Origin of the sequence: Neobacillus rhizosphaerae (assembly GCF_937468385.1) — a bacterium.
GTDB classification, from domain to species: Bacteria; Bacillota; Bacilli; order Bacillales; family Cytobacillaceae; genus Neobacillus; species Neobacillus rhizosphaerae.
Window position 1 is genome coordinate 1 of sequence record NZ_CALBWS010000003.1, and the last position, 57,671, is coordinate 57,671.

Genomic DNA, 57,671 nt, shown 5'->3' on the forward strand with positions numbered 1-57,671 from the left:
GAAATAATTTCTTATTAAAAAATTCCTAAATATAAGGACTTCTATGTCATTATATTTTCTGGATTCATTATACAAATTTACTTAGTTCATTAAAGTACTTTTGTGTCACTCGTCATCTCCGTACTATAATTTGTAAAAAAAGGTGTGGAGAAAAAATTAATAACAATTTCTCTACACCTTCTGGTTAATATTAGTTTAATAATGGAAGTTTGATAGTGAAAATGGTACCTTTATTCGTTTCACTCTCTACAGTAATAAAACCACCATGTGCTTCCACGAACCCTTTGGCGATAGAGAGTCCGAGACCTGTTCCGCTTTCATCACGAGTTCTTGACGTATCCCTTTTATAAAACCGGTCAAAAATATGTGGAAGCACATCTTCCGGTATTCCTTGGCCGGTGTTTGCTACTTGAATTATGAATGAGTTTGCCCGTGGTTGAGCAGAAATCTCCACCATACCCTGTGGAGGTGTATGCCTTAATGCATTGCCAACCAGATTTACAATAACCTGTGTCATTCTATCGGCATCAATTTGCAGAAAATATTCTGTTGGAATTTTATCGTACTGGAGTACAATTTCCTTTTCATCTGCCAGCCACTGTAAATGATTGCAAATTCGTTCAATAAGCAGGTAAATATCAATAGGCTGAATATTTAATGGGAGCTTGCCAGCTTCAGCAAGACTTAATTGCTGTAAATCTCTGACTAAACGGTTTAACCGATAAACTTCATCCGTAAGTTCAAGAATGATCTCCTCCGAAGGATTAATCACCCCTTCTTGAATTGATTCCAGCTTTCCTTGAAGAATTGAAAGAGGTGTTCGCAGCTCATGTGCAACATCCGCGACAAGTGTCCGTCTAATTTCTTCATTGCGTTCCAGTTTCCGTGCCATGTCATTAAATGCTTCCCCTAGTTCATAAAATTCACCGGTTGCTGAAATGCTGATTTCCTTTGCTTTTTCCCCACTGGCAATCTGTTTAATCCCAGTCATTAGGATCTTTAATGGCTTGGATATTTTTCCTGCTATGAAAAGACTGAATATGGCTGCTGTTAATGCTGCTAACAAACCGCTGATTAGGATGGTAGTATTGGATGAGTGAATAAACTCAATTTCAAGGTCTTTAAGTTTATGTTGATAAAGAACGAGAGTCCCTTTTTTCTCGCCATTTACAATTAAATCCACTTTTTTCCCCGAAAGATCCTTTCCGGCGGATCCAATTCTTGTTCCTGATGAGTCAGCAATTACCAACCCGTTTAGATCGACTAGAAGTATATCATCACTTGACATGGACATATTCATTCCCATCCCACGCATCATCATGCCATGTCCATTTCCGTTTGAGGAATCAGAACTAAAATATAGCTGCTGTACATTTTTCCATGAACCTGTTTCTTCATAATATTGTTCCAGCATTAGTTCCATTCGCACCATAAAATTGTAGGTGTGTTGGTCTAAATAGTCCTGGAAAGTAGCCCGTATCCTCGATTGCAAAAAGACAGATTGGCTTATTCCCATTAACAAAACAATTATGATGAATGCGATGATTAGCTTCATTTGAAGTTTCATTTCTTTTCACCAAACCGATAGCCGATTCCGTACACAGTATGAATGTACTTCGGATGAGCAGGGTCATTTTCAACTTTTTTTCTTAAATTGCTGACATGGGTATCAATCGAACGTTCATAAAGAACAAATGCCTCCCCCATCACACTGTCCATCAATTGGAGACGGCTATATACACGGCCCGGTTTTCTGGCAAGTGTCACTAGGATTTTATATTCAGTTGGGGTTAAATTCAAAAATTCTCCTTTTACTTTTACTTCATATGTTGTTAAATTGATTTCAATGTCGTCTCTTACCAGAACTTCGTCTGCTTCTATATTATCATCAGTTGAACTCCTTCTTAAAACAGCCCGTATTCTCGCGGCAAGCTCACGAATACTAAACGGTTTGGTAATATAATCATCAGCACCCATTTCAAGACCTAATAGTTTATCTATTTCTTCAGATTTTGCTGTTAACATAATCACGGGTAATTTTTTATGCTTCAAGCGGATTTCCCGCAGTGTTTGGAGGCCATCCTTATGCGGCATCATGACATCTAACAGCATAAGGTCTACTTCATGGTTTTCTACTAGTTGAACCGCTGCAGTCCCATCTCCTGCCTCCAGTGTTTCGAAACCTTCACTATGTAAATAGGTTTTAACCATATCCCGTATTTTCACTTCATCGTCTACTACAGCAATCATCTTAATCACATTTCTATCCTCCTTCTCTCGCTTTATTTTCTATTATACTTGGAAAATATCCGGTCACAGAGCTTAAAATATGACTACTTGGTTAATTTCCCGCCAGAAGGTTCTTACCTTGGAAAAAACTCTGAAGCAATGCCTCAGAGTTAAGAAAAGTTTATGATTAAATTAAAGATTTGTACCATTCCCGGTTTGGAATTGTTGATTGTCCGGGTAACTGCCGCATCCGCCGCCTTGCCCCATCCCCATTCCACGTCCATGCATTGAGCCCATATCATTCCGTTCGATTGCTTGTTCCATCATATATTCCATGTTTTTTAACATATTATCCATTTGTTCTTGTGTAAGATTTCCTTCTTTTACAAGCTTTTCGAGTTCAGTCTTTCTTGACTCTGTCATTACCTTAACAATATCTTTAACCTTGACACCTTTTTCTTCAGCCAAGTCAGCAATCGATTTACCTTCCTTTCGAGCTGCCAGATAGTCGTCTACTGACATGGCGAGTGCATCAGCTACTGACTCTTTCATAGAACCCCTCATACTCATACCCATACCCGATCTATTACCCATAGGTTCTCCAGTCATCGGGCAGGTAAAATCAGCCTGTCCCTGTTGAGGTGCCTCCTTCTTATCGGCTGTTTGAACAACCGACAAATTGTTGCTGATTGCTTGCTCATTTACATTTGCAGACGGCTTACCAATTGGAGCAAACATAGCTCCCAAAGAAAAAACTCCTACAAAAGCACCAGCAGTCAATAAATAACTCCATTTCATTAAAACCAACTCCTTTTAAAATTTATGTAAATCAATTTTCAATTTCATCATACTGAACAACTTTCCAGAATCTTTAAAGGAAATATCAAGAAAATGTTAAGATTTCTCCTTTTTAAGTAAAGCTGTTTTCACAAAGATTCTTATTTTTATAAGACTTTTAAAAAGTGTTCAAGAAAATGACAAAAATACTCTTGTTAAATATGAGTTAAATAGCTTTTAAATAATAGTTTGGTATTTATTCATATTTCTTTTATAAAAACCTATACCACATTGGGTATAATGAATGTGAAATAAAATACAAAGGAGGTAATCTACCAAATGCAGAAAAGGAAATATCTTATGATCATTCTTTCCCTGATGTTATTTACCATCATAGTGACTGGGTGTTCTTCTAATGAGAATGCAAAAGCTCTTAAGGATGATAAAGGGAACATAGTAGCCTTGGACAATAAGGAAAAACCTACTTTACTTTTTTTCTTCACAGGGAATAGTTGAGACTACTGTAAATCACAGCTGGTCGAGCTGCAGAAAAGTAAAGAGTTATTTGTTGGGTTCCCAGGAGATATTTATGCTCTAAGTGCAGATTCAGTAGAGCATCATAAAGAATTAAAAGCGGAGCTGGGTCTAGATTATCCAATATTATCTGATAAATACCTACAAATGATTGAAAAAGCTGGTTTAAAGGATCCAAGTGAGCCTAAATCACTAAGAGGATTTGTAATACTTGATAAAAAAGGAAACATCATCGAATCACGTCAAGTAGATCCATTTGGAGATGAAGCAGCAAACATTATTTCGTATGCTGCTGAAAAACTAGCACAATAAAATAAGGTGAGAAGTCCTTCCAGCAAAATGGAGCTGGACTTCTCACCTTTTAAATAATAGCCCTCTTTTAACATTAAACTCGAAGGATTGTAAATTGTCCGTCTCCGAATATTGACTTTGTATAATCAATTTTTACATTATTAAAATAAACTTGATCACGTTCATTAACTAAAAACTGAATTCCGTCTAGTTCAAAGATTTCATCAGTATCTAAAGCCGACTCCTCCAGAGTCAGGCGAAGCTGCGGCCCCCCTCAGCCAATTCCCATTGATAAGCGGATCAGCGGCTTTTTTCCTTCTTTGATTACATCTTGAACATCATTTGTAATTTTTATAATTGCTGCATGGGTTACTTTCACCATTTATTTATCCCTCCATAATAAAGTCACTATCTCTTTGTAGTTAATAACCAAGCGCTCATGCCGCCTTTGACATTCATCACTTTTGGAAATCCTATTTTTTTAACTTCCTACTAAACTACTGTCTTCTCATACCACTTTTAATCATTGGTTTTAATAAAAGGAATATCATTGACAAGAATTATATTATACCCACATAGGTATAATGTCAACGTTATTCTCTTCATGAATTAATAATTAAACTTACTGTTTTCAAAAGCAATAAAATGAGCATCAATGTTAGAAGCTCATTTTATTGCAAGATCTCCTTTATATATTTGATTTTTCTATAACTATTTCTGTTACCCCAAGTTCATTTGTGCAATTTTCAAATTTTAGATCTTATTGTTCAATTTCAAATGGCCAGGCATTCATACCCTCAGTCAAGTTATAAATTTTCTTAAAACCTTTGCTTGTTAAAATTTCACTAGCTTGGACGGAACGGTTGCCGCTACGGCAGACCACTAAATAGGGGTCATTTTTTTGTAATTCATTTAATCTTCCTTCTAATTCTTGGACTGGAATCAACGTTGCATCAGGAATATGCCCCGCTTGAAATTCTTCTTGCGTTCTTACATCTAACACGACAACTTCTTTGTTGTCTATTAATTTTTTTGCTTCATCTGAAGATACATTTCGATATCCTTCATTTCCACATGCAGTAAGAACTAAGACTAAGAATAGGGCTAAAAAGAGCAATATTTTTTTCAATGTACAACCACCTTTAGACGATTCCTCCTGATTACTCCAGGGGGTATAATTTTATTATATAAAATTAAAATCTATCATCAATCCATTTTTCATCTTTTATTTGAATGTTTTTTGAACAAAAACATATTAATGAACAATTTTGGTCATTTTAAAGATAATACGAGTATTTTGGAAAGGAGTTTAATAAAATAAAGCCAATGATCATTTTCAAAAAATGTCAGGAGTTTTGTATCCACAAAAATAGAAGGTGCAAACTTTTATTCAGGAATAATTGACACAAAAACTGAGACTTGATTTTTCATATGCAACTATAAATCTTTCAGAACAAAGAAATGTGGTAAAAATACCAAAAATTAAATCAACAAATGACGGTTTATTTTGTTATTCTTACTAGCCTGCCCTTAGTCGAACAAGGTAAAGGCGATGCCTTTTTAAAGCATCGCCCCCTGTTCAATATGTTTACCTAAAATTTATAGACAGCCCTATGTGGATCTACATTAGTATCCCTAAAATTATTTTTAAGGAACAGAGGGACAGGTTTACTGCCCCATATTATTTACTTATTTTTAGTTCTTTGGGCTCTTATTGCAATTTTTTCAAGTCCATTTTCTCCCGCAATTTCTGCATCTGCTTTTGTTGGTAGAGCATTTTTATTATTCTTAAACTGGTTATTCGTTCTTTTAGCCATTTTTTCACCACCCTTGTAGTTTGAATTAGTTGTCCCTTCAAGGATGCCGACTATTATAAATACACCATATAAAGATATCTGAGCAGTATTTTTTCATATATTGTTCGTTAACGGCACCCACATATTAGTTTGCTTTCTTTTTTATAGGTTATGCGATTTGATTTTTTTCTTAAACTGACCCGATACTAGAATAAGAAAAAAGCCACCAAAAGTGGTACCGATTTAAGCATACAGATAGGTAAGGGTTGGAAGTTATCTCTCCCTTTTCCCCCGAACAAGCGTCTTTCACCGCATACGGCGTTCAAACTAATCCAATTCAACTAAATTTCCATCATCCTTTCCTTGAGGTTAGTTTCCTTGCTTTTTTTTCTTTATCACATTATAAAAATAATTCGCTAGATAAAAAGCAAAAGCTATATGGCATACCCAATCATAGCGAAAAGGACTAGGAAGACCTCGAGCTCCGATTATGAAAAAAACATATACAGCGAATATTACATTTCTTACCCCATTTGTCGTGTACGATGATACTAGTCGTTTTAAAACTATGTCAATTATAATCCATAAAACAAATACCACGTTCACAAAAATACGAATTTGGTAATATTCTTCGATAATCTCTTGTCTAGTTGCATACATCAAGAAAAAAAATACGCCTAATAATATTCCAATGACCATATAGCATTTTAACCAAATCGGATAATTTAATGTTTTCATTTTAATCCCAACCAATCCCATTTTCTGTTTTTCTTTCCATCTAAACCATCAATCCAGTCAAGGAGTAATGTTCTAGGCTAGAGAATGTAGTTAGCACTATACCACCCTTTTGCAAAAAGCGTTCCTGCTTAATTACAGAAACGCCGTTGTTTAAATTTTATCATCCTTTTTTGGTCAAAAATCTAACTTTTTTCTGAACTTTTTCATTCCTTATTAAACTATCATGACCCGTTACTTATTATTTGGTAAATGGATTGCATAAACAACACCTTACCTAATCCTTTTTCGTTTTTTCTGAGTCATCCGTACCTCGTTTCACTACAAAAAGTGCCTCTAGTCAGTGATTAAAATCTATACTCCCTTCCTTTTTGATTATGGTATTATGGAAACAGTCAATCATTTAAGGAGTGAAATCATGAGTGTACATAAAGATTTGATTAAACACGCGGAAAAACAAAATAAAATTTATAAAATGTTTTTAGCTCTTGATCAACAACGGGAAAGCTTTATCGAGGAAGCTCTTGAGTTATGTAAACATGGCAGTCCCTTTTCAACAGATAAAATAAACGAAGTAACGAATAAAATTAATAAAATAAATTTGCGATTTATACCGACGAGGAAAAACGTTACCGTTGATATGATTAAGGATTACGTAAAAAATTCATAGCTATCAGTGCCTGTACTGTTAGCTATTTTTAACAAATAACGGACAGTCTGTGTACTGCCCGTTCCCATTATAAACTGGAGATTAGATATTTTTTCCCACTCTAAATGAATAGAGCCATCACCAAGGTATTATAATAACTACCCTTAATATAATTTTCTTCCTTTATCAGACCTTCTTCTTCAAATCCTAATTTTCTATAGAGATGGATCGCATGATCGTTGTCTTCTCGTGTCACTAGACTTATTTTTCTAGTCACTCCATTTTGTTTCGCCCAATCAATTAGCGATTCCATTAAGATTCGTCCTAGGCCTATTCCCGTATATGTTTTGCTTATCACAATGCCTAGCGTCCCTACATGCTTGGATCTAGGCTTTTGGCTAGAATTTATGGATGCGATACTGACCATTTCGTCGTTAATGAATGCCAATAAAATAATAGAGTTTTGTTCCGCTCGAGCTGCATCTAAAAATCCTTCATATTCCATTACGTTTCTTTGAAACTCATTTTTCCCAAAGGAAAGGAAATCGGTTTCTCCCCCTACTTCATTGTAGAAATCGATCATTTGCTCTGCATCTTCTCTTGCTGCCTCTCTGATACTCACGGAAATGCCATTTCTCAATTTTACTTGTTTCATAACTTTCAACTCCTTCCAATGTGATATTACTATTACTATAATCTTGGCTTTTTTGAAATGCAATCAGATTGTATTTCGGTCATAACGAAAACCTTTGCAAGTATAAAAGCAGTGAATTCCACTAACGAAATTCGATTAATAAAATTATATTTATATAACATATTTCTTGTCACATCCCGTTATTTTTAGCATTTTTATCATATTTAAGTATACTAAAATACTAATATGAAGGAGAATTAAAGGTTTTTAAAATTACTAGCTCATGTGTTGTATTTGTTATGCAACTAGCCAATTTTTAATGTTGCTGTGAGGCTCAGTGTTAAACTGAATCACCAATGGTATTGGAAAAGAAAAATTAATGCGTCTGAGAGCAAATCTCAGACAGTAAAGGAAGAAGTTGATTTATGGCTAGTCCTCCCTTTATAGAACAATATTCTATGATAGTATGTAAGTAAAGATAAGTAGGACTTATCTTTACTATACATAATACCATTATTGTAAATAGGAGACTAACTAACTGATGAATGATTTGACCAATCTCCCTGAATTAACGAATGAACATTACTTAACGCAACTACAGAATAAATTAGCAAATCGAAACCTACTCGATGAAAATAGAAACCTCTCCCTTACAGATAGTTCCGAGCAAGATTTTTTGGAGTTCTTTTTTTTAGAAAAAGTTTTTACGATCGATAGGTCACTATCCCCTCACACGATCAAAGCCTATCGTTCAGACGCCAAAACTTTGCTCCTCTTTTTAACGGAGCATTCGCTTTCTTTTCGAGACATCGGCTTTCCTGAAGTCAAAGCCTACAATAAATTTATTAAAGAAAAGTATGCCTCTAAATCGGCGATAAGGAAATTAGAGTTTTTCCGGAGATTATTGGACTTTGGATATGAAACGCAATTTTACAAATCACATCTTTCTACGTGGATCTCAAAACCAGCAGCTAAAAAAGGTCACTATATAGTAGAAGAAACAGCTGCAGAAGAAGCACAAACCCGTGTGCAAGTTAGAGAATTAAATCAAAGAGATGCGGAATATTTAATCTCCTTCCTACCGAAAATTGTGAAGGCCAACAGGAATCGTGAACAACTAGAAAAGAGGAATTTATTGATTGGTTATCTTCTCTACACAACAGGTCTTCGTGCCAGTGAGCTTTTAAGTTTGAATTGGGGAAGTTTCCGTTACAATCGTCAAGGTTATTTATATGCGGATGTGATTGGAAAAGGAAAAAAACATCGTACAATACCCATAAAAGAAGAGACTAAAGAACTGTTATTGGATTATCGGAGGAGTCTTGGGGAGTCTGTTGCTATTGATCCAGATGACATTAGTCCACTTTTCTTCGCTCTATATAATAAAAAAGAGCCGCATAAAGATAAAAGACGGTTAACTTATCCAAGCCTATATAAGATTGTAAAGGAAGCCGTTCATTTGGCGGGAAAGCATTCGAAGGTATCTCCACACTGGTTCCGCCACACCTTTGTCACGATGTTGCTTGAAAATGATGTACCGCTTGCTGTTGTGAAAGACTGGGCTGGTCATTCCGATATTTCGACCACTAATATCTATTTAGAACGTGTGAATCAGGATAACACTCATGTTCATTTACAAAAAGTGAATCTGTTTAGATAATATTGATTTTTTACTTCATCCAAATTTTAATTGAAAATGGAAGGCGATCCGAACGGATGCCATAAAATAGTGTATCAATGTTTATGTCACTCTCACATGACACAAACATTGATACATAATGTTACAACGATTTTGTCATTAGATAAAAGACATAAAAGTCTAAACCAATTGGATGAATAAGTCTAAAACTAAAATTGAGTTATTTGTGGGGAATTATTAATTTGTTTTCTTTCTTTTACTTCTCAAAAATAAAAAAGCTATCCTCTTTTTTAGAATAGCTTTGGCTAACTAACGAGAGCTCTTGATTTAACATAAGCCTCTCCATTTTTTACTTCTATGATTTCATCAAAAATATTTAAAGCATCTTCATCTTCATGTGTAATCATGATACAAATACAGTCTTTCATATTTTCAATCAAACGATATAGCAACTCGGAATTTTCTGAATCTAAAGCAGAGTTAGGCTCATCTAGTAAAAGTAGCTGCGGTGATTGAAAAATTGCTCTAGCTATTGATACTTTTTGGCGTTGACCACCAGATAAACATTCTCCGTTACTTCCCACGTCTTCATTGAGCTTTAGTAACAAAGTCTCGAAGTCTAGCTGTTTGATTAATCGTTGAATATCATTCTCTAAAAAGTTGTCTTCGTTAAACAAGTTTATATTATTTAATATCGTGCCTTGGAATAAAAAATTATCTTGATCCACAAAGCCAATTGAATTTATTGTGCCTTTATGGTTTTTTTGATTAATATAGATTTCTCCATTGTATCCACTAATTAATCCAGCTATTATTTTTAATAGTGTAGATTTTCCACAGCCGTTGCCACCTACAATTGCATACTTCTTCCCTTTCTCAAATCTTAAATTGATATTCTTTAAAATTGGCGCTGTAGCATTTTCATACACATAAGAGATCCCTTTAAGATGAATTTCCCGTATAATATTGAATTCATGATTGCTACTTTCCGCAACCTCTAATTTCAATATAGATTGGATTTGCTCTCGTATCGGTTTTGTAGATGTTACCTTATTTACATCTTGCGCAATATTTATAGATGGTTCGATAACATACATGATTAGCTGAATAAAAGCTATTAATGAGCCAACAGTTAGCATTTCTTTACTTACCAAATATCCACCAAGTAAAAAAATAATAAGCATAATTAATATCGTAGCACTGCCAAAAATCACATTCGCCTTAAGCATTGTATTTTTTAGATGTAACCTTTTCTTTTCAAGAAATTTAATATTTTCATTAGCCTTTTCAGAAAATATTTTTTGTCGGCAATATATCCGAATAATGTTGAATCCTGAAATGATCTCATTAGTAATGTTTATATATTTTCCATTTAAATTGATATGTTCCTCTTTTAGTTTAATAATTCTAACTGAAAATACTAACGGTAATACGCTAATTAAAATAATAATAACTACTAGAGCTAACGTAAGCATTGGTTGCAAAACAATTAAAGTAATTAAAGAGCAGCTTAACAATAGTCCTTTTGTGATAATATTCAAAACGGCATTATAATAATCTTCTTCTAGATTTTCTATATTAGCATATAGCAAGTTTTGATATTCTTCTTTATCATATTGATTAAATTGTTCAAATGAGGTGTTAAGTATGACACTATTAATTTGTTCACGTAACTGGATCATTCTATTGGCTACATACGAATTATTAAGTTTTCCAGATGTATATACCAAAACCATTTGTGAGATACCTAAGCTACTACAACCAATATATAGAGGCATTAGCCTTTCGTTTCCTCCACCTATTAGAGTATCTGTTATGTTCATTAATGATAAAGGAAAAGCTACCGAAACAATAGATACAAGTAAATATAAAGCAATAACAAAAATAAAATGTGCATTCCATTTAAAAAATCTCATGGCTATTTCCTACTTAAACTTAATTTCGCTTGACCAACTACATAGTGCAATCCAATACTTACAACTAATATTAACAATAAAGAAGTATAAGGAGAGTTATTCGCTGAGATCTCTAAGTTAGCAGACTGATATTTCAAACTTTCTTTCAAAATTTCATCGATCCTCGCTTGTACAAACACCGTCATGATGATGCTGAAAATTATGTTAGGTAAAGCATATATAAACAGCTTCATATATATTTTCTCTCGATTCAGTTCGATGAAAAAAATGAGTAGCGCACTTAGCAGCATTGGAGAAAGCATATAAATTAAAAGTCTAATTACATCCATGCTCTCTGTCATCATAAAAAAAACAACAAAAATGATTTGAACTATTGTACTCATCAAAATAATTATTTTGTTTTTCATTTAGATCTCCCCCTCAAATCATTATCATATTGTATAAAAAGTGGAACAAAATAGTATAAAGTAAGTTTCTCGTCTTAACAAAAATAATCCCCATTACGAATGATCCCGGAAGTCGATATAATATGTTTTCAATAAAAGGTTCGTTTAAGTGCGTAAAAAAGGCAAAGAATATGCTACTCAGAATAATGACAAGCCAATGACTTTTTGTTAGCTTAAACAACAAGAAACAAATCGCTCCTCTAGCCCAAAATTCTTCCGTCGTTGCAACAATCAACATTTGAATTCCATTAAGTATGATGTAACTTGTAGTTTGTCCAATATAGAGTAGATAACTGGATACGAAAGCCATTACAACTAACATTAAAATGATATCGTATTTTGACATCGCTTTTATTCCTATGTCAACTAAGCTCACTCGATACCTTATCTTCAAATACAAATAAGGAATTAAACAAAAACCTGACGTCATACTAATTGCGACAATGAATAAACTAAATATTTCCGATGTGATATTTGGGAACGAGAATAATAATAATAATCCGGAAATGGAAACGAACATTAACGGTAAAAATAAGAGTATAAGTGTGTCCATTATTACGCTAGGTCGATCTTTTATTAAAGATGGAGATGGAGATGGAGATGGAAATGAAATGAATAAGCGCATTTACAAGTCCCTCCTTGAAAACGACCGAATTCCAATAATATTACATATTACAATGAAGCCTCCTACTAATAATGTGTAGAGTATAAAATTTATTGTCAGCTGTGTGTGATCAGTTGGTGTAATGGACATTAACCCATTTAAGTAATATTCAAAAGAAATATATTTGACTACTGGAAATTTACCTAAAAACGTAAAAGCAATAAATACGACACAAAATATAATAATAGCCGTATTTGATTTTAAAAATGTGCTTAGCATCATGCTGAAAGAAATAACCAAAAAATATAAAAGTACAATGCCGATAGACACATATAGCAACCCTAGGAATTCATCTGGTTTAATAAACTGTGCGGTAGCAATATCTTCTCTTTTTACAGTAAACAAGTAGTACATAACAATGGAAAAAATCATAAAAAAAACTGTTATCAAAGCCACAACACTATACAAACCTGCTATTTTAGCCTTATATATTTTTGCACGGTCTGTAATACGCTGCGTATAAAGAAGGATGCTTCTATTTTCTATTTCTCCACCAAGTGATTTAGCAGCAAACAAGGCCGTAATCAGAAAATAAATAAAAAGCATTTTCACAAATACTATCATATTTACAAGAAAGCTAAAGCCATATTCTTTTGTATCGCTATTAAATACAATAATTGATGAATTAAAATATGCCCCTAGACTATATAGCATAGGAATAGCCAACATTGAAAAAAGCGCTAATATCTCTTTACGCTTTATTATTTTTTTCCATTCAATTAGGAACACTGTTTTAGAATTTAACATATACTTACTCTCCTCTAAAAAGCGTCATTAAAGATGGCTCGGACACCTCAATGTCGACGATTTTTAAATTTTGCTGGGTAATGCTTATAATGACATCATTTAGTTGAGTGCTGTCATGTACGATAATTTTGTCCCCTTTTCGCTCAAATGTAGGGAACGATCCATGCTTTTTTTCGCTGTCATCCACTGAGATAAGATATCGTTTACTATCATCAAAAATATCATCAAAAAGCTTTTTTCCATTGTCTATATATATAATCCGATCACAAACATCTTTTACTTCATTTAAATTATGATCTGAAAAAATAACTGCTCTACCTTCTTTTTTGGCTAAGTCTTTTATCAGACTTTTGACTAAGTCTCTTCCCAGTACATCTAATCCAACTAACGGTTCATCGAGTATTAAAAGTTTTTTATCTCTTAATAATGCTTGAGCCAAACCTAGTCGTTGCTTCATTCCAAATGAGAATGTTTTGACGAAATCCTTTTTTCTTTCAATTAAGCCAACTAAGCTCAATACTCTCTCAACATCTTCTTTAATTTGTTTTTTATCTGTAACACCTTCAGCTAATAACAGTAATTCTAAGTTTTGGTATGCGTTCAAATAATCGACGAATGCACTTTCGATTAAAATTCCAAATTCAGCAATTTTTTCTTTATTGTCCATCAAATTTTGTCCCTCATAAAATATTTCACCAGAGGTTATATGAATATTATTTGTTAAACAATTCATCAGAGTTGTCTTCCCGGAGCCATTTTTTCCAATAAGCCCAATTATTTCTCCCGCATTAATTTCTGCTGAAAAGCTATCTAACGCTTTCACTTTGGAAGATTTATATACCTTTGTAACTTCTTTAAATTGAATCAGCACAACTACCCCCTCCAAATAGTAAGAAATAGGTAGCCTTAATTCACCGATCAAAGCTACCAATCTCTTATTACCCAATTACCAACTCTTACCATAACTTACACAAACAATAAAACCTACACTTACGCAGTTAGGCTTCGTTGCAGATTTTTTAGATGCGAATAACATATGTATCACCTCCTTTAAATGGAAATAAAATGACTATTTAAAATTGCAATAGATCCACCTAATTAGATAACTTTGCTACGAAGAGACATTTATAAACGAACAATCCATTTCCCGAACAAATCTATCAATCTCTTAAAATTCAATTACCAACTTTTACCATAACTTACACAAACAATGTAACCAACACTCACGCAGTTAGGTTTCGTTGCAGATTTTTGAGATGCGAACAACATTTGGATTCACCTCCTTTCAATAAAAATGATGTGATCTATATTAATTTGAAATAGATTCCTTTAATTTTTTAATAGTGCCACGATAGAAGGTCTTAATAAACGGGCAATATGCATCACGTTCGGCTAAATTCCTTTTATAAAGCCAGCTTCGTCCTCGACAACCCCCGCCACATAAATAGCGATATTCACACACACTACATCCATTTACCTTATCCACATTTAACTCATTAAAAATATTGTTCTCAGAATGAAGTGCATCATATAAGCTGCCTTCTAATAAATTCCCCAACTTTAATTCATCATTATGAAGCATGTGACAAGGATAAATTGACCCATCTGCACTAATGCTAACAATCTCCTTTGCCACTTCGCAATTACCTCTGCAAGTTAAACATACTTCCCCTGTTGGCATATCCATAATCTGGACATTTTCATCTAACGTTAAAATTCTTTTAGAAAAATTGACGAGTGATTTTTTGTCAAAAATAAAATCCTTGAACAATTCGTCATTCGGATCAACAGTGAAAATACTGAATGATAGCTTCACACCTAAACCATTCGCAAATTTTAAATAGTCGTTCGTATACTGCAAGTTACGTCTATGTATCGTTGCAATTAAGTTAATCGAGACCCGCGGACGTAAAAATTCGATGTTTGAAATAATTTTTTTCATAATACCTTTATCTCGAATGAACTGTGTTTCTTCATTGAAACCATCTACTGAAATATTTAAGACATCAATATATTTGAATGCCTCCAGATGCCTTTCGTAGAACATCGTTCCATTTGTGATTACACTTAAAAATTCAATTTGTGCATTTTCTTTTATATATTTACAAATGTCTGCAATGTCCTTTCTAATAAATGGCTCACCTCCTGAAATTACGATTTGTTGTACACCATTTATCTTTAATTGATCTATAATTATGCAAACACTTTCAAATGGAAGTACATCTCTTTCATTACGGTTTTCAACGTATGAATAACACCCGATGCAATTCAAATTACATCTATCCGTTAAATGTAAATACGCAGCTTTTAGTTTCGTTTCTGGTAATTCTTCATCAAAAAAACCTAGATTTTTCATATAGTCGAGCATTTGAATAGTTTTTTCAGTAAGATGATTTTCTGCTAATTCTGCCCCTTTTATTATTCGATCGACAATGTGCTCTCCCTCAGTATCCAAACCAATAATGGATCCATTGGCTAAATTCCCAATCATTCTGATTCCTTCAATCTCAAAAACTTCAACCTTTGAATGAAACGTATATTTTTTCTCTAGAATCATTTCCTCACCCACCTTAATTAATAGTTTGTTTTTTAAATAATTCGCATGAAAAAATTTCTAATTTTTAACATTTATTATCACTTCTAATATAATTAAATATTTAAATTAAATCAATAATTATTTTATGATAATCATTAAATAATTATTGATTTAATTAAATTAATGCTTTATATTTGTATGTGAAATTATACTAATCAAATATTTTTATTAATTCAGTTAAATTTTTTCAAAAAAAGAAAAAGTGCATTTAATAGAAAAAGTTCTATTAAACGCACTTTAATTAAATACCATAATTTAGAAAAATTATTCAAATAGGAAGATTAAAATACTAACACATCATTTTTTCAAAATATCTTTTTCAACTTCTTTTTTTCAGGTTTCAGTTCAAATTTTATTCACAATTTAGATTAAACATTTTCGTCATCCTCATCATCATCTTCAACATACTCTAATATATCTCCTGGCTGACAGTTAAGCACCTTGCAAATTGCATTTAATGTCGAAAAACGGACAGCTTTCACTTTACCTGTCTTTAAGTTAGATAAATTAACGATAGATAAATCCACTTTTTCTGCAAGCACACTAAGTTGCATTTTTCTTTCAGCTAACATTCGATCTAATCGAATAATTATCGCCATACTTTCACTTCCTATAATGTAGCATCAAATTCCTCTTGTAAGAAGGAACCATATCTAAAAATTCGCCCTATCGTCCAAATAATTAATCCACATAAAAACATACTCCAATTTACCCCGAAAAAATGATAGGATACTGACTTTATCCAATTCGCACTCTCCATAAACTGTTCAAGCGTAAACAATTGACTCAGAGCGTAAATTAAATATGTTTGAATAGTGTTAATCACAAAACTTAAACTAACGAAACAATACGCAACCTTTTCAATACGTTTACTATTCGATAGAGTAAAAATTTCCCCTTGCATGATTGAATTCAAAAACTTTTTCACTAAAATGATGATGTAAAAAATGATTGAAATATAGATTAATACTATAAATAAAAGTAGCACTATTATACCTTTGTCATAATGGAATTTTTTTATAGCCGGCTCAGCTAAAAATAACTCAAACCCAGAAAAATTAAAGGATGCACTAAATTTCCCACCCTCTATTAAATTTAATACAAAATTTTCAGAAATAAGACTTGCGAAAACAATTAGAGCACCAAAGAATAATAATAGACAACTTAATACAATTAATAAAGCTGTAAAGATCATATTTAACCCTTTAATTAGCACTTTAAAATTCTTTTTTTCAATCACCAGTTCCATAATTTCTTGCCCCTTTCTTCGGTATATATTAAAATATTGTGGCATCTCTTTTTCAGTAGTGTAGATGAATACTTGTGTAGCTACAAAGCTCAGTGTCACATGGTAGATTCAATTCATGTATATTTCGATATTAACCTGTTTTGTCGCTTGATTCTTCCGATACGACGCCTAGATGCAACTAATCCTTGTTTTCTAACTTATGAATAATCTTTCGAGTACCATAGTTCTGGCAGCTCTTATAGAAAATCTCTTCGATGGTACCGGTAAGTACTTCTTCCGTCTTCGATAAATCCAACCAGGCTACCATTCCCACCTCTGACAGTAAAGTACTCCAGCCGGATGCTCTTGATTCATAATTAGTATACCCTGAAATTGAGTTAGTCTACTAGACCTCAATTTTTTGTCTAGTTAAGTATAGCCGATTCATAAAGTCTATGTATTCAAATATTCTATATAAATGATAACACCAGTAAGTCATTCCTATATTATTACTCTATTAAAAATTACTGTTTATTATATTATACGGAATAGTAAAAACACGTCTGAGATAAAATCAAACGTGTTTTTCTACATTTAGATTCTGTTATGGTCTGCTCGCCAGTTTTGGATCGCTTTTTTAATGTCATCAGGTTTTAAATTTTCCGCTACAGCTCGTTTGCTTAGCTCAGGAAATTCCTTGTCATCTGCAAAACGTAAAGCAACCACTTGCGAGATACTGAGTTTAGAATCTAACAACTGTCCCGTTAAAACAAAAGAACGAAGATTTTCTTCCGCACGGATAGCACGATCTTGAGCTTTTAATGGATATAACCGCAAAAACACTGCGACGATTACTATGATCATCATCATCAAAAATAGGATGATGGATAGTAGAATGTTCTCCTCTTGATTAATGGAACGAACCATAAAAACAATAGTAGTTACTAATGTTCCTAATAGTAAGACCGATAAAACATAATGATAAATCGGGTGCACACGCACATGCGATTTATAGTCTTGATTCTTCATTTTTTTCCACCCTTTTCTTTTCCTTTTTTCATTCTTATTCAGTTTAACCATTCACTTATTCCCATTTAAACGTGTAGCTAGCAATAATAAATGCGCCTACAAGCCAACCGCCTAAGATCATTGCCTCTGTCCCTAAGCTCATAAACGATGCTCCAACATTCATCGTTTCTCTTAATGCGTGGCTAAGATGGGCAATAGGTAATATTTGAACAATGGGTTGCAGAAATTCTGGCATGTTTTTGATCGGGAAAAACACCCCTCCCATAAATAACATCGGAAACGAAAGAAAACCGGCAATTGGTGCCGCACTTTCAGGTGTTTTAGCTATGCCTGCAATAATAAATCCAATCGCCATAAAAGCCAGTGTCCCTAATATGACAAAACTGATTAAGGTAAACCACGACCCTCGGACTTCAATGCCAAAAATTAGATGCGCCACACCCAGAACAATCAGCGCTTGCATGCCATTCAGTACAAGTCTGGCAGTAATTTGCGCCGCAATAAAAGTTGAAGCCTTTAAAGTGGTTCCTTGCATTCTTCTTAATATTCCTCGTTCTCTCCAGGCAGCAATTTGACCTGCGACGCCATTCATGTTGTTACTCATAATCATCATGGCCACAATCCCAGGGACTAAGAAATCAATATACTTTAAATTTAGTGTTTCTATACCCTTAGAATCTGTTACCACTACCGGATGATAATCAACCTTTTCTTTACTAATTCCATCTACTGCATTATTCACTAACTGAATACCAACTTGTGATGCAGCCATGTCCGTTTCATTATAGTAAACGGGAAGTGAGAAGGGCTCCGTTTTTGATGGTGAGCCATTTAAGCTTAAATCGTATCCTTTAGGTATGATAACGACTAGTTGTAAATCACCTTTTTTCAATTTGCTCAGTGCCTTTTTTTCATTGTTCTCTTTTTTTATATCAATCGCCTTATTTTTATTCAGATTATTCACTAAATCTTTCGATTGAACGGATTGGTCTTGATCAACAACCCCGATCGATAAAGAAATTCCATTTCCATTTCCTAAAAATGAACCTAGCATGGTCATGAGGAAAATCGGAAATGCCAACGTCCAAAATAAGACCTGACGATTTCGAAGGAAAATACGCAATTGCGATAACGTTAGCTGCCAGTATGCTCTCATCCTTCCCTTAATCTCCTTCCAGTCATATGTATAAACACATCTTCTAAGGTAGCTGATCGTGTTTGTAAATCTGTTAATTTGAGTTGTTTATTTGTCGCCAACTGAATCAAGCTGGTTAAAGTGATTTGAAGATCATCTGTATAAAGAATATACGCGTCCTTTTGATTCCCTACCTGTTTAACCCCTTCGATTTCATGTAAATCCACTTCAGCTGATTCATTCTCAACGCGAAACTCTACTGCACTATCAGACTGCAGGTTTTTTACAAGCTGAGAAGGTGTGTCTAAAGCAATAAGTTCGCCTTGATTCATGATCGCAATACGGTCGCATAATACATGCGCTTCTTCCATATAATGGGTGGTCAGAACAATTGTTTTCCCTTTCTCTTTTAAGAGACGAATAATATCCCATAGTGTTCTTCTTGCCTGAGGGTCAAGACCTGTTGTTGGTTCATCTAAGAAAATAATCCATGGATCATGCACAAGTGCTAAGGCAATAGCTAATCTTTGTTTCTGTCCTCCTGATAAACTTTTAATGCGGTTTTTCCTTTTATCGGTCAGTAGCATATCCTCAATTAAGGAAGTAATAGAAACCTGTTTAGGATAAAAGCTTGCATATAAATGTAGTATTTCTTCTACCGTGAGCAATTCAAAGAGTGAAGTCGATTGTAATTGAACACCGATCACCTCTTTTACTTTTTTTAACTCTCTGGTGATATCGAATCCACCAATCAATGCTGTTCCCTGATCAGGTTTTCTTAGCCCTACCAACATTTCTAATGTTGTTGTTTTCCCCGCACCGTTTGGACCAAGAAGACCAAATACTTCACCTTTATGAACGTGAAATTCTATTCCTTTAACTGCCGAAAAATCGCCATATTTTTTCACTAGATTCATTACTTGAATGATTTTTTCATGAGAATCCATCTGTCACACTCCACCTCACTCAAAGTCAAAAGTAGATGCTGCTTACTTCTATTAATCTTTATTCTTGGTAAATTGTGTCCATTGTTGTTTTATTAATTAAACAACTCTACATACCATTATTCTATAAAAAATATTTTATTCCTCTCTAAATAAAAACTATTATCACTGTACGTCAAAAAGGAGTCGTTATCCGACTCCTTTCTTACAAATAAACGACCCTCATTGGTTATTAATATATTGAAATTAGGGCACCGTTCTTATGGACTACGGTTACCTGCTGCCCAGATTTTTTTTCGTATTCAGGTGCAGAACCGTATGCCACAGTTAATACGAATGGTTCATCCTTATACTGAAATTCTACGGTAAAGTTGTCAGCTGCCCCCACAACCTGTACTTTAGTAAAAATGGCGGGCCCGGGAATAGTAAGGTTTTGCCCAATAAGAACCATATCTAGGCGAAGTCCATTCACCTTTTTCAGATCCTCTACCTTTACCCCAAAGCGCTTTGCAATTCCCCATAATGTATCTCCAGGATTCACCTTGTACATTGGTGGCTTAATGTCTTTTGTTTGAGAGGCAACAGTTAGTTTGATTTTTTGACCAATGTAAATTTTATCCGATTGTAAATGATTTATCTTTGTTAATTCATTTATGCTAACACCAGATTTTTTTGCCAGTGCGTAAAGGGTATCCCCTTTTTGGACTGTATAAAGACTGGACAATTCTTCAGGTTTTACGGATTGTACATGGTCAGGTACCATAATCTGCTGTCCAACTATTATTTTCTCTGATTTTAAACCATTAACTGCCATTAGCTGATCTGTACTGACATTATACTTTCTTGAAAGGCTGTATAGGGTATCATTTTTTACTACAGTATATGTTGTACTACATGCTTCCACTTTTGTATTCATAAAAACAAGAGCTGTAAATGTACCTGCAATCGCGGCTGTTGCCAATTTTTGATTGCGCGCTCTCATCCTTTTCTTGCGTAAATCTGCTAATCTTTGTTTTCTTTTTATATACATAATACTCACTGTTGCAATTCCCCCATATAAATAATCTAAATAGAATACTTTACAGAGTTTCGACGCACCCGTCCATTTTATGACTGTATATTTAATAATTCCCTCCGTATCCACCATTTATTTAAAACAATCTTGCCCTTGTGAACAAAATAACCTCTTTTATTCGTCCCGATTTGGATAGAAATACTCATAGGTTAATTTGTTTCCGTTTAAAGTAATTGTGATTACTTCATTTCCATCTACTGAAACAAAAGTGTTTACAGATCCTTTTCCAGATTCTTTCTTCCAATTGTCAAAACGGTTATCATAGCCTCGCGGAATTTTTTCTAAATAATGATTAAATGCCTCGGTGGATGCTCCTTCCCAACGATACACTTCGTAATTATTTGAAGTAACCGAAATTGGCTCTAAATCAACTGGGTAAATCATCTTTCCATAGCCGTGGGTCACGTAAAGCGGCTCGTTGTGATGATAAGGCTTTTTCCCTTTCAACTCTAATGTAGAGATCGCCTGAAAAATGTCAGCGTACTCAATCTTTGGATAATCAAAGGTAAACTGAATCCATTTCTCTTTCGTCAGTGGTATAAAGAAGTAGTACCGAAAGGCAACGTCCTGCATTTTCACATGCTCGATATACATGAATGTCTTATATGGGAAATGTTCAAGTTCTTGGTTTACATGCATCGGCTTGGAATGAATAATTGAGTTCATTTCTGCTTCGGTTACTTCATTAACGGTTCCAAAAGGAATTGGATTATTTTTGTTGTAAAGCTCTAATTTCTCACCTGCTTTTTTACTAGTAACATCCTCAAGCTTCCAGCTGAAAAATTCATGATTAATTACGAAATATTCGGAACTATTTTGCTTTGGTTTTTCCTCCATCAGCATGAATAGGAATCCTCCAAAAATAACAACCAGCAATGAGGCGGCGATGATGCTTTTCCATTGAAGGAGCTTATATGGATGAGTTTTAGAGGGTTGACCTTCGATTGATTCCCGAATCCTTTTTCTTACAGCTTCTTTTTGAGTGTCTGTTGATCTGATTTGCTGGAGCAGCTTCCATTGATCATCAAAATGTTTATTCGTCATGATTGTTCCCCTCCAATTCCGTTCATTTTCCTAAGGGAATGTAGTGCTCTTGAAAGCGTTTTTCGAACCTTTACCTCGGACCAGTCAAGAATTTCTGCAACTTCTTTTGTAGTACATTCTTCAATCTTTTTTAACGTTAGTACGAGGCGATAATTTGGCTTCAGCTTTTGAATGTTTTGCATTTGCAGAAGGATCATTTCCTTATTTTCAATTATTTGTTCTACATCAAAGGAAGAAGCAATTTCCTCACTAAATCCAACCGCGGAAAAAAACCTTTTCCGTTTTCGCTTACGAATTTCATCGATAACCAAGTACTTTGCGATACTAAACAGCCACGTTCTAACAGTCGACCTGTTTTCAAATCCGTCTATTGCTGTGAAAGCGCGGACGAATGTGTCATGAACTAAATCTTCGCAGTATTGCTTATCACCAAGCATGAATAGGATAAAACGATAAATATCATCATAATGTAGTTCATACCAGTCCATCACGAGCTCTTCCCTGTCCTTGTTCAACCCCTCTTCACCTGCTTTCCAACTTACTTACTTATCAGTCGTGTAATTAGGTAAAATGTGACACTCTTTTAAAAAAAAAACTGCCAAAAATGGCAGCCTATCTTTACATTTCAAACTCCCATTCATCCCTAAGGATTAAATATAAAACAAGGAGTGTATTTTCTAAATCAGCTTCGTTGTTCCCCGCTACTTCCAGCCCAATCTTCGGAAAGAGAATGTCAGCGATTTGTTTTGTCAGTTGATTTCTTTCCTCTAAAGATAATTGAGTAAAACGGCTAGCATATGTACTAACCAGCTTCCAATCTTTATTTCCTAATGATTTTATAGTCCAATCATCAATGATAAAATCATCCTTGGAAATCCCACGATTTTGGATTTCTTTTTCAATGGCAGAAAGTTTTTTCTTCCGTTTCATTTTTCGCTCATGGACAACAATCGTCCCCGCGACAACATCGCCAAGCCGCTTATGTTTAGAATGAAAAAAAATCATTATAATACCAAGAAAGTAAGCTGTTGGTAAGGAATCAATAATGCGGATAAGATTACGGATAAAGCTTGATAGCAATGTGATACTGTGACCATTTTCCTGGATCACTCTAATTCCAATCAGTTTCTTGCCAATCGTCCTTCCGCCTGAAAAAAATTCAAATGCAAAAAAGTAGCCCCCATTTAAGATAGAGAGGACAATGATCATAATCGCTAACGGAATAGTATTCTCAAACATAAAAAATGGAATGGGTGACGTCCCGTTCATAATCAGCAACACGATAAGGAAAATTAGAATATTAACAATGGTTAAAAGGAGCAGATCAATTAAAAATGCCGCGGATCTGCTTCCTAAACCAGCGACTTGAAACTGAAGTGAGACGTATTCAGGTGTTTTAATATCCATTTGCTCTTGATTCATCAGGTTTCCCCCAATCTCTCAGTTGAATTTTTATAAAGTTGTTCCTATTTTTCTACAAAATTACTATAATAAGGAGAATAATAAAAAGTACATACATAAGCTACTAAAATAAGAGGTGTCAGAATGAATGTAAAGCAATTTATTAAGATGCATCGTGACGAATGGAAAGAGCTTGAGCAGTTGATGGTAGCATTTAGTAAGCGCAGAAATGGCATTACTGGTGATAATATCACTCTATTTAATCGACTCTATCAAAAAGCAGCCCAGAATCTTTCCTATAGTCAAACCTATTTCCCAACAGATGAAGTGACTCACTATTTGAACGGTCTTGTTTCTAAATCACATAACCTTATGTACAAAGATCAAGTATCAAGTTTCAAACAAATTCGTTATTTTTTCAGTACAAAATTTATTGGCTTGTTCTTAGAGCAATGGAAGTTTGTATTGATTGCGTTGATTTTATTTACCATCGGTGCCATAGGAAGCTTTCTTTCAGTATTGAATGATCCACTCCATATTTATTCGATTCTTCCAGCGGAAATGGCTCAAAGCGTCGCCCCTGAACAACTAGGAAGCCACGATGGATCGATTGATTCCGCCCTGATGTCCGCTAGTATTATGACAAACAACATCAAGGTCGCAATATTAGCCTTTGCCGGCGGTGTTACATTTGGGCTCTTGACCGTCTATTTGCTCATCTCTAATGGCATCCTCGTCGGAGCCCTTGCAGCTCTTTATTGGCATCACGGCAAATCCTATGATTTTTGGGCGTATATTGTCCCCCATGGAATGATTGAGCTTACAGCTATTTTTATTGCCGGCGGAGCCGGACTGTTAATGGGCTATAAACTCTTTGTTCCAGGACAATACACAAGAGGCTATCAATTAAAACAACAAGCGAAGCGTTCCGTGCAGCTCCTCCTCGGGACTATTCCATTGTTTATCATTGCAGGAATCATTGAAGGCTTCATCACACCTGCTGCTATCTCTTTAGAAGCCAAGTATCTCGTTGCTTTCTTAACCGTAATTGGTTTAATCCTTTATGTTGTGATTGGAAGGCTAAAGCTTATGAAAACACGTACTACAAGAGATTCTGGTTCATAATGTCGATATAATGGGAAACGGCAGCTATCGCCAGTTTTTCCTCACGGGCCTCGATCATTTGGAGGCCTTGTTTTTCCCATTTAATCTTTTCCCGTTTCTTTAAGAGGATTTGCTGCTGGGCGATACTTTTCACCATCGCTGACTGTACATCCAGTGGCTCTTCTTTTGTTCTCTTTATGAGTGTCTTATCCTCAATCCCAATCATTAAAAATAAATGTCGTTGTCTAAGGCGCTTTAAATAGGCGAGTGCGCTTTCTTCATGAAGAAAGGTCCTTACGTCACTGAATAATAAAAGTAGACTTCGTTTCTTTTGTACCATTTCTAAATATTGCAGAACGGCCGCATAATTAGACTCAGCGGCATCCACGTTAAGATGATAGGTAGCATGGAGAATCGTCTGTAAATGAGCCATTCCTTTAGCTGGTGGGACAAAGACTTTTATTTCCTTAGAAAAAGCAAGGACAGAAACATAATCGCCATTTTTTAGTGCCGCTGCTGTTACGGTCAGGGCCGCTTCTAACGCTTTTTCTAAACGATTCCCTTTCGTCAATTCTGCTCCCATCATTCTCCCGCAATCAATTAAAATGGTAATATACTTCCCGTGTTCCGGCTCATAATCATTCGTCATCACTTCTTGCAGCTTCGCGGTTTGGCGCCAGTTAATCTTTCGCGGATCATCACCTACGACATAACTTCTAATCTTTGAAAAATCTCCTACACCATTGCGCTGTCTGCGAATTTTCAACCCTTCGTACACTAGAAATTTTTGCGCATTTTCTAGATACTGCTTTGTCTCAGTTAAATCAGGAATAACTTTTACTGATTCCATTAATTCAACTGTCTTTTGCTTTTCCCATAACCCCAATAAACTTGAATAACGAAAATAAAGCTTTTTTATTTCGTAATTTCCTCTTACCAATGCAATCGTCTCATAGGTTATCTCTGTTGTTGATTCCTTCTCTGCCACTCCAAATACAGGAAATGATGTTTCAAATGTTTGTGGCAGACCATCAATTAAACGGAAAGAAAAAGAATGCTGTGATTGATTATTAATTTCAAGCTGCACTGGATAGGTAATCCCTCTTTCCAGCTCTGCCGAAAAAGTCCGTTTAATGGAAAGCTGCTTTTTATTCGGTGAAAGGAGTAGGTCAACCAAACTAATTAAAAATACGATGATATTGACTGTGATGACGTTTCTCCATGAGATTCCCCAACCCATTCCACTTAATAAAACAAGAGAAATAAAAAGGTATAGAAGCAATAAGCGTTTTGTTGGTAAAACCCCTCTATCTCGGAACAGGAACCGACCCCACAAGTTCTTCAATAATTTGGTCAACGGTTGCTCCCTCCAATTCTACATGCGGGGATAACTGAATACGATGTCTTAATGCCGGTTTTGCGACCATTTTGATATCATCCGGCGTCACATAGTTCCGGCCTGCTAGATACGCCCATGCTTGAGCCGCTTTCCCAATGGAGATTCCTGCTCTTGTACTTGCCCCAAAGCGAATGGATTCCGAATCACGCGTTTTCCTGACAATCTGCATCATATAATTTAAAACACTTTCCCCAACTGTAACGCTTTCAATCTCTTTTCTAATCGATATAAAAGTGTCCATATCGAGAATAGCTGAACCATAATTTTCGTCAAAGCTAGATTCAATCACTCGCTTTAAGACATTTTTTTCTTCGTCAAACGATGGAAAATCAATAAGCAGCTTAAAAAGAAAACGATCCTGTTGCGCTTCTGGCAGTGGATATGTACCTTCAAATTCAATTGGGTTTTGCGTCGCCACTACGAAAAATACCTCTGGTAACGGATATGTTTCACCTTGGATGGTGACTTGCTTTTCTTCCATTGCCTCAAGCAGAGCTGCTTGTGTTTTTGCGGGTGTGCGGTTTATTTCATCAGCTAAGAGAATATTGGTGAAAATTGGTCCTTTTAGTGTTTGAAAGGTGCTTTCCTTCATATTATAAATCGTGCTTCCTGTAATATCACTTGGAAGCAGGTCCGGCGTAAACTGAATACGGTTAAAGTCTCCACCCAATAGATTGGCAAGCGTTCGCACCATTTGCGTTTTGCCTGTACCCGGCACACCTTCAAGCAAGACATGGCCCCCTGATAGAATGGCTGATAATAGCAGTCTTAAATTTATATTTTGACCGAGGATCCGCTGTTCATATTTTTCCAAAAAGGATGTTATTTCTGTTTTCATCCTTCCTCCACCTCTTTCCGTAAACTCTCTAGTTTTTTCGACCATAATACGTATTCCTGTTTACTTATTTTTCCTTTTTTAAGAATGGTGACCAATTCGCTTAAAAAAGACTTAATCTCTCTTGAGGGCATTTGCGTCCACTTTTTTTCAAAATTACTAGAAAGATCCTTCCATTCCCTACTGTATGGAATTTGCCATCGTTCTTGTAATAGCAGCTTAACATAATCAGCTTGGATCAGTAATGAATCATGATATCGCTTGCCTCGAAGGTACCAGGCAGCAATAGCTTGAATTCCCTCATCACTAAACCGAACTGACTCTTCCCGTGGAATGTAAATAGGTCCAAAACGCTTTCCTTTTAACCAAAGCCAAAGAAGTGTCAGCAGGATTCCTTGCAGAACCAGAAGTAAAAACCACTTCGGGTAAACCGTCATAATCGATGATGCGTTCTGACTGCCATGCGTATACTCATCAAACAAAACCGTCCGTGCTTTACCTTCTTTAATAAGATTTAAAACAAGTGGTAAATGATCGTCATCTAACAAATTGTCATTTGTCATCCACTCGGGAGTAATCGTCACAAGCAACTGCCCGTTGCCAATAGGCCGTTTTAGTGCGACGGTTCCTCCATCATCATGAAGGAGAATCGTATCTTTCTTGTTTGTCAGCAAGCGGATGGGAGAGCTTATTTCTGCTTTATACGTCTCTTGATTTTGGCTATAAACCTTTAAGCCTTTATCGGGTGTTAGCTGTTGATCATCGGGACTGGTTTCTAATTCAAACATCCCTTTAGGATTGGTTTTGAATAATAGAATCGTATTCCCAGCCTTCATAAAATCCTGATAGGCTTCCATTTCTTCTCTTTCAGGAATAAAAAATGGTTCGATCATAATAAGCACTTTTGGTTCGCCTCGTTTTGGCAGGTTCGTTGGTGCAGGAGTCCAGCTTTTCACATTTACTTCCTTTTTTAAATATGTATACAATGCCTTTACACCTGTGGGAGAAGGTGATTCAGACACATAGTTGGGGTAGGACTTTGGCTTTTGCGAAAAGGCAAAGGAACTGATTAGTATAAACAAGATGAGAAGAACAGTCAGCCAAATCCATCCCTGTCTCGCTGAATTTAGATTCTTCAAGTGCTCTCCCCCAACCTCTCAAGTGTTTGCTCATGTTCCCCAAGCATTTTTCTTACTTCCGTTTGAAACTGAAGACATTCGTCTTTTTGGACTTTACGCTCTCCATATGTCACTTCATCAAAAAAAGCAGCGAGATCATAAAATTGGACGGCCCATTGTTGATTTACTTTCCGAAGTTCCTCATAGTAATCCCAATTTGTTTTCCAAATTCTTGCCTCGAGCCAATTCTTTTCATGAAAATAAAGGAGCAAGGCTAAAAACAGATGGCGGGTGGAAAGCGTGTACTCTGTTAAGTCTTCTTGTTTTTTAGCTTCAATTAAATGCCTTTGGTATGACCAATTGATTTCTTTCTTGGATTGAAGCGGTTTTTTATTACGCAGCATTTTATTCCTACTGATAGTAGGCATCATAAAAAGGGCGGCCATGGTCAAAAGGATAATTACCACGATTATAATAGCAATAAGAATCGGCCCAGATGCACTACTGGCCGATTCGAAGGAAGGAAATAACTTCAATAACTGCTCTGCAATCCATTGTTTGGCTTTTTCCCACAGGGCTTCCATCAAACCCTTTGTATTGTTGTGGTAAATCTGATATTCTCGTGTTTCTAAAATGTCTTTGAGCTCTTCCCGTGCTTTGTTAGCATCAAGCATAATCATCACCTAACTTATTTAGGTTATTTATTATATTGTTTTTGTGTTGTAATCCTCTATCATTTCTTTTAAATCATCTGCATCATGTCTTGTTTTTAAATCAAGATACATAACAGCATAGCCCACTGAGAAAATCATCGTCGTAAATAAAGTTGCGATGTTTACAATCAGTGTTAACAGTACACTATTACCTAAAAAGGAACCAAAGGTCATTTCGATTGCAAAACTTATACTTGAAATAATCAAATAAAAAATGATATAAAGCCCCATCAGCGCCCATGTTCGTTTTCGTGAAAGACGCCAGCTTCTTCCTAATCCAGGTGATTCCTTATCGAGCACGACAGAACCAAAATAAAAGCTCCAGCGGGTTAATAAGAGCCCAATTCCTACAGCAAAGCCTAAAAATAGAAGAATTGCCCCGAGAACACCTAAAATCGGATTCACCATATAGCCAAATACTGCTGTAAGAGTAACCATGACGATAGGGAAAATGATAATCCAAAACGTGATAAACCCGAATAATAAATTGCTTCCAATCATCGGCCAAAATCGAGAAAAAGCTTGTTTGATCACAGACCCAACTGTATATGCTTCATTTTTTCGAAGGTGATCGATTGCAAATAGAATGGCTGCCTTCGCAATCAGTGCCAAAACAACACTAACCAAGCCTACTATTATTGTTCCTATGTCAACGCCAAAGTCGCTGGAATCAAACGTCCCTGTGTCTAAAAAACTCGAAAGATTTTGCTCAATCCAAGTATTACCTTTGCCAACTTCCCTAAAAAAGCTTGTACCGGAAAATAACTGTAAAATAGCTTCAAGCAGAAAGACGGGTCCCATAAAAATGAGTAAAATTAAGAAAAAATCCTTAAAGCGATTTTTACTTAAACTAAACGTATGATCCAGTATTTCCCCAAATCCCTTTGGTTTGTTAAACTTTGTATCCAATGCATAATCCCCCTAGAAAAAAATGATGATAATAAGACATATTTTAACATGATTCTTCCATCCATAGAGAAGAATATTGCAAAAAATTAGTAAATCCACTTAAAAACAGGTAATATTTACTTTTTTATACATAAATAAGAAAAGCGCAAGCTTCCTTTGCGCGGCGTATGGACTGGAGCTCTTTGACTGAGATAAAGGAAACACGGAGAGCGATAGCGATCCGATGCTGACTTATCGTAGGGAAAAGGGCGAAGTACACTAGCCGCTGGGCGCTGGAGCTGGACAATTCTCAAAGTCGAAAATTTTATACTTTCTTATCTTTTGAAATAAGCACATGCGCCCGTTTAGTAGATTAACTAATTTTCAAGTTATCCACAACATTGAATTTTATTATTCCTAAACAATAACAAAGGTAGGTCAATGTTGGACCTACCTCAATCTTGCTTATATGGTTACATCCTTACCAATAGCCATTAATCGCTTATTTACCTCTTCTTCGCTTAATCCATGCTCAGAAATGTAACGGTTCCGAGGATGAACTCTACATTCATGAGAACAACTTCGTAAATATTTATTTTCGTTATCCTCTGAGCAAAGAATTTTTTTATTACACTCCGGATTTGCACAATTCACATATCGTTCACATGGCTCACCAGAAAAATAATCTCTCCCAACAATCACGTTCTCTTTTCGATTAACGGGTACACTGATGCGCTCATCAAAAACATAGAGTTGTCCATCCCATAAATCCCCTTGCACTTCAGGGTCTTTGCCATACGTGACAATCCCACCATCTAACTGTGATACATCTTCAAAGCCCTCTTTCAGCAGCCAACCTGAAAATTTTTCACAACGAATTCCGCCGGTACAATAGGTAAGAATCTTTTTCCCTTCGAATGTCTTCTTATTTTCTCTTATCCAATCAGGCAAGTCGCGGAAATTCGTTATATCTGGTCGAACCGCCCCTCTAAAATGTCCTAAATCGAATTCATAATCATTTCGAGCATCGATAACAACCGTGTCTTCTCTTTGCATTTCCTCAAAGAATTCCTTTGGCTTTAAATGCTTACCCGTTTGCCTATTCGGATTGACATCATCTTCCAAACGCAAAGTAACAAGTTCAGGCCTAAAACGGACCCGCATTTTCTTAAAAGCATGCTCGGATGCATCATCTATTTTAAAAATCGTTCCAGCAAAAAGAGGATGCTCCTCCATGTATTTCATATAAGAGTCCGTCTGTTCGATGGTGCCTGACACCGTCCCATTTATTCCTTCTGCGGCAATAATGATTCGTCCTTTTAAACCCAAATCAGTACAGAATTGAAGGTGTTCTTTTGCCAACTCTTCTGGATTCTCTATGACGACATATTTATAATACAATAACACTCTATATTCTTGATTCATGATAAACATCTTACTCCTCTTAATTAAAGATTAACTTAACTACTATATCAAAGATTCGACTTTCTACACAAATTTTATAAAATATTGGGATCTAGCTTGCCCCAACTAAGCGGTTGATATTACCAACTCCTCTTCATTACTTTTTCTGATACAATTTTTATTAGGAAGAAAATTGAGGAGGGATCCTGCAAATGAATAAACGTTATCTCCTCCTAGCAATGGTAATTGTCATAACCTTCATTGGAGGAATATTAACTGGAGTTTTATACTCTACTACCAATACACAAAAAAATGATACAAAATCTATCAATATAGAAAATGTACCTAAATCAGCAATAAAGCCCGAAGAAAAACCATTACCAGAAATAGAAAAAGCACAATCAAAAGCCCTTATCGGTTATGTTCAGGATTTCCGTGATCCAAATGTTATAGATTATGCCAAACTAACACATGTCATTTTCTCCTTTGCTCATCCGACAAAGGAGGGCGGCCTTTTGCTTAATGGCGATCCTGCTTTAAATAACTTAAGGGCGATTGTTTCAAATGCAAAAAAATATCATACAAAGGTAATCCTTGGTGTTGGCGGCTGGTTTCACATCAAGGGCGGTGAATCCTATCCTTATTTTAAAGCGGCGATTTCAGACCCTGTATCCCGGACAAAACTCGTTCATGAGCTTTCTAGTTTTGTAGACCGTGAGAAATTAGATGGAATTGATATCGACTTTGAACACCCTCACTCTGCGGAAGATGCCGCGAATCTAGCTGCTTTCACAATGGAGTTAAGCAATCAACTGCATCCAAAAAACAAAGAATTGTCTATTGCCGTTTATGCAGGAATTCATGCTGTTACTTTGACCGAAACTGGATTTGTCAAATATGAGCCATCGATGTTTCAATATGTTGACCATGTCAATATCATGGCCTATGACGGTCAGTGGGATGATGGCTACCATGCCGCTAATTTATCTCCATATCCCTACACTGAGAAAATTGTAAACTATTGGGCGAATTATTTTGAGACGAACCGTCTTTCAAAAGAGAAGCTCGTTTTGGGAGTTCCATTTTATGCCCAGCCGGAGAATCCAAAAATAAAACAGGTTTCTTATGAAGCGATCATAAACACTAATCCTGCAAATGCCTCTAGTGATACGGTAAAAATGAATGGTACGACCTATTATTATAATGGAGATGCAACGATGAAAAAGAAAACTAAACTGGCACTTGATCACGGCTTTGGCGGGATGATGCTATGGGAAGTGGGTCTTGATGCACACGGACCGAACAGTTTAACGGGGACTATTTTTGATGTATTGAAAAATACTAGCAAAGACCAGGTAAAATACTATGCCATAAAGAAAAATCAGTAAAAAAGGCTGTCCACTCAAATTAGAGTGGACAGCCTTTTTTTACTTGTAAGGTCAATCTAAAATGGTGCTTGTCAATAAATTGTAATAAATTATGGCATTTGTCGAAGATTTTTCCAAAGTTTTTGAAGGATATTGTCGTAAAAAAGCGAATGAAGTATAAGTGTTAAAAAAAGGAGGAAATCAAATGAAGAAAATATTAACCGTATTATGTGGAGGCTTAATCGCTTTAACTTTATTTGTGACAACAGGGAATACTGTAAAGGCAGCGGAACAAACGAACCCAGCAGAAGTTAACGATCCTGATGATTGCGCTTGCCATGACGTAACAAAAATTTTAGGTGCTGAAAGGAATAAAACTGTTTCTAATTTAATAAGCAGTAACCAGTTTAAACAAGTCGAGAAGGATCTTAAAAAAGATGGACTTAAATGGAATGGCGCAAATTCCATCGAAGTAATTAAATTTAATGCTACTGGCCAAATTTTAGTAGGTGTACCTTTTTCAAATGAACAAGGCACTGTAGAAATGTACATTTTTATTAATGGAGTTTTAGTTGGACATAATCCAATGTAGATAACAATAAATAAAATCCTTTCCAGCCATTTTATATGTGGGGGAAGGATTTTTTTATTATATCTCCGACTGGTTATTACTAACCGATCTGTTCCTCATTATTTTCTGTATTTAGTAACATTCTTTTATTTGGTATTTGTGTTAAGTATGATTTTTTTAGAAGATAGGATAAATGTTCAATTGGCATCGAACCGTGACCCTTCCCCTCTCCGAGTGTAAACTGTACCGTAATTCCGTTATTAGCGATCACCGTAAGCGATTCAGCAGAGTTAAAATTACATTGATTTCCTTGAGAAATTTGATATTTAGTTCCTTCTTCAATCGGCATTATGCCCCTCCTTTGATGATATTCTCTCTATCAGTATGCCATCAAGCAAAATATACATACATAATTTTTCCAATTTAAGCCCCTGAAGATTTCAAAATGAACAAAAAAAAGAGAGGTTCACCCCCTCCTGAATCAACCAATCATTCGTTCTCATCCATCATTTCATCAAATGCAGCGGATACTTTATCGAATTCATCATCACTTTCAATTGCTGAAAAATCACCTTCTTCGTCAACCTTTAAAAAGAAGATATCGATATCATCTTCCGTTTCTTGTTTGATGTCCTCTGCGAATCCGACGGCAACATACTCTGAACCCTCAATATTCATTACTCCAAGTACTTCAACTTCCTGTTCTACATCATTTTCATCGCTTATCGTAAAGATTTCGCCTACTTCAATTTTTGTCATAGCAAAAATCCCCCTCAATTATTTATTATCTTTCTTCAAACAGTATCTCTTAAAAAAGGAAAATAATCCATAGACTTTCTATTTTATCATTATTAAAGCCACATAATTTTCATAAATCTCTTATAATAAGTGTAAAAAGTATTTAAAGGAGATTTTTTCTATGAATCAAAAACAGTTAGAAGAAAAGATTGTCGAAAACTATAAAGGTGAGGAGAAAATGATGATTCTTATCTTTGCTCAGTGGTGCGTAAACCATGACCTTGACCCAGAAATGTTATATTTAAAGGCTTATCCAAGTCAGTCAGCTAACCCTTCCTTAAGAGAAGCAATCGAGTTAACGGTATCAAAAGAAGAAGCAGGAGATGTTGCCGATGACACCTTACTAGGTGTTTTATCGTTGTTTGGTAACGATGACCTTGCATTTGTAGTTACTGAAGAAATACAAAAAATGAAATAAGCATTATCTTGTTGTAAAAGACACCACACTTTCCATCATATTTGCCCCAAAAATGAGCTGCCTATTTTAGGCAGCTAATTTTTCGGAATTCTATTTATTTTTTATGTCAAGGCTTCCCTTAGAATAATCCCTAAGGTGATCCCAATAAACATCGATGTTAAGGTACCAAGAAGAAAATATTCCGCCCAATCCCGATCATCCATTTGTTTAAACCTGGCAATCGATTTTGCTGCGACGATAAACCCAATCGCAGGATAAGCATGATAAAAGGTTAATACTAACACTAGCAGTCTCTCAATATAGCCAATTAACTTTCCACGCGAAAGATCTTGTTTGCTAAAGATCGGATAATGATATTCCTCGGTTATTCCACTTTTGTTGATGAAATGCTCTTCTTGCCGATTGTTTTTAAAGGAATATTTTCCTTCAAAGGATAAAAGTTGATTTGGCATGGACCCTAAAAGAATTCTTATCATATGTCCACTCACACTAGTTGTCAAAATGACAATGATAATGGTAAACAAAACAGCATTGATCGGACTTAATTTTTGGCCCTCGAGAAATATTCCCACTGTTCCGGCAATATTCGTTCCCAGAAATATACGCCCAACTAGTATGATGGTAACAAGATGCAGACATTGATCTAAAATAAAAAAACTAAGACGTTTTAAACCTTCTTCTTGATGAATTTTTATTGTATCTAGTAGCTTAATTTTTAAAAAATCGATTATGTAATGGGAGAGAACGATAAAAGCCAAAGGAAAAATAATATGACTAACAAGATGGAACTGTTTATGATCAATTAGTTCGAAGCCTGTAAACACTATTGTATTAACAATAACATGGTGAAGTATATGCTTTTTGATGTTTTTCCGCTTCTCGATGACCATCTCATCAGTTTGTAAATAAAAATCTGCAAATAAATGAGCAAGAATTAAACTTAAAATAAGCATGTTTTTTTCCTCTCTTTTGAGGTTTTAGATACTATGCAGTGTATTGATATTTTCCTTCAAGTGACTTCTGATGGAATCGAGGAGAATGCCACTAGCTTCATTAGGATTAACCCTCAAAGTGTGATAGGTCTTCTTCTCCAAGGAATTAAGTGTTTTCATAATTTCAGTAAAAGTATGAAGAATTTCTTCGCATTTTCCTTTTTTATAATGACTTGAAATAGTTGGAGGAGTTTTGCCAAGAAATTCTCCAACTGCTTTTTGTTGTTGTAAGATTAGGTAGGATGAACATACGAGCTCCTGGATTTTGGTTTGCTCTTTTATTAACGTGTGTTGAATATATAGTAATGTATTAAGTAAAGTCTCGAATTCATTTCTAAATTGATTGTATAAAAAAGGATTATCGGGATTACCCGAATAAAATTGGTCAAGTTCGAATTTAAAGAGCGGTCTTTTTTGATCCTGCTTTAATAAATCGTTTGCATACCGCGCCTGCTTAATCAATGGATGGATCCATTTCTCAATATCTATATCATGTAAATGCTTATCAATATCTCCAAAAGACAAACCAAAATAAGGGTTATGATTTCGATATTTCCAAATTCTACTTACAAAAAAAGCAAGGATATAAGCCGTTGAGTAGCCGCTGCCAACAAAAATAATTTCATCCCCTGCCCGATGCTTGATATGAATCGGTTTAAGCTTTTCTGTCCAAATGGTGTTCCAGGTCACCAGCTCGTCTAAATAATTAGCTAGCTCATCCCCTATTCCATCCGATGAAGAATTGCTAACATCTAAAATAAAAATTGAGATTGGATAACTCATTTTTTAACATCCTTCTTATATAAAGTTCGACTATTTAATCTAATTCTATATAAGTTAGATTAAATAGTCAAACTTTCGGTTAATTTGATTAATAGGCAAAACAATTCCAACTTATTTTATATAACAGAATAATTCCGCCATTCCAGGGGAAGAAGTGTATGATAAGGCATTTTTAAAAAACGATCATCAACTAGAACGATTGTTCCATAGTCCTGATCCGATCGAATCAATCTCCCTCCTGCCTGCAACACCTTATTCATCCCGGGGTAAATATAGGCATAATCATACCCATTTCTTCCTTTTTGTTGAAAATGTTCCTTAATGAGATTTCGCTCAAAACAAAGCTGAGGCAATCCCACTCCGACGACAACAACCCCATTTAACCGATCACCCTTTAAATCAATCCCCTCGGAAAAGATTCCCCCGAGGACAGCAAAACCAAGCAAATGTTCCGTTTGATTTGGCTTAAATGCCTCCAAGAATTCTTCTCTATCCGCTTCTGTCATCCCGGCTGCTTGAATAAGTGTTTTCGTTTCCGTCTCCTTTTGTTTAAACTGTTCAAATACTGAAAGCAAATACTGATAAGACGGAAAAAAGATGAGATAATTCTCAGGGCGGTTGTTAATTAAAGATAATAACAGGTTAACTATCGCTTCTATCGACCTTTCTCGGTCGCGATAACGGGTAGACAAAGGCTTGATATAGACATCAACTTGATCCTGTGAAAAAGGCGATGGAATCGACATCCTATAATCCTCTGGTCCACCTCCAAGGATATCCTGATAATAAGAAAGAGGTGAAAGAGTTGCCGAAAAGAATACCTTTGAGCGATAACCCTTTCCCATTTGTTTAAGTAGTTTGGAAGGGTCGATGCAAAAAAGCTTCATGAGAATATCATTTTTATGTTTCTCAGCGTAGATAACATAATGTTCATCAAGCAGTTCCACTATTTTCAAGAAATTAACAACCTTAAAGTAAGTCTCTAAAAGGCTTGGGAACGTCCCTGTCTGGAGAACTTTTTCTGCCTCTTCGATAAATTGGACGAGCAGCCGTTTTAATACCTCGTCAAACTGCTCTAAAACAACCTCTTGTTTGTCTGCATATTCTTTTTTCAAAGAAATAAACCATGAATTCAGCTTATTAGCTCCATCATATATTGTTTTGTATTCTCCCTTAAACTCCTTTTTCAATTGCAGAAATGTCTCTTTAGTTATTGATGCTGAATACATCTCTCGGCCGCGGTCAACGAGATTATGTGCCTCATCTACCAATAACGCCGTGGATTTCTTTTGCTCCTCAAAAATTCGTTTTAGCGACACTCGTGGGTCAAAAATATAATTATAGTCACAAATGACAGCATCGACGGTATAAGCAAGGTCAATGGAAAATTCAAAAGGGCAGACATTATGTTTTCGTGCATAGTTTTCAATGACTTCGCGGGTCAGACTGTTTTCGTTCGCCAATATATGAAGGATCGCACCATTGATTCGGTCATAATAGCCATTGGCAAATTCACAATAATCCTTCTGACAAATAGTTTCTTCTTTAAAACAGACCTTGTCTTTGGCGGTAATCGTAATGAACTTCATACTTAAACCGTAAGCTTGCATCCTTGTGAATGCCTCTTCCGCAGTCGTTCGTGTAATCGTTTTGGCAGTAAGATAAAAAATGCGATTGAGGATACCTTCGCCGATGGCTTTTACTGCCGGAAAGAGCGTGGAAATGGTTTTACCAATTCCAGTCGGTGCCATCACAAATAGATTTTTTTCAGTTGAAATCGTCTTATAAACAGCTCCTGCTAAATTTCGTTGTCCTGTCCGAAAAGATTCAAATGGGAAAGATAACGCTTTTATACTTTCATTCCGTTTGATCTTGTGCTCGTGCAGGATTTTTGCATATGGGGCGTAACCTGTAATCAAATCGAAAACAAAAGCTTCTAATTCTCTGAGAGTAAAGCTCATGCTAAAATATCTTTTCTCTTCTGTCTCAATGTGGACATAGGTCAATTGAACAGTGATTTCCTGTAATTGATGATCCTTCGCATACATGTAGGCATACATTTTCGCTTGCGCCCAGTGCACAGGATAACCTTCACCTTCCATTTGTTCAGTGGAGTGAGAGAATGACTTGATTTCATCGATGGTCACTGCTCCATCCAGAAATAACAGACCGTCGCATCTACCATCAATAATGAATATAAGTCCTTCAAAGGGAATCTCTGCACGAAGGTAGACCTCTTTTTGATCGCCTTCTTGATAGGATTTCTGTATTTTTTGATGGATTCTTGTTCCATCTAATAGCGTCGCTTGCGAGCGGAAACGGGAATCAATACTGCCACTGCGGAAGACATGCTCTACGAGAGTTCTTACCGAAATCTGAACTTCATTTTCCACTCAATCACCAACTTAATAACGTCTCTACGAAGAATATATGTTCGCCTATTAATAATAACAGAAATTTATTTCTTACAGAACCATTAACCCCGAATTTGTCCTTTTCCCCAAACCAGTGCCTTCGTTGTCGTAATCGCTTTCAGTCCCATCGGACCCCGGGCATGTAGTTTTTGTGTACTGATGCCAATTTCCGCGCCATAGCCGAACTGTTCCCCGTCCGTAAATCGTGTAGACGCATTATGGTACACGACCGCAGCGTCGATAGACTTGAAAAACAAACCGACATTTTCCCCCTCTTCACTAATGATTGCTTCAGAATGTTTTGTTCCATAGAGGTCAATATGGTCAATTGCTTTCTTTACATCACTCACGAGCTTAACAGCTAAGATGGGAGCTAAAAATTCGGCATGCCAATCTTCGTTTGTTGCTTGTTTAATAAACGAATAGGAAGATGCTAGTTCTTCGTCTCCTCGCAATTCAACTCCTTTTTCATGAAGTGAATTCAATAGCTCAGTTACATAAGGCCATTTTTCATGAATAAGCACTGTTTCCGCTGCATTACAAACAGAAGGCCGTTGTAGCTTGGCATTAATCACGATTTCAATCGCCATATCTTTTTGTGCCGTTTCATCAACGAACACATGGCAGTTACCAACACCAGTTTCTAAAACCGGAACAGTGGCATTTTGGATGACGGATTGAATCAAGCCAGCTCCGCCACGTGGAATAAGGACGTCTAGGAATTGGTTCAATTTAAACATTTCTACCGCTGTTTCGCGGCTTGTATCCTCCAAAAGTTGAACAGCATCCGCTGGCATTGCTGTACCTGCAAGTGCCTCTCGCATGACATGTACAAGTGCTTTATTGGAATGTATCGCCGAAGAACTACCTCTCAGAAGAACAGCATTTCCAGCTTTTAAACAAAGACTACCGGCATCAACGGTAACATTCGGACGAGCTTCGTAAACCATTCCAACCACCCCAAGCGGGACGCGAATCGTTTCGATGCGCAAACCATTTGGCCGCTCCCATGCTTCGATTGTTTCACCAATAGGATCCTCCAAATCAATCAATTGACGAACCCCATCGACAATCTGTTCCAATCTCTCTTCTGATAAAAGCAAACGATCCAAAAGGGATGCTGAAAGTCCTTTTTCTTTTCCTACTTCAATATCCCTGGCGTTTTCACTTAGGATCCATTCTTTCATCGTCAATAAATGATCAGCCATCATCGATAAGGATTTGTTTTTTTCAGCGGTTGACAGCATCCCCATGCGTTTCGCTGCTTGACTTAATTTACTGGCTTTTATTAGTAACTCACTCATTCTTACACTCACTCCTTTGGTAGCGTGACCCAATTATCACGATGAATCACTTCTGCTTTTTTGTTTATGGAATAACATTGCGATTGTTCACTTGGTAAGCCCTTTACCATTAATAAATCCTTAGCGGAATAGTAAATCTGTCCTTTTCCGACGGTTTTCCCATTTTGGTTTCTTACCACCACGACATCTAGTGCATTAAACTCGCCAATGACATTCGTTACTCCTACCGGCAGTAAACTTTTACCATGGAATAGAATCGCATTTTCAGCCCCTTCGTCGATTTCAATTATCCCGCTGACTTGAGAGTGATAGGCAATCCATTGCTTTCTCATTTGCATCTGGGTATGGAATGGACCGCCAATATAGGTGCCATCCCCTTTTCCGGCTAATATATCGACCAGTTTTTCCTTACCTATTCCAGTGCCGACAAAGACGCTAACACCAAGCGATAATGCCTTTTTTGCTGCCAATAGCTTCGATTTCATACCACCCGTGCCAACGGAAGTACCACTTTCCCCTGCAACAGCAAGTAGGTTTTCTGAAACCTCAGGAATAAAATGATATTTTTTTACCTTTTTAGAAATTTTCGGATTTCCATCATAAAGCCCATTAATATCCGTTAAAATTATTAACGCATTTGCATGCAGAAACCCACTCACAAGTGCTGACAGCAAATCATTGTCTCCAAACGTCAATTCATCAATTGCCACCGAATCATTTTCATTAATAATCGGTACAACAGCCCGTTGCAGCAGCTCTTGAATCGTATTAAATAGGTTATGAAACCGGACCTGGCTATAAAAGTCTTCACGGGTTAATAATATTTGGGCAGGAACAATCTCAAACTCGTTAAATAGTTGAATATAATTTTGCATCAAAAGACCTTGCCCGACTGCTGCGGCTGCCTGTTTCCCTGCTACATTTTTGGGACGCGTTGAATACCCGAGTGAACCAAATCCAGCTGCAACAGCACCGGATGAAATCAGTATGACTTCATGCCCTTGTGCTTTTAAAGTAGCAATCGCCGCAACATGATCTCGCATTTTCTCTACTGAAATGGTCCCAGAGGCATTTGTAAGCGAGCTGCTCCCAATCTTCACAACCACGAGCTGTTTTTTCATATCCATTCGAACCTTTCTATTAATAAAAATAAAAAAACGATCCTTCTGTCCTTAAAAAGGACGGAAAAATCGTTTCCGCGGTACCACCTTAATTGATGCAGAGCACAGCGCTCGCATCCACTTAGACCTGTAACGAGGGGTAACGGCTTATGTTTGCATAAGCAGCGTATGAGGGCAGGTTCAATCTTTTTTCTGTGAGAAACCTTGCAGCCTGTGGGTTTCATTCTCTAACACATTCCAAAAATTTACTAATCCCATACTGTTTTCGATTTTCGATTTATTTGATTATCCTTAGAAAACATGGAAAAGTCAATAGAATTTTTAGAAAATATACTATTAACAAAAAGAGCCAACCGGTATTTTCTCGATTGGATGGGTTGATTTTCCAAAAACAGGACAAAAGGAATAAAAAAGAGCTGAAATGGCGAAGAAACCTGGCAATTCTTACTCTTTCATTAAAAATTGATCTAATAAATTTTCTGATACCTTCGACGAGTCAAGTCTTGCTGCGATAAAAGGCGGTCGTACTCTCTTCGCTCCTTCTAAAGGTAATCCCAGCCAGAAAAGCTGTTGGTCAATCATAATAAAAGGAAACGATAGGCTTTTGTCTAGCCAATCATCTGGTTGAAGCTCCAGCCATTCTTCCAAGGATATAACAGTTAACTTTATTTCTTTTTTTCGGTTGATTAGTTTCTCCTTCCATTGCTCCGAAAGAACGGTTTGCACTGGTAATGAGACCACAATAGATGACTTCGCGCCCGCTATATCCTGAAAGACTTTTTCCAATTTAAGTCCATGCATCCAATGCAATCTTGGATGCTGATTCCTAATCCATTTTCCAATTTCCTCTGTATCAACTGCTTGCTGATGCCTCTCTTGATGCTCCACAAGCTGTCTAAGTGTTTTTCCCTTGTAAACATGACGGCGAATAAACGCTTGATTGCTGACATTAATGAACTTGCCTTTTGTTCTTGAAATGGCAACATTGATTAATCGCTCACTATCATTGCCTGTTAAAAGCACACCAGCACGGCTTTGCGGCTCACCGTCGACGGTATCGAAAATCATCACATCCCGCTCACTTCCTTGAAATCTGTGAACAGTTGCAGCGATAATATCTGCTGTTGAAAGTTCTTTTTCATATAAATCCCCAAGTAACAGCTCCATCAAATTCGCTTGGGCACGGTATGGTGTTACATAACCAATAGAGTTTGCACCACCTAAATATGATTCGTGAATTAACTGAAATGACAGTAATAGCTGCCATAGATTCATTCGCGAATTGGATGTCCGTTCATTTATACAATGTGCTCCCGTATAGCTGGTATCTAAAAGGATGGATGCCCGCCCAGGGAACGGCCTCTTTTCAACGATGTTATTCCTACTTTTCCATACACTTTCATGATCACCAACAAGCGATTGATAGATGTTTTGATTGGTGAAGGAGGAAATATCCGGGTGCATCCTCCGCTGTTCTTTTAATAAAAATAAATGCGGATGGAGATTGCCATCTTTAACCCAATCAACAACACCTGCTCGGTGAAAAATGTCTTCCTTCAGCCACTTCGTTACTAAAGAATCTCTAGATGAGGCAATCGGTGGCAATTGCTTAAAATCGCCGCAAATAATCACGCGTTTTCCAAGTGTAGCCGCAAAAGCAGCCTGGGGAACATAGGCCATGCTTGCTTCATCAAGAATGACAACATCAAATTCCTTTTCATAAATTGCGGTATCGCTCGCTGCCTTCGCCAGTGTCGTCCCGACTACATAGGCATCCTTCACAAACTGAATTTCCTGATGACGAATCTTTTCGAGCATTCTAGCAATTTTCATCTCCAGTTCCAACAATTGATCCGTGTCCCTTTTACTAAAAGAACGAGCCAAATCCTGCTTAAGTTTCCGTCTTTCTTCGATCAACCGCTCCTTGTCGTCAGCAAGCTGTGGATCTTGTTTTTGGAGAAGCTGGCTGGTGGTAATCGCTTCGTGATTTACAAGCAGATCTCCAGTATTGAAGCCGTACCGCAGCAAGTCGCCGATTCGGAAACGATTTTTCTTTTTCATAAAGTCAGAAACTTCTCCTATCAGGACATCAACCGCTTGGTTACTATGTGATAAAATCAAGACACGCTTTTCTTGAAAATATTTATTAGCCGCCACCCTTGCGAGTGTATGCGTTTTTCCCGTTCCAGGGGGCCCCCAGACAAATGTAATTGGATTGTATTTTGAACGCAGGACTACCTCATGAACATTACTTTTTACTTTTTCCACGGGATGCTTGGCTGGCATTGATGGATCCATCAATTTTTTAACTCGTAATCGCTTCTGTTTATTTTTCTTTATTTCATCAAGACGTTGAATAAGCTGTTCAAGCAGTTCCCAGGGATCGTGAAAAAGATATGCCTCAGGTATTAAGTCACCAAGGGATTGCTCCAAAGAAAGTATCACACCTTTTCCTTCTGAAGATAGTATCCGGCCACCTTGTTTCATTCCACCCCACTCAAGTCTAATCGTTGAACCAACTGGAATCCGCAATGAATAGGCGGTATCAAAATAGTAGGTAAATGAATCTCCCTTTGAGAGTAGCCTTCCATTTAGAACAATGTATTTGTTGCTACCATATTTTTTTAAATGGATAATTTCATTTTGTAGTGCTTGCTGCCATTCTTTAATATATGCTACTGTAGTTGTCATTCATCTCTTCCTTTTAAAATAGAAAAGTCCAACCTGTGATAGATTGAACGCATGAAAACTACTATAGCATGTGATGATTAATATTCCAAATTGATAGATTCAAAAAAGCACTCAATGTAATTACCAGTGAGTGCTTGAGCAAATAAATGAACCTAGAAAAATTAAATCGACACATCTCCGATGGAGAAGGTGCAATTCAAAGCATCAGAAATTTTTGCTAACGTGGAAACTTGAATATCAAGCTCGCCTTCTTCAATCGCAGCGATTGTCTCTGCATGTAGACCAGATAAAAAAGCCAATTTTTCTATTTCAAGTTCACGGTTTAATCGTATTTTCTTTAATTGATGTCCAATATTGTTCATTCAAAACACCCCTCATTCATGTAAGCGATTACATTTTGGTAATATAATTATAGTGAAATGTCTAAAAATTTTCAATACTTTTTAGACTAAGAGGAAAAGAGATTTGAGTATTTCACATAGCAGTAAATCCTATATGAAATACTCAAAAATCATCTTGAACATTTCAACATCCAATTTTCAGCAACTTAATAGCCAGTACCTTGACCACCAGTAATAATCGCAATACTTGAGCTTGCACCAATTCTGGTTGCACCAGCTTGAATCAGCTTTCTAGCTGTATCTAAATCTCTTACACATGCAGAGGCTTTCACGCCCAAATCTGGACCAACCACTTCACGCATTAACTTAATATCTTCAGCAGTGGCACAACCTGGGCCAAAACCAGTTGATGTTTTCACAAAGTCAGCGCCAGCCATTTTTGAAAGAACACAAGCCTTTTTCTTTTCTTCAATTTCAAGAAGGCCTGTTTCAATAATTACTTTAACAGGCGCGTGGCCTTTTGCAGCTAAAACAACACCTTCAATATCCTTTTTAACTGTTTCGAAGTCACCTGACTTAAGCGCACCAATATTGATGACCATATCGATTTCAGTTGCACCGTTTGCGATGGCGTCACGAGTTTCAGCGATTTTTACAAACGTGCTCGTTGCACCCAATGGGAAGCCGACAACCGTTGTTATTCCAACGCCGGAACCTTTAAGTTCTTTTGCTGCTGTAGAAACCCAATATGGATTGACACAGACCGTAGCAAATTTATGTTCTCTAGCTTCTTCACAAAGCTTAACAATTTGCTCTTTGGACGCTTCCGGCTTTAATAGAGTATGATCGATCATTCGAGCGACAGAAGGACCAGTGATAATGTTTGATGCTGTACCTTCTTTATAGGTTACATTTCCAGAAGTGGGTTTTACTTCATTTAACGCTTGTTTATTGGTTAATTGCTGCATAATTTGATTCGTAATTTGTTCTACTAATGCTTCAATTTGCATCGTGTTCACCTCTCATTAATGTAATCGATCAACGATTCCGGCAATGACCGCATCAAAAGAACCTTTTGGATCCTCTAAGATGTCCCTTGCCGACCCACCTTCTTCAAGTATTAAAACATAGTCGCCAACCCCTGCATGGAAGCGATCAAAGGCAATCATAGCTTCGCCGCATTCATTACCTTCTGCATCAACTGGGATGACAACCATCAGCTTTTTATGCTGATGACTAGGTGTTTTGATCGTTGATACGACATTCCCAACCACTTTTGCTAGTTTCATTATTTTGCTGTAGGAAGAATTTTTTCGATATCTGAGTGTGGTCTTGGGATTACATGAACAGATAAGAACTCGCCAACACGCTGTGCTGCATCAGCACCTGCTTCTGTTGCTGCTTTCACAGCACCAACATCACCGCGTACCATTACACAAACCAGGCCGCCGCCAACATTGATTTTTCCAAGAAGTGTAACGTTTGCTGCTTTTGTCATGGCATCTGCTGCTTCAATTGCTCCTACTAACCCTTTAGTTTCGATCATTCCTAATGCGTTGCTCATTTATTTTTCCTCCATTCGTTTGGTCACGTTATAATAGTCAATAATACCTAATATCCCAGCATCTGATGGGACTAAATCTTTATTAAGAGGTAAGGAAGACTCTCTGCTTTTTGCTAGGTAGACGAGGTCTCCTTCTCCTGATTGTCCAATCGTATCTATAGCCACAAGTGGTTTGCCTTTTTCTTTCAACCCATCATCAACTGGTTGGACAATCAGAAGCTTTAAGCCTTTTAAATTGTCATTTTTATGAGTACAGACCATATTTCCAATCACTTTGGCTACAAACATTTTTAAACCCTGCTTTCTTGCGTCTCATTTAGACGATAATTATTTTAAAAAATTAACGTCCTATGAAACGGCTTTCGATTTCCATGATTTTCGTAACACGGCGATCATGACGGCCACCGGCAAAATCTGTTTCTAACCATGTTTTTACTAATTGCTTGGCAAGACCCTCACCGATAAATTGACCACCAATCGATAACACGTTGGCGTTATTATGCTCTTTGCTGTTAATAACAGATGATAAATCCCAGCAAACAGCACCGCGGACACCAGGAATTTTATTTAACACCATGCCACTGCCAATACCAACACCATCTATCATGATGCCCACATAGTCATTATTTGTCGCGACCGTTTCTCCTACAAGAAAGGCAATATCAGGATAGTCGACTGATTCATTTGCCTTACAGCCAAAATCTAAATATTCATAGCCTAATTCAGTTAAATAGGCTTTTAAGGTTTCTTTAAGTTCGTATCCACCATGGTCGCAACCTATCGCAACTTTTTTCATGAATTTTGTTCTCCTTTGGCAAATACCTTAATAATTCCATCAAAAGACTGAGCCTTCAAACTAGCACCACCGACAAGCACACCATCGATGTCTGTCATCGAGCTGTATTCAGCTGCATTGCTTTCATTTGCTGAACCACCATATAAAATCGAGATGTTCTCTGCTTTTTCACCCACTATTTGCTTTAATACTGAGCGGATATAGGAATGGGTTTGCTGAGCTAAGTCAGCAGTTGCTGACTGCCCTGTTCCAATTGCCCATACCGGCTCGTAAGCAATGATAAAATCGCCGGAATCTATTTCTTTCAATGCGCCGAATAGTTGGGTAGATAAAACTTGTTCAGTTCGCATTGAGTTCTTTTCTTCTAACGTTTCACCAATACAAATGATCGGGATAAGACCAGCCTTGATTGCTTGTTTAACCTTTTTATTGACTAACACATCATCTTCATGAGCATATTGCCTTCTCTCGGAGTGACCAATAATCACATACTCGCAGCCGACATCCTTCAACATACTGATTGATGTTTCGCCAGTATAAGCACCTTTATCTGCCCAATGGACATTTTGTCCACCTAAATCAACTGGTTTTCCTGATTGTTTGATAAAAAGCTGGGTCGGATACAGCAGCTGCGTCGGTGGACAGACAACTACTGACACATCATTACTGCTCTTGAATTCTTGGAAGAATTCAGCCGTCTCAGTTAACGATTTATTCATTTTCCAATTAGCGATGACATAGATCCGCCGATCACTTTGGACTTGCAGTTCACCCAGTGTATGGCCAAGTGTCTCTCTTACAAGATTTTTGATGTAACTCTCAATGGATTGTTCCATTTAATTCACCTTATTCAGCTTTCGGTAAAATACCTTCTACATCACCGTTTGGACGTGGAATAACGTGTACAGAAAGAAGAGTACCAACACGCTGTGCTGCTTCCGCACCAGCTTCAGTAGCTGCTTTAACGGCACCAACATCACCACGAACCATAACAGTAACAAGACCAGCACCAACTAATTCCCTGCCTACTAATGAAACGTTTGCAGCCTTGACCATTGCATCTGCAGCCTCAATCGCACCAATTAATCCTTTTGTTTCGATCATTCCTAAAGCTTCTTGACTCATTTTATTTCCTCCTTTAGTAACTACTAGTTTTGGTTTTTTAATTTGTTCTTCTTGTGAAGTGACTGTTTTTTCTTCTTTAGATTTTGCCAATTAACACACCCCACTAAATAATTCTTAATCCATCTACTAAAACGCAGCGGCGCTGACGTGTAAATGTTTTTGCACTAGTTAAACCTTCACCAGTCGGACCTGCAATCGTAAGTGTCGTGAAGCCTTCACTTTCAAAGCCTAAACCAGCTACAGATGGTCCATTTTTAACAAAAATAGTTACTTGAATTTCTTGTGCCATTTTTGTTAAATTAGTGATGTTTTGTGAGTGCATGATTGCAGTATGACGATTTCCTTTTTCAGCTATTACCGCTAATTCAATGGCTTTATCAACGTCAGGAACTCTGACGATTGGTAGAATTGGCATTAACATTTCTGTCATCACCAATGGGTGATCCTTCGAAGTTTCAGCGATAATTAGCCTCACTTCTGGGCTTGCCTGGATTCCTGCCGCTTGTAAAATCACATTGGCATCTTTTCCAATAAAGTCTCTGTTCGGATAAAACTTATCATTTTTCGTCACAAGCACTTTTTCAAGCAGTTTTTCGAATTGGAAGCCTTTAAGCTCAATGGCTCCATTCTTCACCATTTCCGATTTAAGGGCATTGGCCACTTTATCAACAACGAAGACTTCTTTTTCAGCAGTACATAAAACATTGTTATCAAAACTTGCACCCTTGACAATATCAGTTGCCGCTTGTGAGATAATCGCAGTCTCATCCACGACAACAGGAGGATTTCCTGGGCCAGCTGCAATCACTTTTTTGCCGACAGACATCGCTGCCTTCACAACAGGTCCGCCGCCTGTAACAACAAGAGCGTTAATATTAGGGTGGTTCATTACTTGAGCGGAAGTTTCAAGATTCGGTGCTGCGACAGATGTTAAGCAGTTTTCTGGCCCGCCTGCAGCAACAATTGCTTGATTAAGCAATTTTAATGTTTTAATTGATACTTGTTTGGCACTAGGGTGCGGGTTGTAAACAACTGTATTCCCTGCAGCAATTAGAGAAATCGAGTTGTTGATAACAGTTGCTGCTGGGTTTGTTGATGGTGTGATGGAACCAAATACACCGATTGGTGCATATTCCACAAGTGTTAAGCCATCGTCACCGGAATAAGCAGTGCTGACTAACTCTTCAACCCCAGGTGTTTTATTTGTGGCGAGAAGGATTTTAGCAATTTTGTCCTCTACCCTGCCAAGTTTCGTTTCTTCAACGGCTAGCTGTGCTAACTCATTTACGTACTTACGACTGATCTCTCGCATGCTGTCAATCATTTGTCTTCTTGTAGATAATGGAAGCTTGCGAAGCTTTTCCCATGCAAGTCTTGCTGCTGCAGCCGCTTCATCCACAGTTGCAAACACTCCATCACCTAGGCTGATACTTTCTTGGGCTGCAACCGGGTTGCTTGCCACTTGGCTTTGGCCTAATTGTTGCAGCACTTGTTCAACCATTTTTTTGATATCGGTTTCATTTACTTGCAAAATTAATTACCTCCTTTTTTAAAGGTTAAGGAACCTTGTATCTCAATCTGATCGACAATCCCAACAATTGCCGCATCAGCGGGGACACCATTAGTAATTTCTGTTTGTCTTGCTGAACTTCCACTAACAAGTAAAACGACTTCACCGACACCAGATCCAACTGTATCAATGGCTACTATGGGTTTCCCATCTTCCTCAATCGTTTTCATATCAAGTGGCTGTACAATCAGGAGTTTTTTTCCTTTTAACTTCTCAGCTTTGGTGGTGGAAACAATCGAACCTACCACTTTACAAATGATCATTGCGTCCCTCCTTTCAAGGAGTCCGTTTTGTTAATTTGAATCTTTAAATCTTTCGCCAGATCCTTAGCAGAAGGAGTCACCTTACTCCGAGTCGGAACAACAAGTTCATTTAGACCATTTTGATAAGCCTTTTCCACATGCTTTGCTAGAATAAGAGCTTGCTTTTCTTTGCTGGCAGCAATTTGGTCTTCAACTGTTTGAATCAGCTTCCTTAACGGCACCCATTTTACCTGGTCCACCTGAATCTGCCTTATGTAGGACTGCAGACGGTCCTGAATCGAATGCGGCGCATGGATTTGCTGATATACATTTGGTTCCACATAATTGTTAGCGATGACGATGTGCTTACCCAGTAATTGAAATTGAATGGCTAACCATACAGCTACTTCATCGTCCATTGTTAGGGCGAGTTTAGAAAGCAGGCGGTATGATGCTGCTGGAACAACCAGAACAGAGGACTTTTCAATTATCGCAAGCAATTCCTGCTGCGAGGTTTCCTCTAATAAAACATATGACTTCCCAGCTAATTCATTTATGGAAGGCAACCAATCTTTTGATAACATCAACGTCACATCGTAAGATTTTAGTAACGGATTAACCGCTTTCATAACTTCCGCTGGGTTTGGAGATTGATAACCTAATAGAATGGCAATCGATTTCTCCTGATTCTTTTGCGTTTTTTCTTTTAAGTAGGCTTCAACTACCTGCTGGACAAGCATTTGGACCTTCGTTTTGACATCCACCAGTATCAGCCTCCACTCACTTGACCTTTTGCTTCGATAGCCACAATTTCTCCTTGTTGTCCATTCTTTATAGACGCTGCGTTTGCTTCATCAAGGTCGATATGCATTTCAAGTTTATATTTTGGTGAAACACGAATCAGTACATTTGAAAAAATAACTCCACGGGAACCATCGACCTTCACCTGTACCAAATCACCATCAGATACCCCAAAGGCTTCACTATCACTCGTGTGCATATGAATATGGCGTGCGGCACAAATCAAGCCTTCATTAATGGTGATTTGCCCACGTGGCCCTTGAATGGAAATCGATTCAGAGCCCGAAATATCTCCCGAGTTGCGAATCGGCGGTTTTACACCAAGTGTAAAGCCATCGTATAAAGATACTTCAACTTGAGTGCTCCCTCTGGCTGGCCCCAGGACTCGGACACTTTGAATCTTACCCTTAGGACCGATTAGGGTTACGGTTTCCTTTGCAGCAAATTGATTGGGTTGAGATAGGTCCTTCAGCTTATTCAACTCGTAGCCTTTTCCAAAGAGCCGCTCAACATGTTCTGGTGATAAATGAATATGCCGATTGGAAGCGGCAATTGGAACATGCTTTGCTTTTTGAAGCGTATTTTTGACAATCTCTTCGACTAGTTCTCTAATTTTCTCTTTATCCATTAATGTTATCACCCCCTCATTTCAAGTAATGCCTTGGCCGTATATTGATCGGTAATGAGTACGTTTGCGTGTCGGCCATTTAGAGCACCATAAATCCCATCAATTTTCGTGTTTCCACCCGCAATAAGGATTCCGTATTCCTTTTCGGTCAAATGAGAGAGTTCAATTCCAATGGTACGATCATTAAGAGCCTCATGGCTTATTTGCCCATCGATGTCAATAAATCTTGAACAAATATCGCCGACTGTTTTATTTGATCTTAAAATCTCGACGTCACTTTCTAAAAAGTAACCCGCATGCATCAGGGTAGATTGTTCGCCAGGCTCACCTACCGTAAAAATCGCGATATTTGCCTGTTTCCCTAATTCCAATATTTTTTTCACATGTCTGTCCGCCACAATTGCCTGTTTGACAACGATATGGTCAACAACGGCTGGGACTGGCAAAAAGTGCGGAGTGGTATGAAAGGAATTGGCAAGTCCGTTCATGATATCTGATGCATAGGTATTTGACTCAGAATAACTCACCCCACCATTCAACTGGACAATCGTAACATCCTTAACATTCTTAGGCTGTAGTTTTTTTACGAGTTGATAAAGGGTAGTTCCCCAAGTAATTCCAATGGTGTCGCCACTTTGAACAATTTCATATAAATAATCGGCAGAAACCTCTCCAAGCTTTTCTTTGATGAGTTCATTCTCATACTCAGGAATCTGTGCAACAATACAATGCTTTAACTGGAATTTTTCCTTTATCAGCATCGCCAATTCCTGAACATCTTCAGCCGGATTAATTATTTTAATATGGACAACACCCTCTTGGATGGCTTGATCGAGAAGCCTAGAAACGGTGGGGCGGGAAATACCTAACTTTTCCGCAATTTCCTGTTGACTGTAGTCTAATTGATAGTACATTTTAGCCACTTCAACCAGGCGCAAAATTCTTTCATCCGCCATAATAAATTCACCTAATTTTGAAAGATATGAAAATCAGAAACTCTGTGAAAACGATTACAATTTTTGTTTTAAATACAAAATACATTTTTCCATAAAACAAGTGTCCATGAAATTATGTAAATCTCAATTGCACATATGCTAAGTTCATTATAACCTATCGCAATGTTCTGTCAATCTCTCTTTCGAAGTATTTCGACATTTTTCTATTCGATTCCAATGGATAGAAAAAATCCAATGATTTTGTCGTTTTTTTGAATGATTATTAAGGCATATTAACCAAGCGTAGAATACCTTATGGCTCGGATTAACTTAGTAGAGTTAAAACCAACTTACGTTATCTAAATAAAGTAAGTATAGCTCTAGCCCTTTTTTAATGAAAAAAAGAACACTCGTAATTTACTAATTGTAAGATTACGAGTGTTCTACATATTCGAGTTAACGTATTTTATCTAGTGATTCAGTAAGTGTTTTAATGATAAAAGTTAAATCCTTCTGCTCAATATTTAGCGGTGGTGCCAAGGTTAACACATTATTATAACCGGCTACTGTTGCCCCGTTTTTCCCTATAATAATCCCTTTCTGCCTACAATTGGCAATGACTTGATTAACTAATCCTGCCTCCAATGGTTCCTTGGTATCCTTATCCTTAACTAATTCAATTCCAACCAAAAGTCCCTTCCCGCGAACATTTCCGACATAAGGATGATCATGCAACAGGTTCGTTAAATCATTTATTAACTGTTCCCCTAGATCTTTGGAACGATCAAATAATTTTTCCTTTTCCATGATCTCGAGGTTTTTCAACGCTAGTGCACAAGCTGCTGGATTTCCACCAAAGGTATTCACGTGGCGGAAGTAATCATACTCTTCAGTTCCTTTAAATGCTTCGTAAATATCCTTTCGGACTGCCGTTGCTGACAGAGGCAGATATGCACTTGTAATGCCTTTTGCCATCGTTATGATGTCCGGTTTCACACCATAATTCATAAAACCAAAGGCTTTACCGGTTCGGCCAAAACCACAAATCACTTCATCGACAATCAGCAAGGCCCCATGTTTTTCACAAACTTCCTTAGCTGCCTTCATATACCCATCTGGTGGGACAAGGACACCGCCGCCAGTAATGATTGGTTCCATTATCATTGCGGCAATTGTTTCACTTAGCTCCCATGTCATGGTCCGGTCGATTTCTTTAACCGAAGACAATTCCTTTGGATCTGAAACATTTGTATCGTCACGGTAAGAGTCCGGAGGAGAAACATGGATAAACCCTGGCGCTAGTGGTTCATATTTATATTTTCTTTGCGCCTGCCCCGTTGCGGCTAAAGCCCCCATCGAATTGCCGTGGTAGGCACGATAGCGTGAGACGATTTTATAACGATTATGTTCCCCTTTTTGTTGGTGGTATTGCCTTACGATTTTAAAGGCGGTTTCATTGGCTTCCGAACCACTGTTTGAGAAAAAGATGACGTACTCATCTCCGAGTATTTCATTCAGCTTTTCTGCAAGCTTAATCGCCGGTACATGGCTTTGCGTTAGTGGAAAATAGGCCATTTCCTTTAATTGTTCATAGGCAGCATCTGCAAGCTCAGTCCGGCCATAGCCCACATTTACACACCAAAGGCCTGCCATCGCATCTAAATATCGGGTCCCATCGGCATCTGTTACCCATGAACCCTCTGCCTTTGTCGCAACAATTGTTGCTTTCGGATTATAAGGCTTCATCGAATGCCATACATACTTATCATCCTGCTCCAATATGGTTTCGTTGGGGCGACTTGTTTGAACCATTTCTTTCCCTCCAATTCTGTTAATTGGTGCCTGACACCAAAAGTAACATTGATATCTTTCTTATGCTTCAAATCTAGATGTGATCATTTTTTTGCGTGTATAGAAGTTTAATCCGTCCTTACCGTTCACATGGAGGTCACCATAAAAGGAATCCTTCCAGCCAGAGAATGGGAAGAAGGCCATTGTTGCCGGAACGCCCACATTAATACCCAACATACCTGCATCTGCTTCTTCACGGAATTGACGGACGGATTTCGCGTCGTTCGTATAAATGGTGGCTCCATTTCCGTACCTAGATTTGCGGATAAATTCTAACCCTTCTTCAAGGTTATTCGCACGAAGCAGACTTAAGACGGGAGCAAAGATTTCATCTTTTGCAATTGTCATTTCAGGCGTAACATGATCGAATATCGTTGGACCTAAGAAATTCCCTTCTGGAAGTTCCTCCATTTCCCTGCGTCCATCCCTGATTAAATCCGCCCCTTCTTGCATGCCTTTTTCGATATAACTGAGGGCTTTTTCGCGGTGCTCCTTGCGGATAACAGGTGTTAATAATACCTCATCTTCCATACCGTTCCCGATAATTAACTCATCTGCCTTTTTTTTCAATGCAGCTACAAATGGTTCATTATCACCGACAACCACTACTGCACTACAGGCCATGCAGCGCTGCCCAGCACTTCCGAAGGTGGAACTAAGAACATGTTGAACCGCCTTATCCATATCGGCGTCTGGCATGACAATATGATGATTTTTCGCACCGGAAAGCGCTTGAACTCTTTTGCCCTCAGCTGCAGCACGCTCATATACATATTTGGCTACAGGCTGTGAGCCTACAAAGGAGATTGCCGCAATATCCTTGTGTTCTAATAATCCATTAACCACATCGTGCGCACCGTGGACAACATTTAAAACCCCTTTAGGCGCTCCAGCTTCCATAAACAACTCTGCTAATCTATTTGCTAAAATCGGAGTACGCTCAGATGGTTTTAACACAAACGTGTTTCCGCAGGCAATCGCTAGGGGGAACATCCACAGCGGCACCATCATCGGAAAGTTGAACGGAGTAATCCCACCGACAACCCCTAATGGATATCGGAACATTTCGGAATCGATGTCTTCAGCAATTCCTGATAATGTTTCACCCATCATTAATGTCGGTGCACCAGAAGCAAATTCGACGCACTCAATCCCGCGTTGAACCTCTCCATATGCTTCCTTGTATGCCTTACCATTTTCTTGAACAATCAGTCTTGCCAATTCTTCATGGTTTTCGGTTAACAGGTAGTGGTACTTGAATAAGATCCTCGCGCGCTTTGGAACCGGCACATTTTTCCACTTATTAAACGCTTCCCTTGCTGCTGTTACTGCAAGATTAACATCCTCTTTTGATGAAACCGGAACCTTTGTTAACAATTCATTTGTTGCCGGGTTGGGAACATCAAGTGTTTGCCTGCTATTCGAGGCAACCCATTCACCGTTAATAAAATTTTTTAATACAACCGTATCATTTTTTGTTACACCCATTCTGTTTTGTCCTCCTTTTTTTTAAAAAATACTGTTCGATAATTCGCTATTTTGAAAATTTAATAATTTCATTATCTCGTATCAATAAACCGCTTTCATTAGACAATCTGTAAAATGGCTTAAGGTATTTTTACGACAATTTGAATATGCATTTTTTACATTTATGCTTTTTCTCAGCGAAAAAATGCTCATCGGGCTTGATTTTCCCTCCATGGCTGAGGAGCGGATAAATAATCATGAACTAGAAGCATAAATTCAATTGCCACCCGTTTTTCATGCTCCATAAAATCTTCTCCCAAAAGGTTTTCAAGCTTTTGCAGGCGGTGGTATAACGTTTGTCTCACGATAAACAGTTTGGTTGAGGTTTCTTGCTTTGACCCGTTGCTCTCCAAATACGCTTTTAATGTCTCTAAAAGTTTGCCATTATATTTTTGATCATATTGAATAACGGGTTGGAGGTATTCAGATGCAAGCTCCTGCAAATCGGTATGTTTACTCATTTGTGATATGAGCCGATATAAATGTAAGTCCTCATAAAAATGATAAATTTGTTTGTTTGTCATTTTTTGTTGGATACGAAGTGTCTCTTTAGCAGTTTGATAACTTTTATGAACATCTCTCAATGAATGAATAAACTTTCCAGCAGCGATGATTAGCTTTACAGAACTTTGTTTTCTGATAAATTCCGAGTCTTGGATTGATTCAATGGCTTTTTTAATTCGTTCTTTTAAATTTTTTTTCGTTCGATTATTCAAAAGAATAAAGGTAATTTCGTTTCTTTTTTCAACGAAAAAAACAGTAAAGCCATTCTGTTCAAATACAGAACGAAATAATAATTTTAAATAAGTTCCATCCTGACTGGATTTCTCCTTAAATGGGATAAGCTTTGTGATTAATACCGCCGCATCATTCGTTTTTGCTTTAACTCCATTCTCTGCTAAGTATTCGTGAATGTCCTCGAGCGGATGTTCGCCCTCAAGCCAGCCCTGCAGCCACTCAAACTCTTCCACCCGCTTTTTTTCTTCTACATATAAATCTCTTAATAAATGTTGGGCTAATGCAGTTGCCGTTCGGTCTAAAATCAATAAGTCAAATTCACTGATGGGAATATCCTTTGAGTAGATAAATAACTCTGCATAATCTTGACCGAATAAGAAAATGGGTGAAGAAACAATAGGATCAGTCGATAGCGTATTTACTCCTTCAATCAGATCGATGATGGCATTTTGTTCGTTCCAGCCGATTTCGGGTACAAATTCGTACTTCTGGTTTTTTAAGCGGAAAATAATTTGTAAGTCCAATGCCGAGAAAATAAATTGAAGAATATCCTCATACGTTTCAATGGTTAATAGCCGTTTATTTAAACTCTGGGAATAATTCTCTAGATCAGAAATCTTCTGATATTGCTGGTTAATGATGGCGGAATGGATGTCTTGTGTGATTTCAACAAACGGTACTTCTTTTTGAAATACAATGATGGGGAATTGATGTTCATTGGCAATTTCGATGACTTCACAAGGAACCTCAGACATGTATGTCCCCATTTCAATACATAGTCCAGCTACTTTGTTTTCGAGAAACTCCTTCACCATTGAGACAAATAAGTTCTCATTATCCTTCCAGGCAACACCTGTTGATAAAATCAATTCATGACCATTTAATAGATTGCGAATACTAGTAACCTCGACAACATGAACCCATTTGACAGGTCGATGTAGGCCCGCTTCCCCTGCTATAACCTCTGCATTATCAAAGTGTTTCCGTTTTAACATATCTGCGACCGTTAATTGAAAATGTTCTTTCATACTTATAAACTCTCCTTGAAAATAGAAAAATAATTTTAGCCAAAAAGGATTGGGTTTTTAGGCCAATCCTTTTCATCTTCATTTATGCCTGCTCTACATGATTCTGACTAATTAATAGACTGGAATAATATTTCCTTCCGTTTGCAGTTCCTATTAGTAAGGTTTCTGTAACATTTCCATTTGGATGTAAAAAATCAACTGAAGCCCCATCTAAATGTTCTCTTACACCGTTAATTCGGCATCCTTTTTGGATGAGAAAATCAATTTTGTCTCTTTCATCAAGAAATTGTTGATATTCTGACATCTTATCCCCTCATATTCTGAATTAATATAAATCTACGTTATTTGGAATCTCCTCAAAAACAGGTTCGTTTGCCTTGTCATCAATCACCCAGTCACGACCAACGGAAATACCTAAATACTTTTCATCACTCGGATTATCGATTTCCGCTTGGGGATATTTTTTAAACCACCAGGATTTCGCAAGTACATAGTAAAGACCTGCCCCGACAATGAACCCTATTAAAAACCCATAGTTCGGTACAAAATAGGATGCTGCAGCCCCAATAATCCAGGCAATAAAACCAGCCAAGTTCACTCCGCCCATATATTTATACTGACCATTGTCCTCGTATAATTCAGGCACATTCACACGTCTTTTCCGGATTAAATAATAATCTGCGAATAAGATGCCGACAATGGCAGATAAAATACCACCGACAAAGAGAAGAATCGGAATAATGACATCAAACAATGTCCATGGCTGTACGATTGTTCCAACGATTCCAGCGGTAATGACTCCAGCCCAAAACGGGAACTTTGGACCACCTACGTTTGAGAAAATAGTTGCGGCTGGAACGACATTTGCTGCCGTATTGGTTGACCACTGGGCTAAAACAATCATTAACAGTAAAATCGCAAGGATAAAACCGCCAGCTGCCTTTTGAAGAGCCACAACGGGATCGTAGTTTAATACGGCCACATAAGCTACCGCACCAATGATAATCATAAATGTTTGCGTTAAAGGCATTGCAATCATGTTTCCAATTAATGAACCCTTATTTCGTTTAAACCAATTTTTTTCGTTAGCTGGTGC

General features: G+C 37.2%; 60 protein-coding genes and 1 pseudogene (1 of these 61 running past the window's edge). 7 read left to right on the top strand and 54 right to left on the bottom strand.

Annotation, left to right across the window (positions count from 1 at the left end; translation table 11 throughout):
- Positions 1-190: 190 nt before the first annotated feature.
- The 3 genes from M5A78_RS04165 to M5A78_RS04175 form a co-directional block, all read right to left on the bottom strand.
- The gene (locus M5A78_RS04165) at positions 191-1,567 is read right to left on the bottom strand and encodes a sensor histidine kinase (RefSeq protein ID WP_248734023.1); all 1,377 of its coding nucleotides are present in this window, start codon (positions 1,565-1,567) and stop codon (positions 191-193) included.
- The gene (locus M5A78_RS04170) at positions 1,564-2,259 is read right to left on the bottom strand and encodes a response regulator transcription factor (protein ID WP_248734024.1); all 696 of its coding nucleotides are present in this window, start codon (positions 2,257-2,259) and stop codon (positions 1,564-1,566) included. Before M5A78_RS04170 ends, M5A78_RS04165 begins: the two co-directional genes overlap by 4 nt.
- A 162-nt stretch (positions 2,260-2,421) precedes the next feature.
- Positions 2,422-3,027: a DUF2680 domain-containing protein gene (locus M5A78_RS04175; RefSeq protein WP_248734025.1), complete on the bottom strand. Its 606-nt coding sequence runs from the start codon at positions 3,025-3,027 to the stop codon at positions 2,422-2,424.
- A 510-nt stretch (positions 3,028-3,537) separates the two neighbouring features.
- Here M5A78_RS04175 and M5A78_RS04180 point away from each other — a divergent pair.
- Positions 3,538-3,852: pseudogene (locus M5A78_RS04180) on the top strand (redoxin domain-containing protein); the annotation flags it as partial.
- 739 nt (positions 3,853-4,591) lie between these two features.
- Here the strand turns inward: M5A78_RS04180 and M5A78_RS04185 are convergent.
- Together M5A78_RS04185 and M5A78_RS24665 are read right to left on the bottom strand one after the other, a co-directional pair.
- Positions 4,592-4,960, bottom strand: coding sequence for a rhodanese-like domain-containing protein (locus tag M5A78_RS04185; protein WP_248734026.1), 369 nt, complete (start codon positions 4,958-4,960; stop codon positions 4,592-4,594).
- A 556-nt stretch (positions 4,961-5,516) separates the two neighbouring features.
- Positions 5,517-5,648: a hypothetical protein gene (locus tag M5A78_RS24665; RefSeq protein WP_264760433.1), complete on the bottom strand. Its 132-nt coding sequence runs from the start codon at positions 5,646-5,648 to the stop codon at positions 5,517-5,519.
- 1,132 nt (positions 5,649-6,780) lie between these two features.
- Here M5A78_RS24665 and M5A78_RS04190 point away from each other — a divergent pair.
- Entirely contained in the window at positions 6,781-7,032 is a 252-nt protein-coding gene (locus M5A78_RS04190) for a DUF2533 family protein (RefSeq protein ID WP_248734027.1), read from the top strand.
- Between the two features lie 100 nt (positions 7,033-7,132).
- Here the strand turns inward: M5A78_RS04190 and M5A78_RS04195 are convergent, their stop codons facing one another.
- Positions 7,133-7,666, bottom strand: a complete 534-nt coding sequence (locus M5A78_RS04195) for a GNAT family N-acetyltransferase (RefSeq protein WP_248734028.1) — start codon at positions 7,664-7,666, stop codon at positions 7,133-7,135.
- A 520-nt stretch (positions 7,667-8,186) separates the two neighbouring features.
- Here M5A78_RS04195 and M5A78_RS04200 point away from each other — a divergent pair.
- On the top strand, positions 8,187-9,305 hold the full coding sequence (locus tag M5A78_RS04200; RefSeq protein WP_248734029.1) for a tyrosine-type recombinase/integrase: 1,119 nt from the start codon (positions 8,187-8,189) through the stop codon (positions 9,303-9,305).
- A gap of 284 nt (positions 9,306-9,589) precedes the next feature.
- Here the strand turns inward: M5A78_RS04200 and M5A78_RS04205 are convergent, their stop codons facing one another.
- From M5A78_RS04205 to M5A78_RS04275, 16 genes are all read right to left on the bottom strand, one after another.
- A complete protein-coding gene (locus tag M5A78_RS04205; protein WP_248734030.1) occupies positions 9,590-11,200 on the bottom strand; it encodes an ATP-binding cassette domain-containing protein in 1,611 nt (536 codons plus the stop codon).
- A gap of 2 nt (positions 11,201-11,202) precedes the next feature.
- Positions 11,203-11,607, bottom strand: a complete 405-nt coding sequence (locus tag M5A78_RS04210) for a hypothetical protein (protein ID WP_248734031.1) — start codon at positions 11,605-11,607, stop codon at positions 11,203-11,205.
- Between the two features lie 13 nt (positions 11,608-11,620).
- A complete protein-coding gene (locus tag M5A78_RS04215) occupies positions 11,621-12,271 on the bottom strand; it encodes a CPBP family intramembrane glutamic endopeptidase (protein WP_248734032.1) in 651 nt (216 codons plus the stop codon).
- Positions 12,272-13,057: an ABC transporter permease gene (locus M5A78_RS04220; RefSeq protein ID WP_248734033.1), complete on the bottom strand. Its 786-nt coding sequence runs from the start codon at positions 13,055-13,057 to the stop codon at positions 12,272-12,274. It abuts the gene before it with no gap.
- A gap of 4 nt (positions 13,058-13,061) precedes the next feature.
- Positions 13,062-13,979 carry an ABC transporter ATP-binding protein gene (locus M5A78_RS04225; protein WP_248734034.1) on the bottom strand — a complete coding sequence of 306 codons (918 nt, stop codon included), beginning with the start codon at positions 13,977-13,979 and terminating at the stop codon, positions 13,062-13,064.
- A gap of 387 nt (positions 13,980-14,366) precedes the next feature.
- Positions 14,367-15,614 carry a radical SAM/SPASM domain-containing protein gene (locus M5A78_RS04230; protein WP_248734035.1) on the bottom strand — a complete coding sequence of 416 codons (1,248 nt, stop codon included), beginning with the start codon at positions 15,612-15,614 and terminating at the stop codon, positions 14,367-14,369.
- 407 nt (positions 15,615-16,021) lie between these two features.
- Complete coding sequence (locus M5A78_RS04235) at positions 16,022-16,252, bottom strand: helix-turn-helix domain-containing protein (protein WP_248734036.1); 231 nt, start codon at positions 16,250-16,252, stop codon at positions 16,022-16,024.
- Positions 16,253-16,263: 11 nt separating this feature from the next.
- Positions 16,264-16,902, bottom strand: a complete 639-nt coding sequence (locus tag M5A78_RS04240; protein WP_248734037.1) for a DUF2975 domain-containing protein — start codon at positions 16,900-16,902, stop codon at positions 16,264-16,266.
- 178 nt (positions 16,903-17,080) lie between these two features.
- Complete coding sequence (locus M5A78_RS24670) at positions 17,081-17,209, bottom strand: hypothetical protein (protein WP_264760434.1); 129 nt, start codon at positions 17,207-17,209, stop codon at positions 17,081-17,083.
- 266 nt (positions 17,210-17,475) lie between these two features.
- Positions 17,476-17,961, bottom strand: coding sequence for a DUF6526 family protein (locus M5A78_RS04245; protein ID WP_248734038.1), 486 nt, complete (start codon positions 17,959-17,961; stop codon positions 17,476-17,478).
- Between the two features lie 4 nt (positions 17,962-17,965).
- Positions 17,966-19,066, bottom strand: a complete 1,101-nt coding sequence (locus M5A78_RS04250) for an ABC transporter permease (RefSeq protein ID WP_248734039.1) — start codon at positions 19,064-19,066, stop codon at positions 17,966-17,968.
- Positions 19,063-19,992, bottom strand: coding sequence for an ABC transporter ATP-binding protein (locus M5A78_RS04255; protein ID WP_248734040.1), 930 nt, complete (start codon positions 19,990-19,992; stop codon positions 19,063-19,065). The genes M5A78_RS04250 and M5A78_RS04255 overlap by 4 nt, the downstream gene beginning before the upstream one ends.
- 229 nt (positions 19,993-20,221) lie before the next feature.
- Complete coding sequence (locus tag M5A78_RS04260) at positions 20,222-21,019, bottom strand: LysM peptidoglycan-binding domain-containing protein (RefSeq protein ID WP_248734209.1); 798 nt, start codon at positions 21,017-21,019, stop codon at positions 20,222-20,224.
- Between the two features lie 159 nt (positions 21,020-21,178).
- Complete coding sequence (locus tag M5A78_RS04265; RefSeq protein ID WP_248734041.1) at positions 21,179-22,108, bottom strand: hypothetical protein; 930 nt, start codon at positions 22,106-22,108, stop codon at positions 21,179-21,181.
- Positions 22,105-22,623, bottom strand: coding sequence for an RNA polymerase sigma factor (locus M5A78_RS04270; protein ID WP_248734042.1), 519 nt, complete (start codon positions 22,621-22,623; stop codon positions 22,105-22,107). The genes M5A78_RS04265 and M5A78_RS04270 overlap by 4 nt, the downstream gene beginning before the upstream one ends.
- Positions 22,624-22,726: 103 nt before the next feature.
- On the bottom strand, positions 22,727-23,530 hold the full coding sequence (locus M5A78_RS04275) for an RDD family protein (protein ID WP_248734043.1): 804 nt from the start codon (positions 23,528-23,530) through the stop codon (positions 22,727-22,729).
- A 123-nt stretch (positions 23,531-23,653) separates the two neighbouring features.
- Here M5A78_RS04275 and M5A78_RS04280 point away from each other — a divergent pair, with 123 nt between their 5' ends.
- The gene (locus tag M5A78_RS04280) at positions 23,654-24,634 is read left to right on the top strand and encodes a stage II sporulation protein M (protein WP_248734044.1); all 981 of its coding nucleotides are present in this window, start codon (positions 23,654-23,656) and stop codon (positions 24,632-24,634) included.
- Here the strand turns inward: M5A78_RS04280 and M5A78_RS04285 are convergent.
- The 6 genes from M5A78_RS04285 to trhO form a co-directional block, all read right to left on the bottom strand.
- Entirely contained in the window at positions 24,612-25,970 is a 1,359-nt protein-coding gene (locus M5A78_RS04285) for a DUF58 domain-containing protein (protein WP_248734045.1), read from the bottom strand. The two genes, M5A78_RS04280 and M5A78_RS04285, sit on opposite strands and share 23 nt — an antisense overlap.
- Positions 25,921-26,850, bottom strand: coding sequence for an AAA family ATPase (locus M5A78_RS04290; protein ID WP_248734046.1), 930 nt, complete (start codon positions 26,848-26,850; stop codon positions 25,921-25,923). The genes M5A78_RS04285 and M5A78_RS04290 overlap by 50 nt, the downstream gene beginning before the upstream one ends.
- Positions 26,847-27,986 carry a DUF4350 domain-containing protein gene (locus tag M5A78_RS04295; protein ID WP_248734047.1) on the bottom strand — a complete coding sequence of 380 codons (1,140 nt, stop codon included), beginning with the start codon at positions 27,984-27,986 and terminating at the stop codon, positions 26,847-26,849. The genes M5A78_RS04290 and M5A78_RS04295 overlap by 4 nt, the downstream gene beginning before the upstream one ends.
- Positions 27,983-28,639: a DUF4129 domain-containing protein gene (locus tag M5A78_RS04300; RefSeq protein WP_248734048.1), complete on the bottom strand. Its 657-nt coding sequence runs from the start codon at positions 28,637-28,639 to the stop codon at positions 27,983-27,985. Before M5A78_RS04300 ends, M5A78_RS04295 begins: the two co-directional genes overlap by 4 nt.
- 30 nt (positions 28,640-28,669) lie before the next feature.
- The gene (locus tag M5A78_RS04305) at positions 28,670-29,587 is read right to left on the bottom strand and encodes a hypothetical protein (RefSeq protein ID WP_248734049.1); all 918 of its coding nucleotides are present in this window, start codon (positions 29,585-29,587) and stop codon (positions 28,670-28,672) included.
- Between the two features lie 444 nt (positions 29,588-30,031).
- Positions 30,032-30,991, bottom strand: a complete 960-nt coding sequence (trhO, locus tag M5A78_RS04310) for an oxygen-dependent tRNA uridine(34) hydroxylase TrhO (RefSeq protein ID WP_248734050.1) — start codon at positions 30,989-30,991, stop codon at positions 30,032-30,034.
- Between the two features lie 191 nt (positions 30,992-31,182).
- On the opposite strand from trhO, the gene M5A78_RS04315 reads away from it, so the two are divergent.
- Together M5A78_RS04315 and M5A78_RS04320 are read left to right on the top strand one after the other, a co-directional pair.
- Positions 31,183-32,358 (top strand): glycosyl hydrolase family 18 protein, encoded by a 1,176-nt coding sequence (locus M5A78_RS04315; protein WP_248734051.1) that lies wholly within the window; start codon positions 31,183-31,185, stop codon positions 32,356-32,358.
- Between the two features lie 184 nt (positions 32,359-32,542).
- Complete coding sequence (locus tag M5A78_RS04320; RefSeq protein ID WP_248734052.1) at positions 32,543-32,929, top strand: hypothetical protein; 387 nt, start codon at positions 32,543-32,545, stop codon at positions 32,927-32,929.
- A 79-nt stretch (positions 32,930-33,008) separates the two neighbouring features.
- Here M5A78_RS04320 and M5A78_RS04325 read toward each other — a convergent pair whose 3' ends face one another.
- Entirely contained in the window at positions 33,009-33,257 is a 249-nt protein-coding gene (locus M5A78_RS04325) for a hypothetical protein (protein WP_248734053.1), read from the bottom strand.
- A gap of 140 nt (positions 33,258-33,397) precedes the next feature.
- A complete protein-coding gene (locus tag M5A78_RS04330; RefSeq protein ID WP_248734054.1) occupies positions 33,398-33,667 on the bottom strand; it encodes a DUF1292 domain-containing protein in 270 nt (89 codons plus the stop codon).
- A gap of 160 nt (positions 33,668-33,827) precedes the next feature.
- Between M5A78_RS04330 and M5A78_RS04335 the strand changes: the two genes are divergently transcribed.
- Positions 33,828-34,124 (top strand): hypothetical protein, encoded by a 297-nt coding sequence (locus M5A78_RS04335; protein WP_248734055.1) that lies wholly within the window; start codon positions 33,828-33,830, stop codon positions 34,122-34,124.
- A gap of 101 nt (positions 34,125-34,225) precedes the next feature.
- Here M5A78_RS04335 and M5A78_RS04340 read toward each other — a convergent pair whose 3' ends face one another.
- The 24 genes from M5A78_RS04340 to M5A78_RS04455 all read right to left on the bottom strand — a co-directional run.
- Positions 34,226-35,077 carry a DUF3307 domain-containing protein gene (locus M5A78_RS04340; protein WP_248734056.1) on the bottom strand — a complete coding sequence of 284 codons (852 nt, stop codon included), beginning with the start codon at positions 35,075-35,077 and terminating at the stop codon, positions 34,226-34,228.
- A 24-nt stretch (positions 35,078-35,101) separates the two neighbouring features.
- On the bottom strand, positions 35,102-35,899 hold the full coding sequence (locus M5A78_RS04345) for a hypothetical protein (protein ID WP_248734057.1): 798 nt from the start codon (positions 35,897-35,899) through the stop codon (positions 35,102-35,104).
- Positions 35,900-36,015: 116 nt separating this feature from the next.
- Positions 36,016-38,292, bottom strand: a complete 2,277-nt coding sequence (locus tag M5A78_RS04350) for an ATP-dependent DNA helicase (protein WP_248734058.1) — start codon at positions 38,290-38,292, stop codon at positions 36,016-36,018.
- 83 nt (positions 38,293-38,375) lie between these two features.
- Positions 38,376-39,617 (bottom strand): glutamate-5-semialdehyde dehydrogenase, encoded by a 1,242-nt coding sequence (locus M5A78_RS04355; RefSeq protein ID WP_248734059.1) that lies wholly within the window; start codon positions 39,615-39,617, stop codon positions 38,376-38,378.
- A gap of 8 nt (positions 39,618-39,625) precedes the next feature.
- Entirely contained in the window at positions 39,626-40,738 is a 1,113-nt protein-coding gene (proB, locus tag M5A78_RS04360) for a glutamate 5-kinase (RefSeq protein ID WP_248734210.1), read from the bottom strand.
- 444 nt (positions 40,739-41,182) lie between these two features.
- Entirely contained in the window at positions 41,183-43,429 is a 2,247-nt protein-coding gene (locus M5A78_RS04365; RefSeq protein WP_248734060.1) for an AAA domain-containing protein, read from the bottom strand.
- Between the two features lie 161 nt (positions 43,430-43,590).
- The gene (locus M5A78_RS04370; protein ID WP_248734061.1) at positions 43,591-43,791 is read right to left on the bottom strand and encodes a helix-turn-helix domain-containing protein; all 201 of its coding nucleotides are present in this window, start codon (positions 43,789-43,791) and stop codon (positions 43,591-43,593) included.
- A 185-nt stretch (positions 43,792-43,976) separates the two neighbouring features.
- Positions 43,977-44,624, bottom strand: a complete 648-nt coding sequence (gene deoC / locus M5A78_RS04375; protein WP_248734211.1) for a deoxyribose-phosphate aldolase — start codon at positions 44,622-44,624, stop codon at positions 43,977-43,979.
- 171 nt (positions 44,625-44,795) lie between these two features.
- Positions 44,796-45,059, bottom strand: coding sequence for a EutN/CcmL family microcompartment protein (locus M5A78_RS04380; RefSeq protein WP_248734062.1), 264 nt, complete (start codon positions 45,057-45,059; stop codon positions 44,796-44,798).
- Positions 45,059-45,334, bottom strand: coding sequence for a BMC domain-containing protein (locus tag M5A78_RS04385; protein WP_248734063.1), 276 nt, complete (start codon positions 45,332-45,334; stop codon positions 45,059-45,061). The genes M5A78_RS04380 and M5A78_RS04385 overlap by 1 nt, the downstream gene beginning before the upstream one ends.
- The gene (locus M5A78_RS04390) at positions 45,335-45,622 is read right to left on the bottom strand and encodes a EutN/CcmL family microcompartment protein (protein ID WP_024028004.1); all 288 of its coding nucleotides are present in this window, start codon (positions 45,620-45,622) and stop codon (positions 45,335-45,337) included.
- 52 nt (positions 45,623-45,674) lie between these two features.
- Positions 45,675-46,130: a ribose 5-phosphate isomerase B gene (gene rpiB / locus M5A78_RS04395; RefSeq protein ID WP_248734064.1), complete on the bottom strand. Its 456-nt coding sequence runs from the start codon at positions 46,128-46,130 to the stop codon at positions 45,675-45,677.
- The gene (gene tpiA / locus M5A78_RS04400) at positions 46,127-46,966 is read right to left on the bottom strand and encodes a triose-phosphate isomerase (RefSeq protein WP_248734065.1); all 840 of its coding nucleotides are present in this window, start codon (positions 46,964-46,966) and stop codon (positions 46,127-46,129) included. The genes rpiB and tpiA overlap by 4 nt, the downstream gene beginning before the upstream one ends.
- Before the next feature lie 10 nt (positions 46,967-46,976).
- On the bottom strand, positions 46,977-47,255 hold the full coding sequence (locus tag M5A78_RS04405) for a BMC domain-containing protein (protein WP_248734212.1): 279 nt from the start codon (positions 47,253-47,255) through the stop codon (positions 46,977-46,979).
- 103 nt (positions 47,256-47,358) lie between these two features.
- Positions 47,359-48,786, bottom strand: coding sequence for an aldehyde dehydrogenase family protein (locus M5A78_RS04410; RefSeq protein WP_248734066.1), 1,428 nt, complete (start codon positions 48,784-48,786; stop codon positions 47,359-47,361).
- A gap of 2 nt (positions 48,787-48,788) precedes the next feature.
- Positions 48,789-49,088, bottom strand: a complete 300-nt coding sequence (locus tag M5A78_RS04415; RefSeq protein ID WP_248734067.1) for a EutN/CcmL family microcompartment protein — start codon at positions 49,086-49,088, stop codon at positions 48,789-48,791.
- The gene (locus tag M5A78_RS04420) at positions 49,085-49,831 is read right to left on the bottom strand and encodes a hypothetical protein (RefSeq protein WP_248734068.1); all 747 of its coding nucleotides are present in this window, start codon (positions 49,829-49,831) and stop codon (positions 49,085-49,087) included. The genes M5A78_RS04415 and M5A78_RS04420 overlap by 4 nt, the downstream gene beginning before the upstream one ends.
- 5 nt (positions 49,832-49,836) lie before the next feature.
- Positions 49,837-50,496: a phosphate propanoyltransferase gene (gene pduL / locus M5A78_RS04425; protein WP_248734069.1), complete on the bottom strand. Its 660-nt coding sequence runs from the start codon at positions 50,494-50,496 to the stop codon at positions 49,837-49,839.
- Positions 50,497-50,504: 8 nt separating this feature from the next.
- Positions 50,505-51,452, bottom strand: coding sequence for a sugar-binding transcriptional regulator (locus M5A78_RS04430; RefSeq protein WP_248734070.1), 948 nt, complete (start codon positions 51,450-51,452; stop codon positions 50,505-50,507).
- Between the two features lie 435 nt (positions 51,453-51,887).
- On the bottom strand, positions 51,888-53,243 hold the full coding sequence (locus tag M5A78_RS04435) for an aspartate aminotransferase family protein (protein ID WP_248734071.1): 1,356 nt from the start codon (positions 53,241-53,243) through the stop codon (positions 51,888-51,890).
- A gap of 60 nt (positions 53,244-53,303) precedes the next feature.
- Positions 53,304-54,770, bottom strand: a complete 1,467-nt coding sequence (locus M5A78_RS04440) for a CoA-acylating methylmalonate-semialdehyde dehydrogenase (protein ID WP_248734072.1) — start codon at positions 54,768-54,770, stop codon at positions 53,304-53,306.
- Positions 54,771-54,958: 188 nt separating this feature from the next.
- The gene (locus M5A78_RS04445) at positions 54,959-56,575 is read right to left on the bottom strand and encodes a PucR family transcriptional regulator (protein WP_248734073.1); all 1,617 of its coding nucleotides are present in this window, start codon (positions 56,573-56,575) and stop codon (positions 54,959-54,961) included.
- An 82-nt stretch (positions 56,576-56,657) separates the two neighbouring features.
- Complete coding sequence (locus M5A78_RS04450; protein ID WP_248734074.1) at positions 56,658-56,879, bottom strand: hypothetical protein; 222 nt, start codon at positions 56,877-56,879, stop codon at positions 56,658-56,660.
- A 21-nt stretch (positions 56,880-56,900) separates the two neighbouring features.
- Positions 56,901-57,671: the 3' portion of an NCS1 family transporter gene (locus M5A78_RS04455; protein ID WP_248734075.1), read on the bottom strand. Its footprint extends 702 nt past the window's final position; the window shows 771 of its 1,473 coding nt (coding positions 703-1,473); its start codon lies off the right edge, out of view — the gene reads right to left on this strand; the stop codon is at positions 56,901-56,903.

Bases quoted from the DNA above. Each gene is read 5' to 3' on its own strand.
- proB (WP_248734210.1), bottom strand. From the start codon at position 40,738: ATGAAAAAACAGCTCGTGGTTGTGAAGATTGGGAGCAGCTCGCTTACA.
- M5A78_RS04340 (WP_248734056.1), bottom strand. From the start codon at position 35,077: ATGCTTATTTTAAGTTTAATTCTTGCTCATTTATTTGCAGATTTTTAT.
- M5A78_RS24665 (WP_264760433.1), bottom strand. From the start codon at position 5,648: ATGGCTAAAAGAACGAATAACCAGTTTAAGAATAATAAAAATGCTCTA.
- M5A78_RS04230 (WP_248734035.1), bottom strand. From the start codon at position 15,614: ATGATTCTAGAGAAAAAATATACGTTTCATTCAAAGGTTGAAGTTTTT.
- M5A78_RS04330 (WP_248734054.1), bottom strand. From the start codon at position 33,667: ATGACAAAAATTGAAGTAGGCGAAATCTTTACGATAAGCGATGAAAAT.
- M5A78_RS04290 (WP_248734046.1), bottom strand. From the start codon at position 26,850: ATGAAAACAGAAATAACATCCTTTTTGGAAAAATATGAACAGCGGATC.
- M5A78_RS04415 (WP_248734067.1), bottom strand. From the start codon at position 49,088: ATGATCATTTGTAAAGTGGTAGGTTCGATTGTTTCCACCACCAAAGCT.
- M5A78_RS04335 (WP_248734055.1), top strand. From the start codon at position 33,828: ATGAATCAAAAACAGTTAGAAGAAAAGATTGTCGAAAACTATAAAGGT.
- deoC (WP_248734211.1), bottom strand. From the start codon at position 44,624: ATGATCGATCATACTCTATTAAAGCCGGAAGCGTCCAAAGAGCAAATT.
- trhO (WP_248734050.1), bottom strand. From the start codon at position 30,991: ATGAATCAAGAATATAGAGTGTTATTGTATTATAAATATGTCGTCATA.
- M5A78_RS04260 (WP_248734209.1), bottom strand. From the start codon at position 21,019: ATGTATATAAAAAGAAAACAAAGATTAGCAGATTTACGCAAGAAAAGG.
- M5A78_RS04165 (WP_248734023.1), bottom strand. From the start codon at position 1,567: ATGAAACTTCAAATGAAGCTAATCATCGCATTCATCATAATTGTTTTG.
- M5A78_RS04450 (WP_248734074.1), bottom strand. From the start codon at position 56,879: ATGTCAGAATATCAACAATTTCTTGATGAAAGAGACAAAATTGATTTT.
- M5A78_RS04255 (WP_248734040.1), bottom strand. From the start codon at position 19,992: ATGGATTCTCATGAAAAAATCATTCAAGTAATGAATCTAGTGAAAAAA.
- M5A78_RS04275 (WP_248734043.1), bottom strand. From the start codon at position 23,530: ATGAATCAAGAGCAAATGGATATTAAAACACCTGAATACGTCTCACTT.
- M5A78_RS04445 (WP_248734073.1), bottom strand. From the start codon at position 56,575: ATGAAAGAACATTTTCAATTAACGGTCGCAGATATGTTAAAACGGAAA.
- M5A78_RS04365 (WP_248734060.1), bottom strand. From the start codon at position 43,429: ATGACAACTACAGTAGCATATATTAAAGAATGGCAGCAAGCACTACAA.
- pduL (WP_248734069.1), bottom strand. From the start codon at position 50,496: ATGGATAAAGAGAAAATTAGAGAACTAGTCGAAGAGATTGTCAAAAAT.
- M5A78_RS04300 (WP_248734048.1), bottom strand. From the start codon at position 28,639: ATGCTTGATGCTAACAAAGCACGGGAAGAGCTCAAAGACATTTTAGAA.
- M5A78_RS04245 (WP_248734038.1), bottom strand. From the start codon at position 17,961: ATGGTTAAACTGAATAAGAATGAAAAAAGGAAAAGAAAAGGGTGGAAA.
- M5A78_RS04205 (WP_248734030.1), bottom strand. From the start codon at position 11,200: ATGAGATTTTTTAAATGGAATGCACATTTTATTTTTGTTATTGCTTTA.
- M5A78_RS04345 (WP_248734057.1), bottom strand. From the start codon at position 35,899: ATGAGTTATCCAATCTCAATTTTTATTTTAGATGTTAGCAATTCTTCA.
- M5A78_RS04175 (WP_248734025.1), bottom strand. From the start codon at position 3,027: ATGAAATGGAGTTATTTATTGACTGCTGGTGCTTTTGTAGGAGTTTTT.
- M5A78_RS04390 (WP_024028004.1), bottom strand. From the start codon at position 45,622: ATGTTTGTAGCCAAAGTGATTGGAAATATGGTCTGTACTCATAAAAAT.
- M5A78_RS04315 (WP_248734051.1), top strand. From the start codon at position 31,183: ATGAATAAACGTTATCTCCTCCTAGCAATGGTAATTGTCATAACCTTC.
- M5A78_RS04430 (WP_248734070.1), bottom strand. From the start codon at position 51,452: ATGGCGGATGAAAGAATTTTGCGCCTGGTTGAAGTGGCTAAAATGTAC.
- M5A78_RS04440 (WP_248734072.1), bottom strand. From the start codon at position 54,770: ATGGGTGTAACAAAAAATGATACGGTTGTATTAAAAAATTTTATTAAC.
- M5A78_RS04220 (WP_248734033.1), bottom strand. From the start codon at position 13,057: ATGTTAAATTCTAAAACAGTGTTCCTAATTGAATGGAAAAAAATAATA.
- M5A78_RS24670 (WP_264760434.1), bottom strand. From the start codon at position 17,209: ATGGTAGCCTGGTTGGATTTATCGAAGACGGAAGAAGTACTTACCGGT.
- M5A78_RS04235 (WP_248734036.1), bottom strand. From the start codon at position 16,252: ATGGCGATAATTATTCGATTAGATCGAATGTTAGCTGAAAGAAAAATG.
- M5A78_RS04385 (WP_248734063.1), bottom strand. From the start codon at position 45,334: ATGAGCAACGCATTAGGAATGATCGAAACTAAAGGGTTAGTAGGAGCA.
- M5A78_RS04200 (WP_248734029.1), top strand. From the start codon at position 8,187: ATGAATGATTTGACCAATCTCCCTGAATTAACGAATGAACATTACTTA.
- M5A78_RS04240 (WP_248734037.1), bottom strand. From the start codon at position 16,902: ATGGAACTGGTGATTGAAAAAAAGAATTTTAAAGTGCTAATTAAAGGG.
- M5A78_RS04325 (WP_248734053.1), bottom strand. From the start codon at position 33,257: ATGCCGATTGAAGAAGGAACTAAATATCAAATTTCTCAAGGAAATCAA.
- M5A78_RS04195 (WP_248734028.1), bottom strand. From the start codon at position 7,666: ATGAAACAAGTAAAATTGAGAAATGGCATTTCCGTGAGTATCAGAGAG.
- M5A78_RS04355 (WP_248734059.1), bottom strand. From the start codon at position 39,617: ATGAGTGAGTTACTAATAAAAGCCAGTAAATTAAGTCAAGCAGCGAAA.
- M5A78_RS04405 (WP_248734212.1), bottom strand. From the start codon at position 47,255: ATGAGTCAAGAAGCTTTAGGAATGATCGAAACAAAAGGATTAATTGGT.
- M5A78_RS04280 (WP_248734044.1), top strand. From the start codon at position 23,654: ATGAATGTAAAGCAATTTATTAAGATGCATCGTGACGAATGGAAAGAG.
- M5A78_RS04215 (WP_248734032.1), bottom strand. From the start codon at position 12,271: ATGCGCTTATTCATTTCATTTCCATCTCCATCTCCATCTCCATCTTTA.
- M5A78_RS04250 (WP_248734039.1), bottom strand. From the start codon at position 19,066: ATGAGAGCATACTGGCAGCTAACGTTATCGCAATTGCGTATTTTCCTT.
- M5A78_RS04380 (WP_248734062.1), bottom strand. From the start codon at position 45,059: ATGAAACTAGCAAAAGTGGTTGGGAATGTCGTATCAACGATCAAAACA.
- M5A78_RS04370 (WP_248734061.1), bottom strand. From the start codon at position 43,791: ATGAACAATATTGGACATCAATTAAAGAAAATACGATTAAACCGTGAA.
- M5A78_RS04320 (WP_248734052.1), top strand. From the start codon at position 32,543: ATGAAGAAAATATTAACCGTATTATGTGGAGGCTTAATCGCTTTAACT.
- M5A78_RS04265 (WP_248734041.1), bottom strand. From the start codon at position 22,108: ATGACGAATAAACATTTTGATGATCAATGGAAGCTGCTCCAGCAAATC.
- M5A78_RS04210 (WP_248734031.1), bottom strand. From the start codon at position 11,607: ATGAAAAACAAAATAATTATTTTGATGAGTACAATAGTTCAAATCATT.
- M5A78_RS04435 (WP_248734071.1), bottom strand. From the start codon at position 53,243: ATGGTTCAAACAAGTCGCCCCAACGAAACCATATTGGAGCAGGATGAT.
- rpiB (WP_248734064.1), bottom strand. From the start codon at position 46,130: ATGAAAAAAGTTGCGATAGGTTGCGACCATGGTGGATACGAACTTAAA.
- M5A78_RS04190 (WP_248734027.1), top strand. From the start codon at position 6,781: ATGAGTGTACATAAAGATTTGATTAAACACGCGGAAAAACAAAATAAA.
- tpiA (WP_248734065.1), bottom strand. From the start codon at position 46,966: ATGGAACAATCCATTGAGAGTTACATCAAAAATCTTGTAAGAGAGACA.